This window comes from Paraburkholderia sp. Ac-20336, from assembly GCF_017105025.1.
GTDB lineage: Bacteria > Pseudomonadota > Gammaproteobacteria > Burkholderiales > Burkholderiaceae > Paraburkholderia.
On record NZ_JAAGPS010000017.1, the window covers coordinates 1 to 55,243 of the forward strand.

Annotated in this window: 64 protein-coding genes and 1 tRNA gene (1 of these 65 cut by a window edge); 55 read left to right on the top strand and 10 right to left on the bottom strand. The window is 62.2% G+C overall.

What is annotated here, in order from left to right:
• The 28 genes from GXB81_RS08770 to tatC all read left to right on the top strand — a co-directional run.
• A partial coding sequence (locus tag GXB81_RS08770) for an FAD-dependent oxidoreductase (RefSeq protein WP_205988911.1) occupies positions 1-762 on the top strand: 762 nt, incomplete at its 5' end.
• Between the two features lie 65 nt (positions 763-827).
• Positions 828-1,025 (top strand): sulfur carrier protein ThiS, encoded by a 198-nt coding sequence (thiS, locus tag GXB81_RS08775; protein ID WP_167284127.1) that lies wholly within the window; start codon positions 828-830, stop codon positions 1,023-1,025.
• A 120-nt stretch (positions 1,026-1,145) separates the two neighbouring features.
• Positions 1,146-1,961, top strand: a complete 816-nt coding sequence (locus GXB81_RS08780; RefSeq protein WP_205988912.1) for a thiazole synthase — start codon at positions 1,146-1,148, stop codon at positions 1,959-1,961.
• Complete coding sequence (thiE, locus tag GXB81_RS08785) at positions 1,958-3,085, top strand: thiamine phosphate synthase (RefSeq protein ID WP_205988913.1); 1,128 nt, start codon at positions 1,958-1,960, stop codon at positions 3,083-3,085. The genes GXB81_RS08780 and thiE overlap by 4 nt, the downstream gene beginning before the upstream one ends.
• Before the next feature lie 94 nt (positions 3,086-3,179).
• A complete protein-coding gene (locus GXB81_RS08790) occupies positions 3,180-4,001 on the top strand; it encodes an ABC transporter ATP-binding protein (RefSeq protein ID WP_205988949.1) in 822 nt (273 codons plus the stop codon).
• The gene (gene mlaE / locus GXB81_RS08795; protein WP_167045555.1) at positions 3,998-4,765 is read left to right on the top strand and encodes a lipid asymmetry maintenance ABC transporter permease subunit MlaE; all 768 of its coding nucleotides are present in this window, start codon (positions 3,998-4,000) and stop codon (positions 4,763-4,765) included. Before GXB81_RS08790 ends, mlaE begins: the two co-directional genes overlap by 4 nt.
• A 90-nt stretch (positions 4,766-4,855) precedes the next feature.
• Entirely contained in the window at positions 4,856-5,380 is a 525-nt protein-coding gene (gene mlaD / locus GXB81_RS08800; RefSeq protein ID WP_167045558.1) for an outer membrane lipid asymmetry maintenance protein MlaD, read from the top strand.
• 11 nt (positions 5,381-5,391) lie between these two features.
• Positions 5,392-6,390, top strand: coding sequence for a VacJ family lipoprotein (locus GXB81_RS08805; protein ID WP_167045561.1), 999 nt, complete (start codon positions 5,392-5,394; stop codon positions 6,388-6,390).
• A 114-nt stretch (positions 6,391-6,504) separates the two neighbouring features.
• The gene (locus tag GXB81_RS08810; RefSeq protein ID WP_205988914.1) at positions 6,505-7,137 is read left to right on the top strand and encodes an ABC transporter substrate-binding protein; all 633 of its coding nucleotides are present in this window, start codon (positions 6,505-6,507) and stop codon (positions 7,135-7,137) included.
• Positions 7,134-7,454: an STAS domain-containing protein gene (locus GXB81_RS08815; protein ID WP_167045567.1), complete on the top strand. Its 321-nt coding sequence runs from the start codon at positions 7,134-7,136 to the stop codon at positions 7,452-7,454. Before GXB81_RS08810 ends, GXB81_RS08815 begins: the two co-directional genes overlap by 4 nt.
• Before the next feature lie 189 nt (positions 7,455-7,643).
• The gene (locus GXB81_RS08820) at positions 7,644-8,576 is read left to right on the top strand and encodes an ABC transporter ATP-binding protein (protein WP_167045570.1); all 933 of its coding nucleotides are present in this window, start codon (positions 7,644-7,646) and stop codon (positions 8,574-8,576) included.
• Positions 8,573-9,337: an ABC transporter permease gene (locus GXB81_RS08825; RefSeq protein ID WP_167045573.1), complete on the top strand. Its 765-nt coding sequence runs from the start codon at positions 8,573-8,575 to the stop codon at positions 9,335-9,337. The genes GXB81_RS08820 and GXB81_RS08825 overlap by 4 nt, the downstream gene beginning before the upstream one ends.
• 15 nt (positions 9,338-9,352) lie before the next feature.
• Positions 9,353-9,592 (top strand): BolA family protein, encoded by a 240-nt coding sequence (locus GXB81_RS08830; protein ID WP_205988915.1) that lies wholly within the window; start codon positions 9,353-9,355, stop codon positions 9,590-9,592.
• Between the two features lie 111 nt (positions 9,593-9,703).
• Entirely contained in the window at positions 9,704-10,966 is a 1,263-nt protein-coding gene (gene murA / locus GXB81_RS08835) for a UDP-N-acetylglucosamine 1-carboxyvinyltransferase (protein ID WP_167284175.1), read from the top strand.
• Positions 10,963-11,664, top strand: a complete 702-nt coding sequence (gene hisG / locus GXB81_RS08840; RefSeq protein ID WP_167045579.1) for an ATP phosphoribosyltransferase — start codon at positions 10,963-10,965, stop codon at positions 11,662-11,664. The genes murA and hisG overlap by 4 nt, the downstream gene beginning before the upstream one ends.
• A gap of 80 nt (positions 11,665-11,744) precedes the next feature.
• Positions 11,745-13,079, top strand: a complete 1,335-nt coding sequence (gene hisD / locus GXB81_RS08845; protein ID WP_167045582.1) for a histidinol dehydrogenase — start codon at positions 11,745-11,747, stop codon at positions 13,077-13,079.
• A 279-nt stretch (positions 13,080-13,358) separates the two neighbouring features.
• Positions 13,359-14,429: a histidinol-phosphate transaminase gene (gene hisC / locus GXB81_RS08850; RefSeq protein WP_205988916.1), complete on the top strand. Its 1,071-nt coding sequence runs from the start codon at positions 13,359-13,361 to the stop codon at positions 14,427-14,429.
• A 70-nt stretch (positions 14,430-14,499) separates the two neighbouring features.
• Complete coding sequence (gene hisB / locus GXB81_RS08855) at positions 14,500-15,087, top strand: imidazoleglycerol-phosphate dehydratase HisB (RefSeq protein WP_167284131.1); 588 nt, start codon at positions 14,500-14,502, stop codon at positions 15,085-15,087.
• A 148-nt stretch (positions 15,088-15,235) separates the two neighbouring features.
• A complete protein-coding gene (gene hisH / locus GXB81_RS08860; protein ID WP_167045588.1) occupies positions 15,236-15,877 on the top strand; it encodes an imidazole glycerol phosphate synthase subunit HisH in 642 nt (213 codons plus the stop codon).
• A 181-nt stretch (positions 15,878-16,058) separates the two neighbouring features.
• Entirely contained in the window at positions 16,059-16,811 is a 753-nt protein-coding gene (hisA, locus tag GXB81_RS08865; protein ID WP_008918717.1) for a 1-(5-phosphoribosyl)-5-[(5-phosphoribosylamino)methylideneamino]imidazole-4-carboxamide isomerase, read from the top strand.
• 162 nt (positions 16,812-16,973) lie between these two features.
• Positions 16,974-17,747: an imidazole glycerol phosphate synthase subunit HisF gene (hisF, locus tag GXB81_RS08870; RefSeq protein ID WP_167045590.1), complete on the top strand. Its 774-nt coding sequence runs from the start codon at positions 16,974-16,976 to the stop codon at positions 17,745-17,747.
• A 1-nt stretch (position 17,748) separates the two neighbouring features.
• The gene (gene hisI / locus GXB81_RS08875) at positions 17,749-18,159 is read left to right on the top strand and encodes a phosphoribosyl-AMP cyclohydrolase (protein ID WP_205988917.1); all 411 of its coding nucleotides are present in this window, start codon (positions 17,749-17,751) and stop codon (positions 18,157-18,159) included.
• Positions 18,156-18,551, top strand: a complete 396-nt coding sequence (locus GXB81_RS08880) for a phosphoribosyl-ATP diphosphatase (RefSeq protein ID WP_167284133.1) — start codon at positions 18,156-18,158, stop codon at positions 18,549-18,551. The genes hisI and GXB81_RS08880 overlap by 4 nt, the downstream gene beginning before the upstream one ends.
• A 127-nt stretch (positions 18,552-18,678) precedes the next feature.
• A complete protein-coding gene (locus GXB81_RS08885) occupies positions 18,679-19,074 on the top strand; it encodes a hypothetical protein (RefSeq protein ID WP_167284134.1) in 396 nt (131 codons plus the stop codon).
• A gap of 87 nt (positions 19,075-19,161) precedes the next feature.
• A complete protein-coding gene (locus GXB81_RS08890) occupies positions 19,162-19,527 on the top strand; it encodes a histidine triad nucleotide-binding protein (protein WP_167284135.1) in 366 nt (121 codons plus the stop codon).
• A gap of 319 nt (positions 19,528-19,846) precedes the next feature.
• Positions 19,847-20,089 carry a Sec-independent protein translocase subunit TatA gene (tatA, locus tag GXB81_RS08895; protein ID WP_167045605.1) on the top strand — a complete coding sequence of 81 codons (243 nt, stop codon included), beginning with the start codon at positions 19,847-19,849 and terminating at the stop codon, positions 20,087-20,089.
• 48 nt (positions 20,090-20,137) lie between these two features.
• The gene (gene tatB / locus GXB81_RS08900; protein ID WP_167045608.1) at positions 20,138-20,671 is read left to right on the top strand and encodes a Sec-independent protein translocase protein TatB; all 534 of its coding nucleotides are present in this window, start codon (positions 20,138-20,140) and stop codon (positions 20,669-20,671) included.
• A gap of 34 nt (positions 20,672-20,705) precedes the next feature.
• Positions 20,706-21,491, top strand: a complete 786-nt coding sequence (gene tatC / locus GXB81_RS08905; protein ID WP_167284136.1) for a twin-arginine translocase subunit TatC — start codon at positions 20,706-20,708, stop codon at positions 21,489-21,491.
• A 196-nt stretch (positions 21,492-21,687) separates the two neighbouring features.
• Here tatC and GXB81_RS08910 read toward each other — a convergent pair whose 3' ends face one another.
• The gene (locus GXB81_RS08910) at positions 21,688-22,908 is read right to left on the bottom strand and encodes a Do family serine endopeptidase (RefSeq protein ID WP_167045614.1); all 1,221 of its coding nucleotides are present in this window, start codon (positions 22,906-22,908) and stop codon (positions 21,688-21,690) included.
• A 19-nt stretch (positions 22,909-22,927) separates the two neighbouring features.
• Here GXB81_RS08910 and GXB81_RS08915 point away from each other — a divergent pair, with 19 nt between their 5' ends.
• The 9 genes from GXB81_RS08915 to GXB81_RS08955 all read left to right on the top strand — a co-directional run bounded on the left by GXB81_RS08915 (position 22,928) and on the right by GXB81_RS08955 (position 30,200).
• Entirely contained in the window at positions 22,928-23,674 is a 747-nt protein-coding gene (locus GXB81_RS08915; protein WP_167045629.1) for a Nif3-like dinuclear metal center hexameric protein, read from the top strand.
• A gap of 219 nt (positions 23,675-23,893) precedes the next feature.
• Entirely contained in the window at positions 23,894-24,514 is a 621-nt protein-coding gene (petA, locus tag GXB81_RS08920; protein ID WP_167045869.1) for a ubiquinol-cytochrome c reductase iron-sulfur subunit, read from the top strand.
• Complete coding sequence (locus tag GXB81_RS08925; protein WP_167045632.1) at positions 24,514-25,893, top strand: cytochrome bc complex cytochrome b subunit; 1,380 nt, start codon at positions 24,514-24,516, stop codon at positions 25,891-25,893. The genes petA and GXB81_RS08925 overlap by 1 nt, the downstream gene beginning before the upstream one ends.
• A gap of 23 nt (positions 25,894-25,916) precedes the next feature.
• Positions 25,917-26,672 carry a cytochrome c1 gene (locus GXB81_RS08930; protein WP_167284137.1) on the top strand — a complete coding sequence of 252 codons (756 nt, stop codon included), beginning with the start codon at positions 25,917-25,919 and terminating at the stop codon, positions 26,670-26,672.
• A 95-nt stretch (positions 26,673-26,767) separates the two neighbouring features.
• A complete protein-coding gene (locus tag GXB81_RS08935; protein ID WP_006052302.1) occupies positions 26,768-27,379 on the top strand; it encodes a glutathione S-transferase N-terminal domain-containing protein in 612 nt (203 codons plus the stop codon).
• 66 nt (positions 27,380-27,445) lie between these two features.
• On the top strand, positions 27,446-27,946 hold the full coding sequence (locus tag GXB81_RS08940) for a ClpXP protease specificity-enhancing factor (RefSeq protein WP_167045638.1): 501 nt from the start codon (positions 27,446-27,448) through the stop codon (positions 27,944-27,946).
• Between the two features lie 19 nt (positions 27,947-27,965).
• Positions 27,966-28,041, top strand: a tRNA-Thr gene (locus GXB81_RS08945).
• Between the two features lie 161 nt (positions 28,042-28,202).
• The gene (locus GXB81_RS08950; RefSeq protein ID WP_205988950.1) at positions 28,203-29,429 is read left to right on the top strand and encodes an integrase arm-type DNA-binding domain-containing protein; all 1,227 of its coding nucleotides are present in this window, start codon (positions 28,203-28,205) and stop codon (positions 29,427-29,429) included.
• Between the two features lie 267 nt (positions 29,430-29,696).
• On the top strand, positions 29,697-30,200 hold the full coding sequence (locus GXB81_RS08955; protein WP_205988918.1) for a hypothetical protein: 504 nt from the start codon (positions 29,697-29,699) through the stop codon (positions 30,198-30,200).
• A gap of 42 nt (positions 30,201-30,242) precedes the next feature.
• On the opposite strand, the gene GXB81_RS08960 is transcribed toward GXB81_RS08955, so the two are convergent.
• Positions 30,243-30,503 (bottom strand): helix-turn-helix transcriptional regulator, encoded by a 261-nt coding sequence (locus tag GXB81_RS08960; protein WP_205988919.1) that lies wholly within the window; start codon positions 30,501-30,503, stop codon positions 30,243-30,245.
• Between the two features lie 157 nt (positions 30,504-30,660).
• Here GXB81_RS08960 and GXB81_RS08965 point away from each other — a divergent pair, with 157 nt between their 5' ends.
• From GXB81_RS08965 to GXB81_RS09000, 8 genes are all read left to right on the top strand, one after another.
• Positions 30,661-31,599 (top strand): CocE/NonD family hydrolase, encoded by a 939-nt coding sequence (locus tag GXB81_RS08965; protein WP_205988920.1) that lies wholly within the window; start codon positions 30,661-30,663, stop codon positions 31,597-31,599.
• Between the two features lie 160 nt (positions 31,600-31,759).
• On the top strand, positions 31,760-32,098 hold the full coding sequence (locus GXB81_RS08970) for a hypothetical protein (RefSeq protein WP_241016293.1): 339 nt from the start codon (positions 31,760-31,762) through the stop codon (positions 32,096-32,098).
• A complete protein-coding gene (locus tag GXB81_RS08975; protein ID WP_205988921.1) occupies positions 32,099-32,512 on the top strand; it encodes a hypothetical protein in 414 nt (137 codons plus the stop codon).
• A 5-nt stretch (positions 32,513-32,517) separates the two neighbouring features.
• Positions 32,518-33,186 carry a hypothetical protein gene (locus tag GXB81_RS08980; RefSeq protein ID WP_205988922.1) on the top strand — a complete coding sequence of 223 codons (669 nt, stop codon included), beginning with the start codon at positions 32,518-32,520 and terminating at the stop codon, positions 33,184-33,186.
• Entirely contained in the window at positions 33,183-33,773 is a 591-nt protein-coding gene (locus tag GXB81_RS08985; protein ID WP_241016294.1) for a recombinase family protein, read from the top strand. Before GXB81_RS08980 ends, GXB81_RS08985 begins: the two co-directional genes overlap by 4 nt.
• Before the next feature lie 125 nt (positions 33,774-33,898).
• Positions 33,899-34,108: a hypothetical protein gene (locus tag GXB81_RS08990; protein ID WP_205988924.1), complete on the top strand. Its 210-nt coding sequence runs from the start codon at positions 33,899-33,901 to the stop codon at positions 34,106-34,108.
• 13 nt (positions 34,109-34,121) lie between these two features.
• Positions 34,122-35,297, top strand: coding sequence for a DNA cytosine methyltransferase (locus GXB81_RS08995; protein WP_205988925.1), 1,176 nt, complete (start codon positions 34,122-34,124; stop codon positions 35,295-35,297).
• Positions 35,298-35,357: 60 nt separating this feature from the next.
• Positions 35,358-36,134 (top strand): GIY-YIG nuclease family protein, encoded by a 777-nt coding sequence (locus GXB81_RS09000; RefSeq protein WP_205988926.1) that lies wholly within the window; start codon positions 35,358-35,360, stop codon positions 36,132-36,134.
• 7 nt (positions 36,135-36,141) lie between these two features.
• On the opposite strand, the gene GXB81_RS09005 is transcribed toward GXB81_RS09000, so the two are convergent.
• From GXB81_RS09005 to GXB81_RS09015, 3 genes are all read right to left on the bottom strand, one after another.
• The gene (locus GXB81_RS09005) at positions 36,142-36,549 is read right to left on the bottom strand and encodes a very short patch repair endonuclease (RefSeq protein WP_205988927.1); all 408 of its coding nucleotides are present in this window, start codon (positions 36,547-36,549) and stop codon (positions 36,142-36,144) included.
• A gap of 80 nt (positions 36,550-36,629) precedes the next feature.
• Positions 36,630-37,520, bottom strand: a complete 891-nt coding sequence (locus tag GXB81_RS09010; protein ID WP_205988928.1) for an ImmA/IrrE family metallo-endopeptidase — start codon at positions 37,518-37,520, stop codon at positions 36,630-36,632.
• Positions 37,513-37,836, bottom strand: coding sequence for a helix-turn-helix transcriptional regulator (locus GXB81_RS09015; RefSeq protein WP_205988929.1), 324 nt, complete (start codon positions 37,834-37,836; stop codon positions 37,513-37,515). Before GXB81_RS09015 ends, GXB81_RS09010 begins: the two co-directional genes overlap by 8 nt.
• Positions 37,837-38,061: 225 nt before the next feature.
• Between GXB81_RS09015 and GXB81_RS09020 the strand changes: the two genes are divergently transcribed.
• From GXB81_RS09020 to GXB81_RS09040, 5 genes are all read left to right on the top strand, one after another.
• The gene (locus GXB81_RS09020; RefSeq protein WP_205988930.1) at positions 38,062-38,367 is read left to right on the top strand and encodes a DUF3892 domain-containing protein; all 306 of its coding nucleotides are present in this window, start codon (positions 38,062-38,064) and stop codon (positions 38,365-38,367) included.
• A gap of 15 nt (positions 38,368-38,382) precedes the next feature.
• Positions 38,383-38,586, top strand: coding sequence for a DUF2188 domain-containing protein (locus GXB81_RS09025; protein ID WP_205988931.1), 204 nt, complete (start codon positions 38,383-38,385; stop codon positions 38,584-38,586).
• Between the two features lie 255 nt (positions 38,587-38,841).
• Entirely contained in the window at positions 38,842-40,686 is a 1,845-nt protein-coding gene (locus GXB81_RS09030) for an AAA family ATPase (protein WP_205988932.1), read from the top strand.
• A 620-nt stretch (positions 40,687-41,306) separates the two neighbouring features.
• Positions 41,307-41,501, top strand: a complete 195-nt coding sequence (locus tag GXB81_RS09035; RefSeq protein ID WP_205988933.1) for an AlpA family phage regulatory protein — start codon at positions 41,307-41,309, stop codon at positions 41,499-41,501.
• A 182-nt stretch (positions 41,502-41,683) separates the two neighbouring features.
• The gene (locus GXB81_RS09040) at positions 41,684-43,999 is read left to right on the top strand and encodes a phage/plasmid primase, P4 family (protein ID WP_205988934.1); all 2,316 of its coding nucleotides are present in this window, start codon (positions 41,684-41,686) and stop codon (positions 43,997-43,999) included.
• A gap of 393 nt (positions 44,000-44,392) precedes the next feature.
• Here GXB81_RS09040 and GXB81_RS09045 read toward each other — a convergent pair whose 3' ends face one another.
• Positions 44,393-45,247, bottom strand: a complete 855-nt coding sequence (locus GXB81_RS09045) for an alpha/beta hydrolase (protein WP_205988935.1) — start codon at positions 45,245-45,247, stop codon at positions 44,393-44,395.
• Between the two features lie 238 nt (positions 45,248-45,485).
• Here GXB81_RS09045 and GXB81_RS09050 point away from each other — a divergent pair, with 238 nt between their 5' ends.
• From GXB81_RS09050 to GXB81_RS09060, 3 genes are all read left to right on the top strand, one after another.
• Positions 45,486-46,118 (top strand): ABATE domain-containing protein, encoded by a 633-nt coding sequence (locus tag GXB81_RS09050; RefSeq protein ID WP_205988936.1) that lies wholly within the window; start codon positions 45,486-45,488, stop codon positions 46,116-46,118.
• A gap of 452 nt (positions 46,119-46,570) precedes the next feature.
• Positions 46,571-48,733, top strand: coding sequence for a glycoside hydrolase family 28 protein (locus GXB81_RS09055; protein WP_205988937.1), 2,163 nt, complete (start codon positions 46,571-46,573; stop codon positions 48,731-48,733).
• 434 nt (positions 48,734-49,167) lie between these two features.
• On the top strand, positions 49,168-50,301 hold the full coding sequence (locus GXB81_RS09060) for a class I SAM-dependent methyltransferase (RefSeq protein ID WP_205988938.1): 1,134 nt from the start codon (positions 49,168-49,170) through the stop codon (positions 50,299-50,301).
• A 90-nt stretch (positions 50,302-50,391) separates the two neighbouring features.
• Here GXB81_RS09060 and GXB81_RS09065 read toward each other — a convergent pair whose 3' ends face one another.
• Positions 50,392-51,663 carry a TIGR03862 family flavoprotein gene (locus GXB81_RS09065; RefSeq protein WP_205988939.1) on the bottom strand — a complete coding sequence of 424 codons (1,272 nt, stop codon included), beginning with the start codon at positions 51,661-51,663 and terminating at the stop codon, positions 50,392-50,394.
• 445 nt (positions 51,664-52,108) lie between these two features.
• Here GXB81_RS09065 and GXB81_RS09070 point away from each other — a divergent pair, with 445 nt between their 5' ends.
• The gene (locus tag GXB81_RS09070) at positions 52,109-52,318 is read left to right on the top strand and encodes a DUF1059 domain-containing protein (RefSeq protein WP_167045668.1); all 210 of its coding nucleotides are present in this window, start codon (positions 52,109-52,111) and stop codon (positions 52,316-52,318) included.
• Between the two features lie 154 nt (positions 52,319-52,472).
• Here GXB81_RS09070 and GXB81_RS09075 read toward each other — a convergent pair whose 3' ends face one another.
• The gene (locus GXB81_RS09075; protein WP_167045671.1) at positions 52,473-52,793 is read right to left on the bottom strand and encodes a DNA-binding protein; all 321 of its coding nucleotides are present in this window, start codon (positions 52,791-52,793) and stop codon (positions 52,473-52,475) included.
• A 385-nt stretch (positions 52,794-53,178) separates the two neighbouring features.
• On the opposite strand from GXB81_RS09075, the gene GXB81_RS09080 reads away from it, so the two are divergent.
• Positions 53,179-54,021 (top strand): SAM-dependent methyltransferase, encoded by an 843-nt coding sequence (locus GXB81_RS09080; RefSeq protein WP_167045674.1) that lies wholly within the window; start codon positions 53,179-53,181, stop codon positions 54,019-54,021.
• Between the two features lie 96 nt (positions 54,022-54,117).
• Here the strand turns inward: GXB81_RS09080 and GXB81_RS09085 are convergent, their stop codons facing one another.
• Positions 54,118-54,672, bottom strand: a complete 555-nt coding sequence (locus GXB81_RS09085) for a DUF1415 domain-containing protein (protein WP_167284143.1) — start codon at positions 54,670-54,672, stop codon at positions 54,118-54,120.
• 30 nt (positions 54,673-54,702) lie between these two features.
• On the bottom strand, positions 54,703-55,243 hold the 3' portion of the coding sequence (locus GXB81_RS09090) for a TetR/AcrR family transcriptional regulator (protein ID WP_205988940.1). Its footprint extends 125 nt past the window's final position; only the last 541 of its 666 coding nucleotides appear in the window; its start codon lies beyond the right edge, outside the window; it ends in the stop codon at positions 54,703-54,705.

Sequence of the window (55,243 nt, forward strand, 5' to 3'; positions counted from 1 at the left end):
CTCGACGGCGGCTTCGTCGCGCTGGCCGGTGCCCAGCTCGGCGCTGCCGAGCCCGCGCTGGCCGGCCGCTTCAACCAGGGCTGGCTGCTGCCGCGCGAAGGCCAGCTCGATAACCGCCAGGTGCTGGCCGCGCTCGCCGCCGGTCTTGCCGAACGCGGCGTGCAGACCCACTGGAATACGCCCGTCGACGAGGCTGCGCTGCCCGAGGCCGGCATCACGATCGACTGCCGCGGTCTCGGCGCGAAGCCGGTGCTGCCGACGCTGCGCGGAATCCGCGGCGAAGTCGCGCGCGTGCATGCGCCGGGTTTGCAGTTGACGCGTCCGGTGCGGCTGCTGCATCCGCGCTATCCGCTCTATATCGCGCCGAAGCAGAACGGCCTCTATGTGATCGGCGCGACCGAGGTCGAAGGCGAGGACATGTCGCCCGTCAGCGTGCGCTCGGCGCTCGAACTGCTGAGCGCGGCGTTTTCGGTGCATCCGGGTTTCGGCGAGGCGCGCATTCTCGAACTCAACTCGCAGTGCCGCCCGACCTTGCCCGATCATCGTCCGGCGCTGCTGTGGGACGGCGCGCGCACGCTGCGCGTGAACGGCCTGTACCGGCACGGCTATATGATCGCGCCCGAAGTCGCCGACGAAGCCGTGCGCTTCGCGAGCGCCTTGCTCGACGGCCGCATCGGCGACCCCGACGCGTTCGCCGGCTGGCGGCGCGAGGCACGCTGGAGCGAGCTTTTCCAGCAGGATTTCATGCGGGAGCCGGCCTGAGCGCCGCGGCCGCCGCGCCGCGCATCGGGCCGTTTTCGCCATCGATTGAACCGTATTCGAGCACCATGGACATTCATATCAATCAGAAGCCGTTGTCGCTGCCCGAGGGCTCGACTGTCGCCGATGCGCTCGCTGCCTATGGCGCGCGTCCGCCGTTCGCGGTCGCGCTCAACGGCGATTTCGTCGCGCGCACCCAGCATGCGGCGCGCGCGCTGCAAGCCGGCGACCGGCTCGACGTCGTGCAACCGGTCGCGGGCGGCTGAGCGCCGGCGCGCCGGCCTGCCGCCGATTCATTACCGGGCCCGTTGCCGCAAACGAGCGCCGGAAACCCCTTGCCGCAAGGCCGTTGCGCAACGTCGCAGCGGCAAACCAGGATGACGCACATGACCTCCCATCAGACCGCCGACGCCCTCACGCTATACGGCCAAACTTTCGCGAGCCGCGTGCTGCTTGGCACCTCGCGCTATCCGTCGCTGCAATCGCTGTCCGATTCGATCGACGCGGCGCGGCCCGGCATGGTCACCGTCGCGCTGCGCCGGCAGATGAACGAGGGCGGCGCCGAAGCCGGCTTCTTCGATCTGCTCAAGCGCCACGCCGTGCCGCTGCTGCCGAACACGGCGGGCTGCCTGACGGTCGGCGAAGTGGTCACGACCGCGCACATGGCGCGCGAAATCTTCGAAACCGACTGGATCAAGCTCGAACTGATCGGCGACGACTACACGCTGCAGCCCGACCCGGTGGGCCTGATCGAGGCCGCCGCGCGGCTCGTCAAGGACGGCTTCAAGGTGCTGCCGTACTGCACCGAAGACCTCGTGATCGGCCGCCGTCTGCTCGACGCCGGTTGCGAGGCGCTGATGCCGTGGGGCGCGCCGATCGGCACCGGCAAGGGCGTGATCAATCCGTACGGGCTACGCGTGCTGCGCGAGCGGTTGCCGGACGTGCCGCTGATCGTCGATGCCGGGCTCGGCGTGCCGTCGCACGCGGCTCAGGTGATGGAGTGGGGCTTCGACGGCGTGCTGCTGAACACGGCCGTGTCGCAGGCGACGCACCCCGAAGCGATGGCGCGCGCGTTCGCGCTCGGCGTCGAGGCGGGCCGGCAGGCGTATCTCGCGGGGCCGATGGCCGAGCGCGAAAGCGCGCACGCGAGCACGCCGGTGGTCGGCATGCCGTTCTGGCATCAGGATGGGAGTGCCGCATGACACAGTCCTTGACGTTGAAGGACCGCGATCTGTTCTGGCCGCCCGCCGACGAACTGGTCGAAGCCGCCGAGCGCATCCGCGCGCGTCTCGGCGACTGGCCGCCGACGCACGCGCCGTGGCGCATCTGCCTGACCGCGCCCGATGCGCCGAACGGCGGCGACCTGATCGTGCTTGCCGACGCGCAACGGCACGGCGAGCAGATGGCGCGCTGGCTCACGCAGGGCGCGGGCGTGATCGTCACCGCGGAAAACCGCGCGACGCTGCATCTGGGCGGCGAGAAGTACGGCCTCGAAGGCCATCTGGCGGACGACTGGATTGTCGCGCTCGCTGCGTTCCTCGACTGCGGTTTCGATCCGCACGACGCGCTCGTGCTCGCGCTCGCCTGGCGCGACGGTGACGAAACCCGTGACGAAGCTCGTGACGAGACCCGCGCCGCCGACGCATTCCCATCCGACCTCGCGCGCTTTCCGCGCCTGACCGGCTTGCCGGCCGCGCCGGCGCAGCCGTTTCCGCGCTGCCCGCACAAGCTCGGCCTGTACCCGGTGCTGCCGACCGCGGACTGGGTCGAGCGGGTGGTCGGCCTCGGCGTGAAGACCGTGCAGTTGCGCCGCAAGTCGGCCGAACCCGCCGACGAACTGAAGCGCGAAATCGCCCGCAGCGTGGCGGTGGGACGCGCGCACGACGCCCTGGTGTTCATCAACGATCACTGGCAGGCCGCCATCGAGGCCGGTGCGTACGGCGTGCATCTCGGCCAGGAAGACGTGCATACCGCTGATCTGTCCGCGATTGCGGCGGCTGGCGTCCGGCTTGGTCTGTCGACGCACGGTTTTTATGAGACGCTGAAGGCGCTGCACTTCCGTCCGAGTTACATTGCACTGGGCGCGGTGTTTCCGACCGCGACCAAGGTGGTGCCGACCGCGCCGCAGGGCTTGCGGCGTTTGGCACGCTACGTGCGGCTGCTCGACGGCGTGGTGCCGCTCGTCGCGATCGGCGGGATCGATCTGCAGGTGCTGCCCGACGTGCTGGCAACCGGCGTCGGCTGCGCCGCGGTGGTGCGCGCAGTGACCGATGCGGCCGATCCGGCTGCCGCGGTTTCTGCGTTGCAACACGTGTTTACGCAATAATCCTCAGGCATAGTCAATGGACGGGGCACCTCACGGCAGCTTTTGCATGATGGCCCTATAATTCGGCCTTCCGTGTAAAAGGATTGTCAGCTTGGTGCCTTCCTCCCGCGAGCCCCTACTCGAACTGCGCGACGTCGACTTCGGTTACGGCGACCGGCTCGTCCTGTCGAATCTGAACCTGCGCTTCCGTCGCGGGCAGGTCGTCGCGGTCATGGGCGGCTCCGGTTGCGGCAAGACCACGGTGCTGCGCCTGATCGGCGGCCTCGTGCGCGCGCAGCGCGGCGAGGTGCTGTTCCACGGCCAGGACCTCGGCCGGCAGACGCGCGAAGGCCTTTACGCGCTGCGCCGCAAAATGGGCATGCTGTTCCAGTTCGGCGCGTTGTTTACCGACATGTCGGTGTTCGAAAACGTTGCCTTCTCGCTGCGCGAGCACACCGATCTCCCCGAAGAACTGCTGCGCGACCTCGTGCTGATGAAGCTCAACGCGGTGGGCTTGCGCGGCGCGCGCGATCTGCTGCCCTCGGAGATTTCGGGCGGCATGGCGCGCCGCGTGGCGCTCGCGCGCGCCATCGCGCTCGACCCCGAACTGATGATGTACGACGAGCCGTTCGCCGGCCTCGATCCGATCTCGCTCGGCATCACCGCGAACCTGATCCGCACGCTCAATCAGGCGCTCGGCGCCACCTCGATTCTCGTCACGCACGACGTGCCCGAATCGTTCGCCATCGCGGATTACGTCTACTTTCTCGCCAACGGCGGGGTGCTCGCCGAGGGCACCCCGGACGAACTGCGCGCCTCGACCGATCCGACCGTGCGGCAGTTCATCGACGGCGGGCCGGACGGCCCGTTCAAATTCCACTATCCGGCCCAGACGCCGCTCGCGGCGGACTTCGGCATCGGCGGAGGCCAGTCATGATCAGTGCGCTCGGTCGCTCGGTGATCAGCGGGCTCGGCACGGCCGGTTACGCGACGCGCTTCTTCCTGCGCCTCGTGCTCGAGTTTTTCCCGCTGCTGCGCCGGCCGCGTCTTGTCACGAAGCAGATCCACTTCGTCGGTAATTATTCGCTCGTGATCATCGCCGTGTCGGGGCTCTTCGTCGGCTTCGTGCTCGGCCTGCAGGGCTACTACACGCTCAACCGCTATGGCTCCGAGCAGGCGCTCGGCTTGCTCGTCGCGCTGTCGCTCGTGCGCGAACTCGGGCCGGTGGTCACGGCGCTGCTGTTCGCGGGCCGCGCGGGCACTTCGCTCACGGCCGAGATCGGCCTCATGAAGGCGGGCGAGCAGCTGACCGCGATGGAAATGATGGCCGTCGATCCGGTCAAGGTCGTGGTCGCGCCGCGCCTGTGGGCGGGCATTATCTCGATGCCGATCCTCGCCGCGATTTTCAGCGCGGTCGGTATTCTGGGCGGTTACGTGGTGGGCGTGCTGCTGATCGGCGTCGATGCCGGCGCGTTCTGGTCGCAGATGCAGGGGGGCGTCGACGTGTGGCGCGATGTCGGCGCCGGGGTCGTCAAGAGCGTGGTGTTCGGCCTTGCGGTGACGTTCGTCGCGCTGTTTCAGGGCTACGAAGCGAAGCCGACGCCGGAAGGCGTGTCGCGCGCGACGACCCGCACGGTCGTGTACGCGTCGCTCGCGGTGCTCGGGCTCGATTTTCTGCTGACCGCACTGATGTTCAGCTAAAGACCGCGCCGCACACCGGCTGCCGGCGGCGCATCGTGCGCCGCGCGCGACGGGGTGCCGATGGCGTGGCGGATTCACTTTGGGATGACGATGAAAAAGACTGCTCTCGACTTCTGGGTCGGCCTGTTCGTGGTGCTGGGTTTCGTGGCGCTGCTGTTTCTCGCGCTGAAGGCCGGCAACATGAGCTCGTTGTCGTTCCAGGCAACGTATCCGGTCAAACTCAAGTTCGACAACATCGGCGGGCTGAAGGCGCGCGCGCCGGTGAAGAGCGCCGGCGTGACGGTCGGCCGGGTCGCCTCGATCGGCTTCGACAGCAATGCCTACCAGGCGCTCGTCACGATCGATATCGACAAGCAATACCAGTTTCCGAAAGATACTTCGGCGAAGATACTGACTTCGGGCCTGCTCGGCGAGCAGTACATCGGGCTCGAACCGGGCGGCGACACGGAAATGCTGAAGGCTGGCGATACGATCTCGATGACGCAATCGGCGATCGTGCTCGAAAACCTGATCGGCCAGTTCCTCTACAGCAAGGCGGCGGATTCCGGCGCCTCGAAGCCCGCGGGCGGGGCGAATGCGCCGGCGGCGCCTGCTGCTGGCGCCGCCAGCCAATAAGGAGAACAAGAATGCAAACCACACGTTCGGCGCGCGTGCGCGTCTTCCAGTTAGGCAAGGTGGCGGTGGCCGCGGCGCTCGTCACCGGCTGCACGACCGTGCAGACGCCGACCAAGGGCGATCCGTTCGAAGGCCTGAACCGCACGGTGTTCACCGTCAACGACAAGATCGACCAGTACGCGCTGAAGCCGGTCGCGCAGGGCTATGTCTGGGCGACGCCGCAGCCGGTGCGCGACAGCGTGACGAACTTCTTCTCGAATATCGGCGACGTCTACATCGCGGCGAACAACCTGCTGCAGTTGCGCATCGCCGACGGCGTGTCGGACATCATGCGCATCGTAATCAATACGGTGTTCGGTGTCGGCGGCCTGTTCGACGTCGCGACGCTTGCGAAGCTGCCCAAGCACGACAACGACCTCGGTCTGACGCTCGGCCACTACGGCGTGCCGGCGGGCCCGTATCTCGTGCTGCCGCTGTTCGGCCCGAGCACGGTGCGCGACGCGGTCGGCTCGATCGGCAACTACTACGTGAACCCGATCAGCTACGTCAGTCCGTCGGGCCTGAGCTGGGCCCTGTGGGGCCTGAACATCGTCAATACGCGTGCGAACCTGCTCGGCGCGAGCAACCTGCTGGAAGGCGCGGCGCTCGACAAATACTCGTTCGTGCGCAACGCGTATCTGCAGCGCCGTCAGTATCTGCTGTCGGACAACCGCCGGCGCCCGCAGGACCTGCCGAGCTATGACGAGGAAGCGCCGCTGCCGAAGTACGACGAAGGCGAGACGGGCGCGGCCGGTGCGGCAGGCGCCGCCGCGGGCACGCAAGGTGTTGCCGCCAAGGCGGCGCCGGCATCGGGCGTGGCTGCGACTGCGCAGGGCGCGTCGGCGCCCGAGGCGGCCTCGGGCACCGCCACTCCGCCGCTCGATGTGAACGGCGGTCCCGAAACGCAGATTCCGGCGGGTCAACTGGTGCCGCCCACGCGTTTCAACTTCCCGTCCTTCAAGCTGCATTGAGCGCGCGCCGGTAACAGATCGATACGACTCTCGCAGTTTGCGCATGGATTGCTGTCGAACTCGCGTGGTAAGGTCGGCTCAAACCGTTGCACTATTTTTGAGGTAAGGCTCGATATGAAAAAATTCTTCCTGATTCCCCTGTTTGCCGTGTTGTTTTCGTTCGTCAGCGCAGGCGCATCGGCACAAACCGCCGACACCAGCGCGCCGGATACGCTGATCAAGACCGTGACCCAGCAGGTGGTCGACGCGGTGCGCAACGACAAGTCGATCCAGCAGGGCGACATCTCGCACATCACGGCGCTCGTCAACGAAAAGATCCTGCCGTACACCGATTTTCGCCGCACTACGCAGCTCGCGATGGGCCGCAACTGGCGCACCGCGACGCCCGAGCAGCAGAACCAGGTGGTCGAGCAGTTCAAGATGCTGCTGATCCGCACCTACTCGGGCGCGCTCGCGCAGGTGAAGGACCAGCAGATCCAGTACAAGCCGTTCCGCATGAACCCGGACGACACCGATACGGTGGTGCGCTCGGTCGTGATGAACAACGGCCAGCCGATCGAGCTCGACTACCGCCTGTACAAGACGCCGCAAGGCTGGCGCGTGTATGACATCAACGTGCTCGGCGCATGGCTGATCCAGGCGTATCAGCAGCAGTTCAACGAGCAGATCCAGCAGAAGGGCGTGGACGGGCTGATCCAGTTCCTCACGCAGCGCAACCAGCAACTCGCCTCGGGCAAGCAGTCGTGAGCGAAGTGCTGAGTCCGGTCGCGAACCGCTTCGAGTGCGGCGCGACGCTGACCCACGCGAGTGCGAAGGCCGCGCTCGCGGCGGGTCTGCAACGCATCGCGGCGGGCGCGGGCGGCGTCGATTGCGCGCCGCTCACGCAGTTCGATTCGGCGGCACTCGCCGTGCTGCTCGCGTGGGTGCGCGCGAGCGCGGCGCGCGGCCTCAAGTTTGAAATCGTCAATCTGCCGGCGGGTCTCGCCAGCCTCGCGCGCGCCTACGGCGTCGACACGCTTCTTGCTCCCGCCGCATCCGGCGCGGTTGCGTCGGCGCGACATTGACGCTCCACTGGCGTCGTCTCCAATCCTTCCTGTCGGGCCGGGCTTAGGGCTTTTTGCCCTATAATCAAACGTTTTTTGGGGCGCTGAATTGGCCCTGAATCGGCCCCGGTTCCGTTTCTTCCAGCATTTGCTTGCCCCCACGCTCCGTCGGGGCTACTTCAGGCGCCGCCACGCACGCGGCCCATAGTCATGTCAGCCATAGAAATTCGTAACGTCAAGAAGCGCTACAAGGACTTGCAGGCGCTCAAGGGCGTCAGCCTCACGGTCGAAGAAGGCGAGTTCTTCGGACTGCTCGGTCCGAACGGCGCGGGCAAGACGACGCTCATCAGCATTCTCGCGGGTCTCGCGCGCGCCGACGAAGGCAGCATCGCGGTGCGCGGTCACGATGTCGTCGGCGATTTCCGCGACGCGCGCCGCGCGCTCGGCGTGGTGCCGCAGGAACTCGTGTTCGACCCGTTCTTCACCGTGCGCGAAACCTTGCGCATCCAGTCCGGCTACTACGGTCTGCGCAACAACGACGCGTGGATCGACGAGATCATGGCCAATCTCGATCTCACTGAGAAAGCCGACGCCAACATGCGCGCGCTGTCCGGCGGCATGAAGCGGCGTGTGCTGGTCGCCCAGGCGCTCGTGCACCGTCCGCCCGTCATCGTGCTCGACGAGCCGACCGCGGGTGTCGACGTCGAATTGCGCCAGACCCTGTGGAAATTCATTTCGCGCCTGAATCGCGAGGGTCACACGATCGTGCTGACCACGCACTATCTGGAAGAAGCCGAATCGCTGTGCGACCGCATCGCGATGCTGCGCCGCGGCGAGGTCGTCGCGCTCGATCGCACGAGCACGCTGCTGCAGCGCTTCGCCGGCATGCAGCTGTTCGTGCGCTTCGCACAGGGCGTGCTGCCCGCCGAGCTGCGTCCGCTCGAAGCGGAAAGCAGCGCAACCAGCGGCAACGGCCGCCAGCATCTGCTGCGTCTGGCGAGCTACGACGACGTCGAGCGCATCCTCGCGCAGTGCCGCGCGGCCGGTTGTACATTCGAAGAGATCGAGGTCCGCAAGGCCGACCTCGAAGACGTATTCGTTCAGGTGATGAACGGTCCGGAAGTGATCGAGGGGCTCGCATGAGCGGCTACAGTGGATTCAGCACGCTGTTTTACAAAGAACTGCTGCGTTTCTGGAAGGTGTCGTTCCAGACCGTGCTCGCGCCGGTCATCACGGCGCTGCTTTATCTGACCATCTTCGGCCACGCGCTGCGCGGCCACGTGCAGGTTTATCCGGGTGTCGAATACACGAGCTTCCTGATTCCGGGCCTCGTGATGATGAGCGTGCTGCAGAACGCGTTCGCGAACAGTTCTTCCTCGCTGATTCAGTCGAAGATCACCGGCAACCTCGTGTTCGTGCTGCTGCCGCCGCTGTCGCACTACGAGATGTTCGCGGCCTACGTGCTCGCGGCCGTCGCGCGTGGTCTGTGCGTCGGCTTCGGCGTGTTCATCGTGACGATCTGGTTCGTGCCGCTCAGCTTCAGCGCGCCGCTCTACATCATCGTGTTCGCGATGTTCGGCGCGGGGATTCTCGGCACGCTGGGCCTGATCGCCGGTATCTGGGCCGAGAAGTTCGACCAGCTCGCCGCGTTCCAGAACTTCCTCATCATGCCGCTCACGTTCCTCTCGGGCGTGTTCTATTCGACGCATACGCTGCCGCCCGTGTGGCGCGAAGTGTCGCGGCTCAATCCGTTTTTCTACATGATCGACGGCTTTCGCTATGGCTTTTTCGGCGTGTCGGACATCGACCCGCTCGTGAGCCTCGCGATCGTCGCCGGTTTCTTCGTGGTGCTGGCGGTCGTGGCGATGCGCATGCTCGCCACCGGCTACAAGCTGCGCCACTGACGAGGAGCATCTCTCATGTTGCCGACTCCCGAACAGGTCAAGCAATACATAGCGGCTGGGCTCGCGTGCGAGCATCTCGAAGTCCAAGGCGACGGTCAGCATTTCTTTGCGACGATCGTCTCGCCGAGCTTCGAGGGCAAGCGCCTGATCCAGCGCCATCAACTCGTGTATGCGGCGCTCGGCGACCGCATGCGCGAAGAAATCCACGCGCTCAGCATGAGGACGCTGACGCCCGCCGAATGGCAGAACGCGTAATCTGGAAATTCAGTGCGAATCACACAGGAAGGGCGCGACGCCGCGAGCGGCGCGCCGAACACAGTCAAGGCAGGTCCGGGCGCGAACCGGGCCGATCAGGAGCCGACAGGCATGGATAAACTCGTCATTGAAGGTGGTCACCCGCTCTCCGGTGAAGTTGTCGTCTCGGGGGCGAAGAACGCGGCATTGCCGATCCTGTGCGCGGGTCTCCTGAGCGCCGAGCCGGTGCATCTGGAGAACGTGCCCGATCTGCAGGACGTGCGCACGATGCTCAAGCTGCTCGGCCAGATGGGCGTGCGTATCGAGGCGGGCGAGGGCCGCGTGGCGCTCGACGCGTCGAAGGTCGACAACCTCGTCGCGCCGTACGAGATGGTGAAGACGATGCGTGCGTCGATCCTCGTGCTCGGTCCGCTCGTCGCGCGCTTCGGTCATGCGCGCGTGTCGCTGCCGGGCGGCTGCGCGATCGGCGCGCGGCCGGTCGACCAGCACATCAAGGGCCTGCAGGCGATGGGCGCCGAGATCACGATCGAGCACGGCTTCATCGAAGCGCGTGCGAAGCGTCTGAAGGGCGCGCGCATCGTCACCGATATGATTACCGTGACCGGCACCGAGAACCTGCTGATGGCGGCGGTGCTCGCCGAAGGCGAGACGGTCATCGAGAATGCCGCGCGCGAACCCGAAGTGGTCGACCTCGCGCATCTGCTCGTTGCGATGGGCGCGAAGATCGAGGGCATCGGCACCGACCGTCTCGTGATCCAGGGCGTCGACAAGCTGCACGGCGCGCAGCACGCGGTGATTCCGGACCGCATCGAAGCCGGCACGTTCCTGTGCGCGGTCGCGGCGGCCGGCGGCGACGTCACGCTGCGCAAGATGCGTCCGCTGCTGCTCGAAGCCGTTACCGAGAAGCTGCGCGAAGCGGGCGTCACGGTCGAGGAAGGTGACGACTGGATGCGCGTGCGCATGGACCGGCGCCCGAGCGCGGTTACGTTCCGCACGTCCGAATACCCGGCGTTTCCGACTGACATGCAGGCGCAGTTCATGGCGCTCAACGCGATCGCCGACGGCACCTCGCAGGTCGTCGAGACGATCTTCGAGAACCGCTTCATGCACGTGCAGGAGCTGAACCGCCTCGGCGCCAGCATCACGATCGACGGCAACACCGCGCTCGTGAACGGCGTCGCGAAGCTGTCCGGCGCGAAGGTGATGGCGACCGATCTGCGCGCGTCCGCGAGTCTCGTGATCGCCGCGCTGCGCGCCGAGGGCGAGACGCTGATCGACCGCATCTATCACCTCGATCGCGGCTACGACCGCATGGAAGCGAAGCTCAACGCAATCGGCGCGAAGGTGCGCCGCGTGTCCGGGAGCGCAGCATGAGTTCGATGCCGCAAACGTCGTCGTCGCCGGCGGTGAGCGCGCCGCTCACGCTCGCGTTGTCGAAAGGGCGTATCTTCGAGGAAACGCTGCCGTTGCTCGCGGCGGCCGGCATCGAAGTCGCGGAAGACCCGGAAACCTCGCGCAAGCTGATCCTGCCGACCACCGACGCGAACCTGCGCGTGATCATCGTGCGCGCGACCGACGTGCCGACCTATGTCGAGTACGGCGCGGCCGACTTCGGCGTGGCCGGCAAGGACGTGCTGCTCGAACATGGCGGCAGCGGCCTGTATCAGCCGATCGACCTCGACATCGCGCGTTGCCGCATGTCGGTCGCGGTCGCGGCCGGTTTCGATTACGCGAGCGTGGTGCGTCAGGGCGCGCGTCTGCGTGTCGCGACCAAGTACGTGGAAACCGCACGTGAGCATTTTGCTGCCAAGGGCGTGCACGTCGACCTGATCAAGCTGTACGGTTCGATGGAACTGGCGCCGCTGGTCGGCCTCGCCGACGCGATCGTCGACCTGGTCAGCTCAGGCAATACGCTGCGCGCGAACAATCTTGTCGAGGTGGAAGAGATCATGCAGATTTCGTCGCGCCTCGTCGTGAACCAGGCGGCGCTGAAGCTCAAACGCGCCGCATTGCGGCCGATTCTCGACGCGTTTGCCAAGGCATCGTCGAAAGCCGGCGCCCCGGCGGCCTGAGCGTCGGCACCCGGCGCTGGTACTCTGCCCGGCACTCTGACTACGCTGCGACCGAGCGCCTTACCGAAACGGATACCTGTATGTCTACCAAGATTCGCAAACTCGATTCCACCGCGCCCGACTTCCAGAAGTCGCTGCATGCGGTGCTCGCGTTCGAGGCGAGCGAAGACGACGCCATCGAGCGCTCGGTCGCGCAGATTCTGAACGACGTGAAGGCGCGCGGCGACGAGGCGGTGCTCGAGTACACGAACCGCTTCGACCGGCTCGATGCGCGGAGCGTGGCCGCGCTCGAACTGCCGATGTCGGAGCTCGAAGCGGCGCTCGAAAGCCTCGAACCGAAGCGGCGCGCGTCGCTCGAAGCGGCGGCGGCGCGCGTGCGCGGCTATCACGAGAAGCAGAGGATCGAGTGCGGCAGCCATAGCTGGCAGTACACCGAGGCCGACGGCACGGTGCTCGGCCAGAAGGTCACGCCGCTCGATCGCGCGGGCATCTACGTGCCGGGCGGCAAGGCGGCGTATCCGTCGTCGGTGCTGATGAACGCGATTCCGGCCCGCGTGGCCGGCGTGCGCGAAATCGTCATGGTCGTGCCGACGCCGGACGGCGTGAAGAATCCGCTCGTGCTGGCGGCAGCGCTGCTCGGCGGCGTCGATCGCGTGTTCACGATCGGCGGCGCGCAGGCGGTCGGCGCGCTCGCGTACGGCACGCAGACGGTGCCTGCGGTCGACAAGATCTGCGGCCCCGGCAACGCGTACGTCGCCTCGGCGAAGCGGCGCGTGTTCGGCACGGTCGGCATCGACATGATCGCGGGGCCCTCGGAAATTCTCGTGCTGTGCGACGGTACGACGGACCCGCGCTGGGTCGCGATGGACCTGTTCTCGCAAGCCGAGCACGACGAACTCGCGCAGTCGATCCTGCTGTGCCCGGACGACGCGTTCATCGCGCGTGTGAAGGAAGCGATCGACGAACTGCTGCCGGCCATGCCGCGCCACGAAGTGATCCGCACGTCGCTCGAAAATCGCGGCGCGCTGATCAAGGTGCGCGATATGGCCGAAGCCTGCGCGATCGCCAACGATATCGCGCCCGAGCACCTCGAAATCTCGGCGCTGGAGCCGCATCAATGGGCGCAGCAGATTCGCCACGCGGGCGCGATCTTCCTTGGCCGCTACACGAGCGAGAGCCTCGGCGACTACTGCGCGGGGCCGAACCACGTGTTGCCGACTTCGCGCACCGCGCGGTTCTCGTCGCCGCTCGGCGTTTATGATTTCTTCAAGCGTTCGAGCCTGATCGAAGTCAGCGCGGAAGGCGCGCAGACGCTCGGCGAGATCGCCGCCGAACTCGCCTACGGCGAAGGCCTGCAAGCGCATGCACGCAGCGCCGAATACCGGATGCGGCACAACAACAACGAACGCGGCTGAGGCGGATGACAGACAACGGCGGCGCGCGGCAAAGCTGATCCCAAGGCGGCAGGCGCGGAAGCAACGGCAAGAGGCAGGGCGGCAGCCGCACGAAGCGGGGCCCGCTGTCGAGTCCCGGCGATCCTTGCCGATGCTCCCGTTGTTTCCGGTGCCAACCCACCGCGCTCAGCGACGGATCGCCCGCACTCAAGCGTTCAATAACGACAATAGAGACCAACCAGCGCGGCCCTGCGCCGCCGATGCCGGGCCGGCATTTCCCCACGGCCCGGGCCACGAACTATGACGACACCTCACGACCTCATCCGCAGCGACGTGCTCGCAATGACGAGCTACCCGGTTCCGGACGCGACCGGCTTCATCAAGCTCGACGCCATGGAAAATCCGTTTCCGCTGCCGCCGGAACTGGCCGCGCATCTCGGCGCGCATCTCGCCGGCGTCGCGCTGAACCGCTATCCGGCACCGCGCCCGGAAGCGCTGATCGAGCGCATCCGTCACGTGATGGGCGTGCCGGCCGGCTGCGATGTGCTGCTCGGCAACGGCTCGGATGAAATCATCAGCATCATCTCGGTCGCGTGCGCGCGGCCCGGCGCGAAGGTGCTCGCGCCGGTGCCCGGTTTCGTCATGTATCAGATGTCGGCGAAGCTGGCGAATCTCGAATTCGTCGGCGTGCCGCTCAAGCCTGATTTCACGCTCGACACCGACGCGATGCTCGCGGCGCTTGCCGAGCATAAGCCGGCGGTGGTCTATCTCGCGTATCCGAACAACCCGACCGGCACGCTTTTCGATGACGCCGACATGGAGCGCATCATCGCCGCGGCGCAGGGCAGCCTCGTCGTGATCGACGAGGCGTATCAGCCGTTCGCGCAGAAAAGCTGGCTGCCGCGCGCTGACCAGTTCGACAACGTCGTCGTGATGCGCACGGTGTCGAAGCTTGGTCTCGCGGGTATCCGCCTCGGCTATCTGGTCGGCAAGCCCGCGTGGTTGACCGAATTCGACAAGGTGCGCCCGCCGTACAACATCAACGTGCTGACGCAAGCCGCCGCCGGTTTCCTGCTCGATCACGTCGGTGTGCTCGATGCGCAGGCCGCGCAATTGCGCGAAGAGCGCACGAAACTCGCGCAGGCGGTAGCTGCGCTGCCGGGCGCCGAGATGTTCCCGAGCGCGGGCAACTTCCTGCTCGTGCGCGTGCCCGATGCGTCCGTGCTGTTCGAAACGCTGCTCACGGCGCGGGTTCTGATCAAAAACGTGAGTAAAATGCATGCATTGCTGGCGAATTGCGTGCGTTTGACCGTCGGGTCTCCCGAGGAAAACGCCCAGTTGCTCGCCGGACTGAAGCTCGTGCTGCGCTGATCGGCAGCCCGGCTCGCCTTTTTTCCACCCCACATCATTAGCGCTTTCTAGCGAGATTCGAGGAATTACCATGCGCCTTGCGGAAGTCGTTCGCAACACCAGCGAAACGCAGATCCGTGTGAAGATCAATCTGGACGGCACCGGTCAGCAGAGGCTGGCCACCGGCGTGCCGTTTCTGGACCACATGCTCGACCAGATCGCCCGCCACGGTCTGTTCGACCTCGAGATCGAGGCGCATGGCGACCTGCATATCGACGACCACCATACGGTCGAAGACACCGGCATCACGTTGGGCCAGGCCGTCGCGAAGGCGATCGGCGACCGCAAGGGCATCCGCCGCTACGGTCATTCCTACGTGCCGCTCGACGAAGCGCTGTCGCGTGTCGTGATCGATTTTTCCGGCCGTCCGGGCCTCGAATTTCACGTGCCGTTCACGCGCGCGCGCATCGGCACGTTCGACGTCGATCTGTCGATCGAATTCTTCCGCGGCTTCGTGAACCACGCCGGCGTGACGCTGCACATCGACAATCTGCGCGGCATCAACGCGCATCATCAGCTCGAAACGGTGTTCAAGGCATTCGGCCGCGCGCTGCGCATGGCCGTCGAGCTCGACGAACGCGCGGCAGGGCAGATTCCGTCGACCAAGGGCAGCCTCTAACAGGTTTCATCGCCTCCAACGTCTTTAGGCCATTCACCTTCGAGCGATTTCCTCAAGCGATTCATCGGGCAGGAGCGCGCGAGCCGGTATGTCGTTCGACGCCGCGCAGCCGCGCCGATCGCTTGAAGGCAGGGCGGCCAAACTTGAAATGAAAACTTCGATAGCGATTGTGGATTACGGAATGGGCAACCTGCGCTCGGTGGCCCAGGCATTGCGCAAGGCCGCGCCGGAAGCGGACGTGGCGATCGTCGATCGTCCCGAGGCGATTCGCGCGGCCGACCGCGTGGTGCTGCCGGGCCAGGGCGCGATGCCCGACTGCATGCGCAGTCTCGGCGAGTCCGGCCTGCAGGAAGCGGTCGTCGAGGCGTCGCGCGGCAAGCCGCTGATGGGCGTGTGCGTCGGCGAGCAGATGCTGTTCGACTGGAGCGCCGAGGGCGATACGCGAGGGCTCGGGCTGCTGCCCGGCAAGGTGGTGCGCTTCGAACTCGAAGGCCAGGTGCAGGACGACGGCTCGCGCTTCAAGGTCCCGCAGATGGGCTGGAACCGTGTGCACCAGGCGCAGCCGCATCCGCTGTGGGACGGCGTCGCCGACAACGCGTTCTTCTACTTCGTGCACAGCTACTACGTCGTGCCGGACAATTCCGCGCATACGTCGGGCGAGACGGTCTACGGCGTGCCCTTTACCTCGGCGGTAGCGCGGGATAACATCTTCGCCACCCAATTTCATCCTGAAAAGAGCGCCGAAGCGGGCTTGCGCGTGTATCGCAACTTCGTGCACTGGAACCCGTGAACGCCTTTCTTTATCCCGTTGCCGCGCGCAGGGCGCGCGGTGCCGCGGTCCCGTATCTGACCGGTGCCCCGCTGGAGCGCCGAAAGAGTTGTACTAAACTAGCGAAACGGCGCTGCGGCGGGCTGTCTATTCAGCCGCTGCCGCCGACCTTCAACCCACTCCCAGACAACACCCGATTGCTATGCTGCTGATTCCCGCCATCGACCTGAAAGATGGTCAGTGTGTACGCCTCAAACAGGGCGATATGGACCAGGCGACGATTTTTTCCGAGGAACCGGCGGCAATGGCCCGACATTGGGTCGACCGCGGCGCGCGTCGTCTGCATCTGGTCGACCTGAATGGTGCATTCGCCGGCAAGCCGAAGAACGGCGATGCGATCCGGGCGATCATCGAGGAAGTGGGCGGCGAGATTCCGGTGCAACTGGGCGGCGGCATTCGCGATCTGAACACGATCGAGCGCTATCTCGACGACGGCCTGTCGTATGTGATCATCGGCACGGCGGCGGTGAAGAACCCGGGCTTTCTGCAGGATGCGTGCACCGCGTTCGGCGGCCACATCATCGTTGGGCTCGACGCGAAGGACGGCAAGGTTGCCACCGACGGCTGGAGCAAGCTGACCGGCCACGAAGTGGCCGACCTCGCGCGCAAGTTCGAGGACTACGGCTGCGAGTCCATCATCTACACCGACATCGGCCGCGACGGCATGCTGCAAGGCATCAACATCGAAGCGACCGTGCGCCTCGCGCGCGCGGTGAAGATTCCAGTGATCGCGAGCGGCGGCCTGTCGAATCTCGCGGACATCGAATCGCTGTGCGAAGTCGAAGGCGAGGGCATCGAAGGCGTAATTTGCGGCCGCGCGATCTATTCGGGCGATCTCGACTTCGCGGCGGCGCAAACGCTCGCGGACAAGCTGCGCGAAGCGGACGACGCCTAAGCGCGTGCCGGCAGCGCGCGTCGCACGCCCCCGCACCCGGAACCTTGCCGGCTTCCTGCCGGCATTCCACTCGCGGCGCGACGCAACAGGTCGCGCCGGCACCGTGCCGCTTGCTCCGCGAGCGAGCGGCCTCATCAGCGGTATTGGCAGAATTGCACGATCATGGCTCTAGCTAAACGCATCATTCCCTGTCTCGACGTTACCGCGGGCCGCGTGGTCAAGGGCGTCAACTTCGTCGAACTGCGCGACGCCGGCGACCCTGTCGAAATCGCGCGCCGTTACGACGACCAGGGCGCCGACGAACTCACGTTCCTCGACATCACCGCGACTTCGGATCAGCGCGACCTGATTCTGCCGATCATCGAGGCGGTCGCCTCGCAGGTGTTCATTCCGCTGACGGTCGGCGGCGGCGTGCGCGCGGTCGAGGACGTGCGGCGCCTGCTCAACGCGGGGGCCGACAAGATCAGCATGAACTCGTCGGCGGTTGCGAATCCGCAACTCGTGAAAGAGGCCACCGACAAGTACGGCTCGCAGTGCATCGTCGTCGCGATCGACGCGAAGCGCGTGTCCGCCGACGGCGAGCCGCCGCGCTGGGAAGTGTTCACGCATGGCGGGCGCAAGGCGACCGGTCTCGAAGCGGTCGAATGGGCGCGCAAAATGGCCGAACTCGGCGCGGGCGAAATCCTGCTGACCAGCATGGATCGCGACGGCACCAAGAGCGGCTTCGACCTCGCGCTGACGCGCGCGGTGTCGGACGCGGTGCCGGTGCCGGTGATCGCCTCGGGCGGCGTCGGCAATCTGCAGCATCTCGCCGACGGCATCAAGGACGGCCACGCGGACGCGGTGCTCGCCGCGAGCATCTTCCACTACGGTGAACACACGGTCGGCGAGGCCAAGCGCTTCATGGCCGACCAGGGCATTTCGGTGAGGTTGTGACGTGACGAATTCTTCGGCAGTGAACTGGCTCGACAAGGTCAAGTGGGACGCGAACGGCCTCGTGCCTGTGATCGCGCAGGAAGCGTCGACGAACGACGTGCTGATGTTCGCGTGGATGAACCGCGAGGCTCTCGCGAAGACGGTCGAAACGGGCCGCGCGGTGTATTTCTCGCGCTCGCGCCAGCGCCTGTGGTTCAAGGGCGAGGAGTCCGGCCACGTGCAGCACGTGTATGAAGTGCGGCTCGATTGCGACGAAGACGTGGTGCTGCTCAAGGTGGAGCAGGTGTCGGGCATCGCGTGCCACACCGGGCGCCACTCGTGCTTTTTCCAGAAATTCGAAGGCTCGGTCGCGGATGGCGACTGGCAGGCCGTCGATCCCGTGCTGAAAGACCCCGAACACATCTACAAATGACGCAATCCACGCAAAACCCGTCGCCCGCTTCGGCTTCCACGAACGATACGCTGCTGCGTCTCGCGGCGGTCATCGACAGCCGCAAGGGCGGCGATCCGGACATTTCGTACGTGTCGCGCCTGTTTCACAAGGGCGACGACGCGGTGCTGAAGAAGATCGGCGAGGAAGCCACCGAAGTCGTGCTGGCCGCGAAAGACGCGCGTCACGGCGGCGCGCCGAAGGCGCTGGTCGGCGAGGTCGCGGACCTGTGGTTTCATTGCCTCGTGATGCTGTCGCATTTCGATCTGAGCCCGGCGGACGTGCTCGCTGAACTCGAACGCCGCGAAGGGCTGTCGGGCATCGAGGAAAAAGCGCTGCGCAAGAGCCGCGAGCGCGAGCAGAACGGCGACTGAGCGGCGATTGCGCTGCGACTGAGTGGCAATCCGGCAGTCGTGACGAGGCAGTAACCGGGCGCTTGCGCTTGAAGTCGCGGGCGCGGGCACCCATATTGCGGTAAACGCACCTTCGGAGGACGCGAGCATGGAACAGTCGCAAGGAAGCTATCCGTCGCCGGTCTATCGCAACGCCATGGAGCCTGAGCGCGAGCGCAGCCTGCGCACGCTCACGCACGTGCTGTACGCGCTGTATGCGGTGCACTGGCTCACTGGCGGGCTGACCATTCTGATTGCCGTCATCGTCAACTACATCAAGCGGCCGGACGTGGCCGGCACACCGTACGAAGCGCACTTCCAGTGGCAGATCCGCACGTTCTGGATGGGCCTCGTCGGCTATGCGATCGGCGCGTCGCTGCTGCTCGTCGTGATCGGCATTCCGGTGCTGTGGGCCGTCAGCATCTGGATGTTGTACCGTATTATCAAAGGCTGGCTGTATCTGTACGATAACAAGCCGTTCGCGAATCCACGCGGCTGGGTCTGAGCGACTTGCGGCCCGTTCATCGGGCCGGCTTTCGGGTCGGATCTTGCCGCGTGCTTCGCGCTCCAGTCATATCGCGTCAGGAATACGATGAGTCACGATCCGAATTGCCTTTTCTGCAAGATCGCCGCCGGCGAAATCCCGTCGACCAAAGTCTATGAAGACGACGAGTTCGTCGCCTTCCGCGACATCCGTCCGGCGGCCGAAACTCACGTGCTGGTCATCCCTCGCAAGCACATCGCGACGCTGTCGAACTGCACCGAAAACGATGCGCCTCTGCTTGGTAGAATGCTTGTCTTGACGGCGCGCCTCGCCGAGCAACTGGGTGTCGCCTACAGCGGCGGCGAAACGGGTTTTCGCACGGTAATCAATACCGGTCCGGGCGGCGGGCAGGAGGTGTATCACCTGCACGCGCATATTCTCGCGGGGCCGCGTCCCTGGCAGCGCATGGGCTAGGCGCGGCGGCGCGGCTTTCATGGGGTGCGCGATGCTTCGCGCTCACGGGCCGCGGCGGGTGAGGCAAAGGCGATCGGCGTGGGCGTTGTATTTGCCGCAGTGTAATAACGCCGACGCGGTCGTCTGACCAGAATGGCAGCGGTTGTGCCGCCGGGTGAATCGCAACTGCCTTGCAACCGCGAGCGCTTGCCGGGGCAAGGCGCCGGGGACAAAGCGGTACAGACGCGATGGAGACGAAGCGTTCGCGCTTCAGGTTGCGCCGCAAGGCGCACAAAATTTTCCGCATCGCGGGGCGATGCCGAAGTTAAGGAGAGTAGTCATGGGTTCGTTGAGCATTTGGCATTGGCTGATCGTGTTGCTGATCGTTGCGCTCGTGTTCGGTACGAAGAAGCTGCGCAACATCGGCAGCGATCTGGGCGGCGCGGTGAAGGGGTTCAAGGAAGGCATGAAGGACGCCGAATCGCCGGCAGACGACGCGCAGCAGCAACGCGAACTGCCGCGCAACGGCGCGGTGGACGTCGAAGCCAAGGAAAAGACGCCGCATTCGAGCGACTACCGCTAAGCCGCGGCGCTTTTGCCGTTCCCGCGTTACTGACGGACATTCCACTTCATGCTGGACCTCGGTCTAACCAAGATGGCGCTGATCGGCGTCGTCGCGCTGGTCGTCCTCGGGCCTGAGCGCCTGCCGCGTGTCGCTCGTACGGCCGGCGCGCTGTTCGGCCGCGCACAGCGGTATATCAACGACGTGAAGGCCGAGGTCACGCGCGAAATCGAGCTGGACGAACTACGGCGCATGAAAACCGAGTTCGAAAAGGCCGCGAGCAATGTCGAAAGCGCGGTTCAGGACAATCTGCGCAAGCACGAGAACGAACTGAACGAAGCGTGGAACAGCGGCACGTCGGTGTCGCCGGGCATGGCCGGCGGTGCGCTCGAAGATGCCGGCAGCAACGCTTCGGGCACCACATCGTGGCCGGTCAGCACGCCGGCCGCTGCGCCCAGGCGCAAGAACTGGCGCGTCAAGCAGAGCGCTACACCCGCCTGGTACAAGCGCGCAAGCCTGCGCCGCACGCGCGTGCAGTCGGGTGCCGCGCGCGTTGCCCGGCATACGCCCGCCAGCCTGCGTCGTCCGACGCGGTTCTTCTGATGATCAGAACGACAATCTCTAACCGAGGGCCGGTGTGAGCGACCCCCAGCAATCCCAGAGCGAAGGCGCTGAAGAGACCTTCATTTCCCACCTCGTCGAACTGCGTGACCGCATCATCCGTGCGGGCTTAGCCGTCATCGTGGTGTTCATCGGGCTCGTGTACTGGGCGCCGGACATTTTCCGGCTGCTGGCGCGGCCGCTCATGATGAACCTGCCGAAGGACGGCAAGATGATCGTCACCGACGTCACCGGCTCGTTCTTCGTGCCGATGAAAGTGACGATGCTGGTGGCGTTCGTGATCGCGCTGCCGGTCGTGCTGTACCAGATCTGGGCGTTCGTCGCGCCGGGCTTGTATCAGCACGAGAAGAAGCTGGTCGCGCCGCTGGTGGCGAGCAGCTACACGCTGTTCCTGTGCGGCATGGCGTTTGCGTACTTCGTCGTGTTTCCGACTATCTTTCGCGTGATGGCGCACTACAACGCGCCGCTCGGCGCGGAGATGACGACCGATATCGACAATTACCTGAGCTTCGTGCTGACGATGTTCATCGCGTTCGGCGTGACGTTCGAGGTGCCGATCGTCGTCGTGCTGCTCGTGCGCATGAACGTCATCACGCTGAAGAAGCTCAAGGAGATTCGCCCCTACGTGATCGTCGGCGCGTTCGTGGTGTCGGCCGTCGTGACGCCGCCGGACGTGTTCTCGCAACTGATCCTCGCGGTGCCGCTGATCGTGCTGTACGAAGCGGGCATCATCGCGGCGCGGGTGTTCGTCGGCAAGCAGCCGGCGGCGGTGACGGAGGATGCCAGTCCGCCGTCGAATTGAGCGCCGGCATGCGGCGAGCAAGCCCGGCCAGGCAAAGCAAAAGGGCAGTCCATGATGGACTGCCCTTTTGCTTTCGTACGTGCGTATCCGGCTAGCCGGCGGTCTTCGCACTACGCGCCAGCGCGAGGCGCCTGCTGGCGGCAACACACCTCGCCATACCTTACGACGCGTCCGCGAGGCTCACGCCCGGCGGCTCTCAACCCCCATCATCATCCGGCTGATCGCCGCCGTTATCGTCTTCGGCCTGCTTCGGCGGCGGCGGACGCTTGCCGATCGTCACGTCGAGGTCGATCGGATGGCCCTTGCGCACCAGATGCACTTTCGCCGACGTGCCCGGTTTGATCTGCGCGATCACGTTCAGCAGGCGCGTGGTGTCGGTGATTTCCTGGTTGTTCACGCTCATCAGGATGTCACCGGGCTTGATGCCCGCGCGATCCGCCGGGCCGCTCTTCAGCACGCCCGCGACGATCGCGCCCGACTTCTGCTCGAGCCCGAACGACTCGGCGATTTCGGGCGTGACGTCCTGCGGCTCGACGCCGATCCAGCCGCGCGTGACCGAGCCCGTCGTGATGATGCTTTCGAGCACGCTGCGCGCGGTCGACACCGGAATCGCGAAGCCGATGCCGAGCGAGCCGCCCGAGCGCGAATAGATCGCGGTATTGATGCCGAGCAGGTTGCCGTTCACGTCGACGAGCGCCCCGCCCGAGTTGCCGGGGTTGATCGCCGCGTCGGTCTGGATGAAGTTTTCGAACGTGTTGATGCCGAGGTGATTGCGCCCGAGCGCGCTGACGATGCCCATCGTCACGGTCTGGCCGACGCCGAACGGATTGCCGATCGCGAGCACGACGTCGCCGACGTGCGTCTGATCCATGCGCCCAAGCGTGATGGTGGGCAGATTGGTCAGGTTGATCTTGAGCACGGCCAGATCGGTTTCGGGATCGACGCCGATCACCTTCGCGCTGGTGGTGCGGCCGTCGGCGAGCGCGACTTCGATCTGATCGGCGCCGTCGACGACGTGCTGGTTCGTTAGAATGTAACCTTCCGAACTCACTATCACGCCTGAGCCGAGATTCGAGGCGGGCTGCTCCGGCTGCTTGCGATTGTTTTTGTCGCCGAAGAAGTAGCGGAACAGCGGGTCTTTCGCACGCGGGTCGGGTGGCAGTGAGCCATCCTTGCTGGAGAACACATTGACGACCGCGGGCATCGCTTTTTGCGCGGCATCCGCATAGGACGCCTCGGCATGGCCGCCGCCGATGCCTGGCGCCACTTCCCGCAGCGCGACGATCGGTTCGGCGAGTTGTCTGCCGAACTGCCCTTGACGCTGGAGCCACTGCGGTTTGAGGGTCGCAATGATGAACATCAGCGCCAACAGCACAGTCACCGCTTGGGCAAATAACAGCCAGAAGCGTCTAAGCATCTGAAGACTAGAGGTCTATATGGATCGGATAGAACTTGAATTGTACTTGAACAATCTCCTTGAAACCGCGCGCTTCAAGGACTATTGCCCGAACGGACTGCAGGTCGAAGGACGGCGCCGGATCAGCCGTCTCGCGACCGGCGTGACCGCCTCGGCGGCCTTCCTCGAGGCTGCGCTCGAGTGGGGCGCGGACGCCGTGCTGGTGCATCACGGCTACTTCTGGCGCAACGAGGCGCCGCAGATCACCGGCCGCAAACATGCGCGCCTGAAGCTGCTGCTCGCCAACGACCTGAACCTGTTCGCCTACCACCTGCCGCTCGACGATCACTCCGAACTCGGCAACAACGCGCAGATCGGCGAGAAGATGGGCTGGATCGGCGACGCGCGCTTCGGCGAGAACGATCTCGGCTGGCTCGCCACGCTGCCGATGCCGATCACGCTGTCGCACCTCACCGCCGAGATCGAACAGACGCTCGGCCGCGCGCCGCTCGTATTCGGCGATCCGGACATGGAGTTGCGACGCGTCGGCTGGTGCACGGGCGCCGCACAGAGCATGTTCGGCGCGGCGATCGACGCGGGCGCCGACGTCTACGTGACGGGCGAGGTATCGGAGTCGGTCATGCATGCGGCGGCGGAAAGCGGCGTCGCGTTTCTCGCGGCCGGCCACCATGCGACCGAACGTTTCGGCGTGCAGGCGGTGGGCAAGCATCTGTCCGAATCGTTCGATATCGAACACCTCTTTATCGATATCCCCAATCCGGTTTAATTGCGAATTGCATTAACAAAGTGAAAGGCCCGAATACCGTAGAAGGCACTTAAAAGGAGGTACGAAAAAGTTTGCGATCGGTACGGACAAACCCTGAGTTATCAAGGGCTTCGCATGGTTTTTGGCACTCGGCCCTTGTAAATGGCGACTCCATTCGCGCAAACTAGCGGCGGTAGAAGCGACGTGAAGGAAAAATCCAACTCAGAAGTGGGGCGTGTGATGCGAGACAAAGAAGAGGAACGCGTCGATGGCAGCCGCCGTAACTGGCTGGTAGCGACGACCGTAGCAGGCGGCATAGGAGGTGTTGCCGTTGTTGTACCCTTTGTTAGTTCGTTTGCACCATCCGAAAAGGCCAAGGCAGCGGGTGCCCCGGTCGAAGTCGATTTCAGCAGTCTCAAGCCCGGCGACATGATGACGGTCGCCTGGCGCGGCAAGCCGGTGTGGGTCATCAACCGCACGGACCGCATGCTCGCCGACGTCCAGAAAGCGGACAACATGGTGGCGGACCCTCACTCGCTGAATCCGTTCTCGATGCCGCTACCGGACTACTGCAACAACGAATTCCGTTCCCGCGCCGAGAACAAGCATCTGCTCGTCGCCGTCGCCGTGTGCACGCATCTGGGCTGCACGCCGACGCCGCGCTTCCAGGAGGGCCCGCAGCCCAATCTCCCCGACGACTGGCCAGGCGGCTTTCTGTGCCCGTGCCACGGCTCGACCTACGACATGGCCGGCCGCGTCTTCAAGAACAAACCCGCCCCGCAGAACCTCGACATCCCGCGTTTCATGTTCACGTCGGCGACGTCCCTTGTGATCGGGAAGGACGAAAAAGGAGAAGCGTAATGGCGAGCGAACACGAAGTAGAGACGACCGGGCTGGCTGGTTGGATCGACCAGCGCTTCCCGATGACTTCCACCTGGAAGAAGCACGTTTCCGAGTACTACGCGCCGAAGAACTTCAACTTCTGGTACTTCTTCGGTTCGCTTGCGTTGCTGGTGCTGGTCAACCAGATCGTCACCGGCATCTTCCTCACGATGAATTACAAGCCCGACGCGACGCTCGCGTTTTCGTCGGTCGAGTACATCATGCGCGAGGTGCCGTGGGGCTGGCTGATCCGCTACATGCACTCGACGGGCGCGTCGATGTTCTTCGTCGTCGTGTACCTGCACATGTTCCGCGGGCTCATGTACGGCTCGTACCGCAAGCCGCGCGAGCTCGTGTGGATTTTCGGCTGCATGATCTTCCTGTGCCTGATGGCCGAGGCGTTCTTCGGCTACCTGCTGCCGTGGGGCCAGATGTCGTTCTGGGGCGCGCAGGTGATCGTGAACCTGTTCTCGGCGATTCCGTTCATCGGGCCGGATCTGTCGCTGTGGATTCGCGGCGACTATGTCGTCTCCGACGTCACGCTGAACCGCTTCTTCGCGTTTCATGTGATCGCGATTCCGCTCGTGCTGGTCGGCCTCGTGATCGCGCACCTCGTGGCGCTGCACGAGGTCGGCTCGAACAACCCGGACGGCATCGAGATCAAGGCGAAGAAGGGCCCGGACGGCGTGCCGCTCGACGGCATTCCGTTCCACCCGTACTACTCGGTGCACGACTTCATGGGCGTGACGGTTTTCCTGCTGATCTTCGCGGCGATCATTTTCTTCGCGCCGGAAATGGGCGGGTACTTCCTCGAAGCGAACAACTTCATTCCCGCAAATCCGCTGCAAACGCCGCCGGAAATTGCCCCGGTGTGGTACTTCACGGCCTTTTACGCGATGCTGCGCGCCACCACGGACCCGTTCAAGATCGTGCTGATGATCGTGATCGGTCTGCTCGGCCTGCTCGCGCTCGTGCGCGCGCGCGGCAAGTGGAAGCTCGGTCTGCCGGTGCTCGCGGTGCTCGTGATTCTCGCGATGGCGTTCACCGAGTCGAAGTTCTGGGGCGTGGTGGTGATGGGCAGCGCGGTGATTTCGCTGTTCTTCCTGCCGTGGCTCGACCAGTCGCCGGTCAAGTCGATCCGCTACCGGCCGTTTTTTCACAAGGTGTTCTACGGCATCTTCGTGATCGCGTTCCTGACGCTGGGCTTCCTCGGCACGCGGCCGCCGTCGCCGGTCTCGACGCTGATCGCCCAGGTCTGCGCGCTGATCTACTTCGCGTTTTTCCTCGGCATGCCGTTCTGGACGCGGCTTGGCAAGTTCAAGCAGCCGCCGGAGCGGGTGCGGTTCAAGCCTCACTAATCGCGAGCCAGGAGAATACGAAGATGAAAAAACTGCTTTCGATGTGCGCGCTGATCGGCGCGACGCTGCTTGCGCTACTGGCCGCGCCGGCCCACGCGGACGAGAATTTCCCGCTCGACCGCGCGCCGGACAACACGAACAATTTCGCTTCTTTGCAGCGCGGCGCGCAATTGTTTGTAAACTACTGCCTGAATTGCCACAGCGCGAACCTGATGCGCTACAACCGCCTGACCGATCTCGGCATTACGCCGGCTGAAATTCAGGCGAACCTGCTGTTCACCACCGACAAGGTCGGCAACACGATGACGGTGGCGATGCGCCCGGACGACGCGAAAGCGTGGTTCGGCGCGACGCCGCCGGATCTGTCGGTGGAGGCGCGGGCGCGCGGCAAGGACTGGCTGTACACGTATCTGCGCAGCTTCTATCGCGACGATACGCGGCCGACCGGCTGGAACAATCTGGTGTATGAAAACGTGAGCATGCCTCACGTGCTATGGCAGCTTCAGGGGCAGCGCGCGGCGAAATTCGGCGATGAAACCGACGAAAAAACCGGCGAAACGGTACACAAGTTCCTCGGCTTCCAGCAACTGACTCCGGGGACGATGTCGCCGGTAGATTATGATTCTGCTGTGGCCGACCTCGTGTCGTACCTGTCATGGATGTCCGAACCGACGCAGCAAACCCGCAAGCAGCTTGGCGTGTGGGTGCTGCTGTTCCTCGGTATCCTGAGCTTTTTCGCCTGGCGACTGAACGCCGCGTACTGGAAACATATCAAATAATCACGCCGCTACACGGCGTGGGGCCGGCGCCAGGAAAAACCTGCTGAGCGGTTTTTCCGTGCGCTGGCCCTTCAGCTTTTTGAGGAAACGTAAATATGATGGTTCTGTATTCCGGCACTACTTGCCCGTTCTCCCAGCGTTGCCGGCTGGTGCTGTTCGAAAAGGGCATGGACTTCGAGATCCGCGACGTCGACCTGTTCAACAAGCCGGAAGACATCGCCGTGATGAATCCGTATGGTCAAGTGCCGATTCTCGTCGAACGGGACCTGATTCTGTACGAATCGAACATCATCAACGAGTATATTGACGAGCGCTTCCCGCACCCGCAACTGATGCCGGCCGACCCGGTGCAGCGCGCGCGCGCCCGCCTGTTCCTGCTCAACTTCGAAAAGGAGCTGTTCGTCCACGTCGGCACGCTCGAAAACGAGAAGGGCAAGGCGGCCGAGAAGAATCACGAGAAGGCGCGCCTCGCGATTCGCGATCGCCTGACGCAGCTCGCGCCGATCTTCCTGAAGAACAAGTACATGCTGGGCGAAGAGTTCTCGATGCTCGACGTGGCGATCGCGCCGCTGCTGTGGCGTCTCGATCACTACGGCATCGAGCTGTCGAAGAACGCTGCGCCGCTGATGAAGTACGCCGAGCGCATTTTCAGCCGCCCGGCTTATATCGAAGCGCTGACGCCGTCGGAAAAGGTGATGCGCCGTTGAGTTTGGCTTTGGAGCGCGGGCGCCGCATCGCTCCGATGCGCGTCCGTGCCCGCAAGAGGACTGTTGATGCAAGAGATTTCCACGAAGCCTTATCTGCTGCGCGCGCTTTACGAGTGGTGCACGGATAACGGCTACACGCCGCACATCGCGGTGCGGGTCGACAATCAGACGCGTGTGCCGCGTCAGTTCGTGCGTGACAACGAGATCGTGCTGAACATCAGCTTCGAGGCGACGAGCCAGCTGCAGATGGGCAACGAGTGGATCGAGTTCAACGCGCGCTTCTCGGGCAAGTCGCACAAGATCGAGGTGCCGGTCGCCAACATTCTCGCGATCTACGCGCGCGAAAACGGCCAGGGCATGGCATTTCCGGTCGAATCGGCGGGGGGCGAGGCGCAGGATTCGGGCGCGGACGCCGCGGACGAACCCGAAGTGCCCGCCGCGCCGCGCGCGGTCGAAACGGCGCCGGCCGATCTGGATGCCAGCACTGACAACGCCGCGGACAAGCCGCAACCGGACGACGACGGGTCGAAAGGCGGCGGCAGGGCTCGCCTTAAGATCGTGAAATGAAGTAGAATCACGGCCTCATGCCGGCTTAGCTCATCAGGTAGAGCGCTTGACTTGTAATCATGAGGTGGCGGGTTCGAGTCCTGCAGCCGGCACCATATATCCATCCGCTGACGTCCGGCGGTGACTAGAAAACCCCGTAGAACCATTGATTCTACGGGGTTTTTTGTTTTTCGGCGTCCATGGTCGTGCGCTGATTGCTGGTATCGATGATGGTATATTGGTTGGTATCGACACTCAAAATGTTGGTATCGACAAAATGCCCCTTACAGATACTGCAGTTCGTAACCTCAAGCCCGAGGCTGCGCCATACAAACGGTCTGACGGCGGCGGAATGTATCTGCACGTCACGCCGAGCGGTAGCAAATACTGGCGGCTCGCTTATCGCCTGTACGGCAAACAGAAAATCTTTGCTCTCGGCGTCTACCCGGAGGTCTCGCTAGCCGAGGCGAGGCAGATGCGCGACGAAGCTAAAAAGCTCATCAAGCAGGGGCTCGATCCGGTCATCGAGCGAAAGCAGACTGTCCGGCGCAAATCCGAGGAGCAGGCGACTACGTTCGAACTCATTGCCCGCGAGTGGCACAAGACTAAGCGATCAGCGTGGACTGAGTCCCATGCCAAAAAGATCATGAATTCGCTCGAGGCCGACATTTTTCCGAGGCTTGGTGATCGTCCAATCGGCTCGATCAGTGCCCCTGACTTGCTGATGGCGTTGCGTGTAATCGAGAAGCGTGGGGCATTGGAGATCGCGGGACGGGTCTTGCAGCGGTGCAATGCGGTCTTTCGATACGCGGTCGCGACGGGGCGGATTGCTACCAACCCGGCGGCCGAGTTGCGGGGGGCGTTGAAAACGCCGGAACGGACGCATCATGCCGCGTTGTCGCATGACGAATTGCCGGAGTTTCTGGCCAAGCTGGCTGCATACGACGGTGATCCGCAGACACGGCTGGGACTTCAACTGATGGTGCATACGTTTGTCCGTACCGGCGAACTACGTGCAGCCAGTTGGGCTGAGTTCAACCTTGAACTGGGCGAATGGCGCATTCCAGCCGAACGTATGAAGATGCGGGAAGAGCACATCGTCCCGCTGTCGAGACAGGCAATTGCTTTGCTTCGTCAGTTGCAGACCGTCGATGGTGGTTCAGATCTCGTATTTCCTTCGGCCAGCGGGCGTCGCAACAAGTGGATCAGCGAGAATACGCTGCTTTACGCGTTGTACCGAATGGGCTATCACTCGCGCGCGACTGGGCATGGATTTCGTGCCACAGCGTCGACGATTCTGAACGAAATGGGATTCCATCCAGACTGGATTGAGCGACAACTCGCTCATTCCGAGCGGAACAAAGTGCGTGCGGCGTATAACCGCGCGCTATATCTTGCCGAGCGGAGGCAGATGATGCAGGTTTGGTCCGATTATCTGGACACTGCGGCCAGCGGAAAAGAGGTCGTGCTTAGCGATTTCCGGCGAAATTGGAGCGGTAATTAGTCGATTTTGGTGTGCCTAGCCAAAGTTATTTCGCCGTTGAGGGGGTGATTTGGCCCTGATAAGATGATGATACGACTGAGAAACCGCTCAAATATCGGTTTTCAGCTCGCCGCTCGCGCCGCAGCGCACGTCTGAGCAAATCGCAGGATAGTTGCCGGATTTCGCCTCAAACTTTCCCTCTGAATCACCCGAAATCTCCGATGCCCTGTTGTCGTCATCAGGCAAGGCGTTGCTGCGCGCTCATTTTTTTGCATCTTTGGAGCGTATATGTCAGGCATTCCCACCACCGTGACCAGCACCCCTGAGAATTTCACACCAGCCTTCAAGCGGATCCAGCAGGAGGGGGAAGCGGACTGCCCCTTTGCCTGCATCGCCATGATTGCGGGCAAGACGCTCGACGAGGTGAGAGCGGTTGCCGTCGAGAGGTTCAAGTTCCCGGCACACCCGCCGCGTTGGATCACAGAGGATCTGATCTGTAGTTTGGCGGCAAACTACCAACTCGTCGCCACAGTCTATAAAGAATTTCGCTCTTTCAGCGAGTTGCCGCCGCTGGCAATCCTTCTTGTTGAATACATAGAAGAACTCGAGATGGGCCGTCACGTGCTCTACCACCGTGGTCGCGCGTCTCACGACCCGAAGGTGAACGTGCAGTACGTGATGGACCCGGCGTACTGGATCAAGCCACAGGACCACGTTCGGACGGCCCTACCGCCAACAGCTTACTTTATCGGCATCCACGCGATGCAGCAGAAAGCGGGAACTGGCAAGTAGCCGCGCATGGGCGGCAAGCCAGCGAGCTAGAACGGCGGCGGGCTACCACCCCTTCGATGGGGCGGGGCCACCGATTGCCGGCCGCGGCTCGCTGAAGTCGAGCAGCGCGGAGGGGGCCACGCCAAGCGTATGCGCCAGCACGCAGATGTTGATGAGCGCGATATTGCGCTTGCCCCGCTCGACCTCGCCTAAATACGAGCGGGCCAGGCCGCTCTCAAGGGCAAGACGCTCCTGCGACCAGCCGCGCACCTTGCGTAGCTCGATCAGGCGCTTTCCGAACTGCGCAAGGGGATCGTAATCCATCGGGGTTTCAGGTTGAAAGAACCCAAAGCGTATGGATTTGACCGGTTTCGGGACACGCCCTATGATTACCCGCGCTATGAGTGACAATTCCGGGGACTCAGGCCAAGTACGCTAGGCAACCCACGAGAAGCCGGACTTACCAGGACAGAATCGAACTATGAAGCTAGTGATCCTCTTGACGTCCGCCGCGCTACTGCTTCCGATGCTGGCGCAGGCAACGCCGCCATTCAGCGAGCGGACGGTCATGGTGGACGAGTCATCGGGGCTTTTCGGCACGAAGATCGAAACGCAGATCTATGCACCGCAAGCGGAGGGCAAGTTCCCAATGATTGTGATTAACCACGGGCACTTTCCGCTGCCTCATGCCAGAGACTTGCGGGAAGTATTCCGGGGGCAGGCACTTGAGTTTGTCAGGCGCGGATATGTCGTTGTAGTGCCGTATCGCGCGGGTTACTCTAACTCCAGCGGCGACTCGACCATAAACGATACTTGCTCGACCGCAGGAGATGGCCGGCATTGGGCCAGCGAAGTGGCCGCTGTGATCGACTATGCCCGCACGTTGCCGAACGTGGACGACAGCAAGATCGTGGTGCTTGGTCAGTCACAGGGAGGCTTCACGACTGTCGCCCTGGGTTCAATGAACGTGCCGGGCGTTCTTGGCATCGTCGACCTGGTCGGTGCAGCAAAGCAGCCACACTGCAAGGACGGATATAGCACCGCCACTTCCGCCTTTGCCGACTACGGCAAGACCACTACGATCCCGGCGCTGTTCATGTACGGCGACAACGACGATTACGGCTCCGCAGCACCAGACAACTCGGTGCCGCACGGTTATCTTAAGGCGTACAACGATGCCGGTGGGCACGCGACACTCTACGACTATGGCGAGTACGGCAAGGACTCGCACATGATGTTCCACCACAAGGACGGCGTGCCGATCTGGACACCACCAGTCGGCAGGTTCTTTGAGTCACTCGGCCTGAATTGGGACGTGAAGTATCCGATGCGCGTACCTCATGCATGGAGCCAGAAGAAATCGGAAGCCATCGCCGCTGGCGGAAATAATTTCGATAACGACAGCGACGACGAACAGTAACTACCGTAGCCTGTTTTCCTCGCAGTAATCCGGGCGTACCGAGCGCCTGTTTCTTCCCGCTGCTGCATCCTCCGTACCGAAGCCAGGGCATTGCGCCCTGGCTTTTTGCGTTTACGGAGCCGGTGTGGCGGTGAGTGTTTCCTTATCCATGGAGGATTTCATGTCTCGCAACTGCACCACATCACATTGCCCGGATCGACTGGCTGGCCTGTCTTCACGCCAACTTGCGCGGCCGCTGTTTCGACTTGGGAGGATTGTCGCGACGCGCGGCGTACTGACTCACCTTGAACACCACGGCATCGCCGCCGACCCGTATCTCAAGCGCCACGTCAGCGGCGACTGGGGCATGGTGCCGTCCGAGGACGCGCGGGCGAATTGTCTCGCGATCGAGCACGGTGCGCGCATCCTGTCGAGATACGAGATCGCGGGGACGCGCATATGGATCATCACGGAGGCGGATCGCCGCGTGACGACGCTGCTTTTCCCAGAGGAATACTGAATGGCACCGTTCCCGGTATCGCCCGCCGCAGCCTCCATGAATCTGATGCGGCGACCGCTGCGCGACTTGCTACGGCAACTGCCGTGCTTGCCCGTTACGGCATCCGGCAAGCCCGATTACGCCGAAGCCGATCCCGACCTGCTGGTGAACGTCGCTGAGTCTGCTGAGCTTGTGTTGCAGATCGTGCATGGCGGGGTTTCGGCAATCGGGCTGCTCCAGGCCAGCACGGCGCAACAGGTCGCGGGCGGCGAGGTCAGCGCCAAGCACGTGGCGGCGCTGGGCCGGCTGCTTGTCGAACTCGGCGAAATGCTGCTGCACGTCCACGGTCTGTCGATCGAATGCCGACGCTACACGGCGGATTACGTGCCCGACCGTACGAGTCGCATGGATCAGCCTGGAGTCCGCGATACATGAGGCCCATGACACCTTCCCTGAAGGCCCGCCTTCTTGATCGGCTGATGGCGCGTCGATACGGGAAGAAGCGCGTCGGCCATGAAAAATCATTGGTGCGCTGTCTGCACAAGCGTGTCAGGCGTTCTAGCTGGAATGGCAAGGCTTCCGAAGCTCGTCGTGAGCAGGAACTGTACGTTCAGTGTCGCCGGACTTTCGTCGCGTGGGCGAATCGGCACGCCGGAATGCTCGGCACGGTCACGATAGCCAGACGCACACGCACCAGTATGGAAGTGCGGTTTGGCAACCTGAACGCGCAGTTATCGTTCTCCGTTTCATTCACCGGCATCGGCGTTTGTGTCTCGGTCGGCCAGCATCAGGACCAGCTTGTCGAGTTCGACTCGGCACCGCGCTGGCGATCAGGCGGTTACGTCTGCGATTTGGTTATGCCGGAGTATGTCGTCGTCTATCCCGATCGGTTCGCTTTGTGGAGAGGCGAGGTTTTCGACTACTTCCAGCGATGGTTCATGGATGATGTACTGACGGCGACGGGCCCGATCGCCGATTGCGGCGAACGTACCGGATTCATGGCAACTGCCCCGTATCCCGAAAGGTATGTGCTGAGCCGGAATGGCCATATCCGTTTCCCGCTTTTTGTGAACACATCTGAAACTACATCAAGGGAGGGTACCCTTTGAGTGCCACTGTCGCATATTTACGAGTGTCCACCGCAGGCCAGACCGTCGAAAACCAGCGGCAGGCCATCGCCGCCGCAGGCTACAAGGTGGAAAAGGAGTTCGCCGATGCGGCGACGAGCGGGACTACCGCAGCCGACAGCCGTAGCGGCTGGATCGCGTGCTCGCAATACTTGCGCGAAGGAGACGCCCTAATTGTTTACTCGCTAGATCGTTTGGGGCGGGGTGTCTTGGATGTCATTTCGACTCTCCACTCGCTGGATACGCGGGGGATTAGATTAATTCTATTGCAGCAAAATTTCGACACGGGCACGCCTGCGGGCAAGCTGGCTCTGACCATGTTCGCGGCGTTTGCCGAGTTCGAGAACGGTATCAGGAAGGCCCGCCAGCGGGAGGGGATCGCCCGCGCGCGCATGGAGGGCGGAAAGTATCAGGGGCGTAAGCCGAAGCTCTCGGCAGAGCAGCAGGTTGAGCTAAGGTTGCGCTTCAATGCGGGAGAGAACCGCAGCCAGTTGGCGCGGGATTTCGGGATCGACCGCGTAACCGTACATAGGTACTGCACGGAGACTAGTCGTCGCAATGTTGCATGAGCCGCCCGCCCACCGATTCAGCATATGGAGAATCGCGCGACGGTTGCCGCCCCACGTACTTGAGTAAATGATACTATGCGCAAATGAATAAGCACTCATGTTAGGGGCTCGCCAGACCAGACGCTATGACCACGAAGAATTCGACCATACCCCGAGGGAAAGCCAAGGGTGGGCACCCGACTCCCGCTCAAAGAGCGACGGATGCGCCGACAAAGCGCCTGAATGTCGAAATGAGTGAGGATGAGTATTTCGCCTTAAAGCGTTTCGCCTTGGAGCAACGAAAGACGGTCAGCGAGGTTGTGCGCGAGGCCATCCATACTCAAATGAGTAAATGAAGTCCTGATACAAATGAATAGCATAGAACTCTTCGCAGGTGCCGGCGGTTTGGCTATGGGAATGGCCAGAGCAGGTTTCCATCACACGGGCCTGATCGAATGGAACCAGTACGCGTGCCAGACGATTAGAGAAAACCCACACCACTATTCCGACGTGCTCGGGAACTGGCCTCTTCACCAGTGCGATGCACGCACCGTGACATATGGTGATCTGGGCAGAGACGTCATGGTGGTATCGGGCGGTCCGCCCTGCCAACCGTTCTCGCTCGGGGGGAAACACGGCGGCTTCCTGGACGAGCGTGACATGTTCCCCGAGGCCGTGCGCTCGATTCGAGAGCTACGCCCCAAAGCATTTGTATTCGAGAACGTGAAAGGGCTTCTGCGAAGCAGTTTCTCCGAGTATTTTGAGTACATTACGCTCCAGTTGACTTATCCCGAGATGGTTCGGCAAGCGGATGAACCGTGGCTGGACCACCTCGGACGACTGGAGCGGCAACACACGTCTGGCCGCCGCAGAAAGGGAACAACGTACAACGTGGTCTTTCGCTTGTTGAATGCGGCCAACTATGGAGTTCCGCAAAAGCGCGAACGAGTATTCATCGTGGGATTCCGGAGCGACCTGAACATAGAATGGTCGTTTCCCGATGAAACACATTCCGAGGAGGCGCTGCTACACAGCCAGTGGATCACCGGCGAGTACTGGGAGCGGCACAAGGTAGCAAGGCGAAACCGACCCACGTTGTCTGCACGTCAAGCACCGCGCGTAGCGAGACTTGGGACGACAAATTCGACCGCGTTACTCGCCCCTTGGCTTACCGTGCGCGACGCGATATCCGACCTCCCCGATCCGGAGCGGTACCCGAACAGCAGGATTCCCAATCACGTATTCATTCCTGGGGCCCGGAGCTATCCGGGGCATACGGGCAGCCCTTTAGACGAACCGTCGAAGACGCTAAAGGCTGGCGACCACGGCGTGCCGGGCGGGGAAAATATGCTGGCAAGGCCGGACGGTTCGATTCGCTACTTTACCGTGCGCGAAGCTGCTCGTTTGCAGACGTTCCCAGACGACTACATATTTCATGGGTCGTGGGGCGAAACAATGCGGCAGCTTGGAAACGCCGTTCCCGTGCGACTCGCGGAGGTAGTAGCTCGCTCAGTGGCAGCCAAGCTGGATTCTTCCGGCGCATGACGAATATCGAGATAACATGGGATAATCCCGGCCGTCAACTAGCTCGGTCGGGGGTCCGCGTTGTCAGATATTCACGGTTTCAATGAATTCGAATTCGATCTTCCTTCCGCCTTGCTGAGGGATATCATTCAATTGCTGGATGGAATGCCGACGGGCGTCCTTAGCTCATCGATTACCCAGCAAATACCGGAAGTACAGGGTGTATATCAGCTCTTCTGCAACGGGGAGCTGGTCTACATCGGTAAAACCGATGCTGAAGCGGGCCTTCGCACCCGACTAACGCGCCATTCCCAGAAGATTCTGCATCGCCCATCTCTCTCTGGTAGCGTGGTCACGTTCAAGGCCGCCCAAATTCTCGTGTTCACCGCGATGGATCTGGAAACGCAATTGATCAATCACTACCGGAAAACGATGGGGGCAGTTGCTTGGAATGGCAGCGGCTTCGGCTCAAACGATCCAGGACGCAAGCGAGAAGAAACCGATAAAGCGCCCGATGGATTCGATGCGGTCCACCCAATCAACATTGACGTGCCCGGAGAGTATGTGCCCATCGGCACCGCAGCCGTTGCAACGGTACTGGGCCGCCTCAAGTCGGTTTTGCCTTATACGCTACGATATGAGACCCTGCGGGGCTCCAATGGCAGAGCAATGCGCGGGAATCCTCACGCCGACCTGACTGCAACTGGAGTGACTATCGAGGGGCCACTGCAAACAGTGCGGGGCCTGATGCGACAGATAGTTGCCGCACTTGGTCCAGATTGGCAAGCGACTGCTTTCCCCTCTCACGTAATTCTCTACAAGGAACGGAAAGCGTATACGCACGGCGTAATCCTATAACGCGTCGCTACTCCAAGAAGGCGCGGATTCGCTCGATCAACGCCTTCTCGTCCGCCAGTTCGCACTCCCAGACAACCATCGTGGCCCACCCAAGAGCACGTAGGGCTTCGAGGTTTCGCATATCACGTTGCCTGTTTCCCTCCAGCTTTTCCCCCCAGAACTCAAGCCGAGATTTGGGCAATCGAGCTAATCGGCACCCCTCATGCCGATGCCAGAAGCACCCGTGCACAAAGATAACCTTCCGGCGTCGAGAGAATACTAAATCGGGGCGTCCCGGGAGCTTCATACCGTGTAGTCGATACCGGTAGCCGGCCGCGTAGATCAACCGCCGAACCGTCATCTCTGGTCCCGTATTCTTGCCGCGTATCAGAGACATCCGCTTACTGCGTGCCGCCGGCGTCAACGTGTCAACCATATCGTCTCATACGATGGTAGCAGCTCACTACCTATGGCTTAGCGAGGCATTACGTGAGCCCTCGCTCCGAAGGCGCAAACTTATCGGCGTACCCAACCAAGTCCGCTTGCGAGGTTTGTCATTCCGTCGAACGTGTCTGTCTCTTCCGCTTCGTCGTGATCGACCGAGCGAGCATCCGGATACCGCACCAAGAAGATTGCAAGGTCGAACTGATCTGAAATGATGGTGGATTCGTCCGCTTCCAGCGATGGGTGCCAGACGCCAGGCTGTACGCGATACGACGTGTTTCCAGAATGGCGGGTTGATGCGTTGAGGCGATCGACAACCGATTGAGGGACTGGCGTGCCAGGTGCCAGATACGCTCGTGCTTTGGCTGCCGCCTTGCTCGGATAAGACCAGCAGATAAATTCATCCCTGGCTACAACCAGCATCGCGGCTTCATCGGTGATTTCGATCCACTTGAGCGCGGTGGCGGTAAAAGACGTCTCGTATCGATCCGCAACCGTGCTCAAGACATCGAGCGTCACGATTTGGCCATCGATTTGCTGGCGAAAATCTGTAGCCGGCATCAGCAAGTAGGAGGCGAAGACATTCGCTTCCTTTTCCATTTTTCTCGACACGTCGCTATCGTAGTCGAGCATATCTACCTGACCACAACGAAACTCCGCTTGTCGCTGCCTATGGCAGAGGTAGTGTCCCAACTCATGAGCGAGGGTGAAGTTGACGCGGCCTGGGACGCCAACTGTCTCGTCATACGAGATGCACCAATCCCCTTTTTTTTCACGCTTCGAAAGCATTCCGTCAATGCCCGCGACTCCGTGAGGAGCCACCAACCCCACCGGATCAGGGAAACGCTGCTTGGTCACCTCCAACGCCAGTTCTTTCACGCCGACCGGAAATGGCTGGCCTGATGCGATCCAGAGCTTCGACAGCTGGATACCCCACCCGGTCGGGGTTGTCGGTTCAGTCATCGTCGTCGATTGCTTTCAAGAATTTTTCGAGCTGAGCTCTCTTTGCCGCATCGAGTTGGCCGATTCGTCTAAAGAAAACCTCATCCGCCTCAGACTTAGTGAGCGCTTGCTTTCCTTCGTCTAGCAGGAATTCGACTGTCACGCCGAAGACCTCGGCGATACGGCGGATTTTGTCCGCAGACGGCCTTACAACCGGGCGGTTTTCCAACTCCCAGATGTAGCTCTTGCTCGATTCGGTCTTTTGGGCCAATTCGTCCAAGGTCAGCTTTAGCCGTTTCCTTTCAGCGCGAATCTTATCGCCGAGCGGGGTAGACAACGTTTTCTCCTGAGTGATTTAGTCGAATGGATGGTCCGCCATAGAACCCCTTTGGGCGGTCAGTTTACCGGCGCGAACGCTCGGCTGGCAGCATCATCACGTAAAAGTTCAGAGTAGACGCATTTTCTGTACTTGACAACAGAATTCGAGGTAGGCAAACTCCAAGTGCGCCTACACCGAACATGGAGCGTCGGCGCATCCTTCCAACTTTTTTGGGATACGTTGATGGCAACGAACTTTAAGTGTATAGCCAAGCGCATGAACGGCGGGCAAGGCCATGAGCACATCGCTCAGCTTTGGTGGGTCAAATGCGTGGACGGCAAGGAAACGAACGAACAAGGCAGCAGCACGCGCGAGCAGATGGTTCAGTTCATCGAGAGCAACGGGAACACCTCCGTATGGTGCCCGGACCGGAATCCGAAGCTCCAGGGCGCTTGGGTCCACGTCCATAGCAATGGACGCATCAAGTTCGTGCAAACCGTCGCCGATGGTCGCAAGACCGACAATCTGTTGTCTTTGCCGGATCGTTAAGGCCGAGGAGCGAATATGAGCAAGAAAATCTTCGTCGAACAACGCCCTGAAAAGGATTACGCCGTGCGCCGCCCAAACTCGCAGCGCGCGAGCGGCGTGGCGTCAACGCAGGCTGAGGCGATTGAGCTTGCGCGCAGGCTCAATCCCGACGGACCGATCCTTGTCGAGCGCGTGCGGAACACCTCGAACGGCAAACCCGATAAGTGGCGTAAGCCGTAATAGCCGCCGGATGAACCGGCAGCGCAGTCATCGTGGCGGAGGTCGTTCGCTGCACAGGTCTCCGTCACGCAAGCGCTGCCGAACCACAGGGGGCTTGCATTAAGCCAACCGCCGGTGAACTGTTAGCGCCACACGTTTAGCCATTCGCCGCCGTATTTCGGTCAAAGAGAAAAGCGTGCTTAAATTCTGGAAACGCTGTCTGTGTTGCATACGACAGCGCTAATACATCATATCAACGAGTACCGGGGTAGATGCATGCGAGTGCGGCTTGACAAAATCGTCGTCAACAACTTCAAACGGATCGAATCACTCGAAATCGATTTGCAGCCGGTGACTGCGCTGGTTGGCGGGAACACGAGCGGAAAAAGCAGCGCATTGCAGGCGGCGCAACTCGGCGTGTCGATATTGCAGGCTGCGTTGCGCGGCATCCGTGCCAACGGTACGCCCGACTTCGCAGGCACTGTCGCCAACGATGCAGTGCTATTCCGCCCGACGGAACGGTTGCTGGACTTGAGACGCGGAGACTCCGCAACGCAAAACCTCGGCTATTCAATCGCGTATCACGGCGTAGATCTTGACACGAACACAAACAAGGAAATAACGATCGAGGTCCGCCGCGGGAAAAACGCGAACATCGCCATCACCCGTACGGGGGACGACGATCTCGCTGCAGTCCTAGCGAATGGTGACCGGCCATTCTCGATATTCACTCCCGGGTTGTCCGGAATCCCGATGCGCGAGGAGTGGCGGACAAAGGGCGCGATAGACGCCGCAGTCATGCACGGAGACGCGAACCTCTATCTACGTACCGTGCTTGATCATCTTTTCACGCGTGATTTGGATGAGACAGCCAAGACTGTATGGCATCGGGAGCGCGATATCGATGCCCTTCCGGACAGCGGCTGGAAGACCTTCTCCAAGCTTCTTGATCGCTGCTACCAAGGTGCGCGCGTCATAGTGGATCATGACCAGCAACATGACCGCTATGTTAAGGTCGAAGTCGAAACGTCAGGCGCAAGGGTCACGCTCGACATGGCGTCGACTGGGATGCTCCAAGTCATTCAGATTATCGCCTACGCCTGCTTCTACGCCCCACCCCTTATCCTGCTGGACGAGCCCGACGCGCACCTGCACGCCGATAGTCAGGCGCGACTCTATGATGCGCTCAGAAGTGTCGCCTCCGAGACGCAAACCCGCATTCTGTTCGCCAGCCATTCGCCCCAACTGATCCAGCGTCTTATGTACGACCCCGACGCCTTAGTCGTATGGATGAGCGGAGGTGCGAAAGTCCCTGTCGACGATGCTCAACGACCTGCGATCCCCGTTTTAATGGCGCTCGGCGCACTATCGGCCGGTGCTGAGGCGTTTGATCCTGCCCGGCCCGTGGTGCTTATGACGGAAGACAAGCTGACGCGTCCAATTACGGTGCTCGCCAAGGCGAACGGTGCACCGGATAACCTCGCAGTCCTCTCCTACAATGGGTGCGGCAACCTTCCCGCAGCGAGACTCCTTGCAAACATGATCGCCGACATGCGGCCCGACGCTCGGATCATCTTGCATCGTGATCGAGACTTTCGGACCGAACCGGAGATGCAGTTCGAACTGTCCACTGCTGCCTCGGAACGCCAACGCAACGGCGTGACCCGCGTTACGGAAGTGTTCACGCCGTTGAACGACGTCGAACATTCGTTTGCTCAGGCTGCGCATCTGAAAGCAGCCTTCGACGATCTTGCCCCCGAGCTAATCGATGCCGCGATTACGGATGTGACCACGTTCAAGCGTGACGATCTCGTGAACGCTGCGCGCATCGCTCGCGCACAGGTTCAATCATCGCTCTATGATGTTCCGCGTAAGCGCCAGAAGCCGGAATGGGCTGCGTCAGGGATGCCAGACAATGCTCCACCGATCGGCGGATTTATTCCCGCCAATGGCCTGGTTTCTGTCTCGTTCGAACATTCGCACGGCAAGATGCTTATGACCGGTCTCCGCCCGAAAATCCACAACCTTGTAGGGGGCGGTTCGCAGGCATCGGATAACAAGGTATATACCGCGACTGACCACCTTCGCACACCCGCTTGGGAGGATGCGTTTAACCCGTAATGTCTTGGCGTTGTGGCCCAATAGCGTGCAAGAGTCCACCAAGGGTGCAAAGCCGACTGCGGTAAATAACCTCAAGGGGAAGTCTATTGTCGGCGGCGCCAGGCGGATGTACTCGTTGCATTTGGCTAAACGCTAGCGCCACGGCTGAAACTCTGACGAATCGTATGTCGAAAACTGTTGCGTAGTTCGTTAAAACCGTAGCGAAATGATGGATTGCTTCAACGCAGCACTCTGACATCGCGCCGGCGCGCGAGACCGAGCCGGGTGAGCGATGTCGAGCGCAGCACTGAACATTTGATGCCACTTGCTTATGCTGGCGGATTCTGTGCATACTTCTCGCACTTCCAGCCAGTTGTATCGGACGAGAAGCAGTTGGTGACCCACTAGCCTTTCGTGCACGGGTTTGACTGAGCTAGTCGCGAGATCACCAACGGGTTGTTTCCCACTCGGCGAACACGACCGTAGAGGACGCGCAGCGCACCCACTGCACCGGGTAACCAGCCGATTTGTCTTTAAGCTGGTGGGCCTCCCTGAAGGCCGGACGGTTGGCATTTCATTTGACCATCTTCCCTCGTCTTCGACATTCAAGACATCACTGCTTGAAGTTGAGGATGGCATCCATGACCATCGATCGTCTTATCGACCTGATCGAGCTTTGCCGACAGGTTTGTCTCAGCCGCTCCGCGGTGTACGAGCGGATGACTTCCGATCCGACCTTCCCACGCATCATCAAGTGCGGCCGAAAGACTCTCTTTTCCCAGGTCCAGGTACAAGCCTGGATTCAGGATCGTATCAAGGAGAGCGAAGCCCGGTAAATCACTCACATCACTCCCGTTTGCTGGGGCAGTGGCCCCGCGCCTCTTTCCCAGCAAAAAAATCATTACTTCGGCGTGAGCGATGTGAGTCACTTTTTTATTGTTTTCGAGTTTTAAAAAGCAAAAAAAAAGTAACAGCGGTGTCGTTCACATCGCTCACGTCCTATCAATTAGGACTGGAGATGAACAAGATTGAGGTGAAGAAAGATGCGTCCTTTCATGATGCACTGGCGGTATGCCGAGCGGTACACGGGGAGGACCAACCGTTCACGATCAAATGGATGATGCGTGGCGACGATGGGAAGAGCGTGCTCAAGGTGGAGAGCACATGGGGAACGCTCGAGGAGCAGCAGAAGTACTTTGCGGCGTCGAGGGCCGACGGCTGGGAAGCATTCATGCTTGTTGGAATGACCAATGGTGAGGGTTTCTCCAAAAGTTGTGTGACAGGCTCGTGGGCTGGCGCGGTCGATCTTGATTACGACGTGGATCCTTCATGCTGGCAGAGATCGCTGTTTGGACCGTCGATCGTGGTGAATACGTCGGTCGGTCGCCAGCACGCGACCTGGATTTTTAAGGAGCAGGTAGACAACGAGACGTTCAACAGGATGGTCGTCGCGCTTGCACACCGCTTTGAGGGCGATGTTTGCTTTGCAAATGTGGCGCAGGCGATACGTCTGCCAGGCTTCATCAATCGCAAACATGGAACCGAGGTCAAGCTGTTGCGGTGTGAGCCGGAGCGTTGTTATGACCTTGCCGGACTGGCCACCGCGTTCGACGTTGATCTGATCGCCGCGTCATTGCAGGCGCGAATTCCGGTGACACGCTCATTGGGCGTGAAGGTCGCGACCGATGAGGATAAGCGCCAGCGCCTCGCGGATCTGCGCGAAGCCTTGCAGTACATCGACCCGGTGCCGTATGACACGTGGATCAAGGTGCTGGGCTCCGCATCGTCCCTTGGCCCCGACGGATTCAGCGTAGTGAACGAATGGTCGCGTCGTGCAAGCAACTATGATGAGGAGCGCATGCAGATCGCGTGGAAATCCTTCGATGCGGGATCGTCGGCGTCGCCGAAATCGATTTTTTTCCTCGCAATGGCGCGTGGCTGGTCAAACCCTGGCTTTCGTAGGCACGTGGCAGTGGGTCCAAAGGAAGTGATGGGCGAGCGTTACCTCGGCCGCCTGCTGGCTAGCAAAATGTACCCGGACATCGCCGTCGTGCGCCGGGGACACGGTGAAAAACAAACGCTGCAAGCATTGCGATGGGTCGGCGACCACTATGAAGCGCTGGATTCGTTTGCGTTCAGAACGACCGTCGAAACGTACTGCCATCGCTTGGTCCAGCAGGCGCACGGCACCGATAGCAACCTAGCGATGGTGACTGCCGTCTCGAAGCATTCGGGAGATGGTCGAATGCTTGATTTGCTGGGCCGTGCCGCACTTGAGTTCATGCTTGATGCGTCCGACGTATTGCAGGCCACGAGCTATCCGTACTTTCCCGTCGCGAACGGTGTGCTGAACCTGATCAGCGGCGAGCTTATTCCTGCGCGCTTCAAACCAATTGCACCCCACAACAGGGCGCTTACTTTCGATCGCGAAGCGCGTGCTCCGAGGTTTGAGTCGTTTCTTGACGAGATATTCGAGGGCGATCGCAATCTGATCAGATTCTTCCTGCGTTTGTGCGGTCGCATGCTGTTAGGCAAGCCGAAGGAGCATCTTTTTGTGATCTTCCTTGGCGGGGGACGCAATGGGAAATCGGTCGCGGTTGAGGTGCTGAATGCGATCTTCGGAAGTTTGGCCAGCACTCTTGCTGTTTCTGCGCTCATGGTGCAAGGCACAATGAACGATGGACCAACGCCATCCATTGTGAAACTGGAGGGAAAACGGTTCGTAACCGTGAACGAACCGAACAAAAAGCACAAGCTCAACGGCGGACTGGTTAAGCAGTTGACGGGTGGGGATCGAGTAGCGGCGAGGGGACTCTATGCCGAGGATGTCGAGTTCATGCCCATATTTACGTTGGTCATGATCGCAAACGAGATGCCGGGGATCAACGCGGACGATGCAGCGCTGTGGCGTCGCATCACGGTCGTGCCGTTCACGCGAACATTCTCGGACAATGAAATCGATCCGGATCTGAAGGAGACGCTGCTGCTCCAGTTGCCGGGAATCCTCAACCTGTTTCTAGATGGGTTGCGCGACTACCTTGAGAACGGCTTGCAGCCGCCGGAGAAGGTGCGGCGGGCAGGTAGTGAGCAGCGTCTACGCGCGGACAGTTTTGAGGTGTGGCGCGAGGAGCGCACGATGGCAGACGACGTGCAATCGCAGCACAAATCGCTCCTCAACGACTACTTTGCTTGGATCGCAGCAAACCCAGGCTATGAAAAGCTGGGTTCTCGCGAATTTGGAGTGAAACTCGCGGCCGTCTATCAGCGAGTGGATGAGCGGCATTACGTGTTTTACAAAGGTGTCCGCTTGAAAGATATATCCGGCGCGAGCTAGTATGTACGCTGGTGGGCGGAGCCATGCAGCGATTGGCTCAGTCCGCCGTCGTACGCCCGAAGCCAGCAGATTTGTTGGTATCAGTGTTGGTACTTTTGAGATTGAAATCGCTGGAAGCCGCTTGTGGCAATGGCTTTGGCGCAGGGTTCGATTGCTGCAGCCGCACCAAGTTGCGTTACCCGCATTACCCTCAAAACCCCGCGAGATACTGTCTCCCGGGGTTTTTCTTTTGCCGCCGCGCTCAATCAAAGCTCCCTTGAATCGACTCGACTTCGCCGCAGCCCATTCTCAGCGTCGAGTCGAGCCCGGCACGTCATCCAGTGCGCGGCGGTCGAGACAACAATCGAATCAACATTCCGCACCCGTCTGACGGCGGTGGCGCGTCCAATCGCATCATCGGGACAGAAACTCGCGGATCGCATCGGCGATTTCGCTCGCGTGCGTTTCGAGCGCGAAGTGACCGGTGTCGAAGAATCGCACCACCGCGTCCGGAATATCGCGCCGGAACGCCTCGGCACCCGCCGGCAGGAAGAACGGATCGTGCTTGCCCCACACCGCCAGCAACGGCGGCCGATGGGTACGGAAATAGTCCTGAAACGCGGGGTATAACGCGACGTTGTTGCGATAGTCGCGGAACAGGTCGAGCTGGACCTCGTCCGCGCCGGGGCGGCTCAGGTAGAAGCTGTCGAGCGAATAGCCGTCCGGAGACACGCTCGCCGTATCCGGCACGCCATGCGTGTATTGCCAGACGGTCGCTTCATGCGCGAGCAGCGCGCGCAGTGCCTCGCGATTGGCCGGCGACGCGTCCTTCCAGTACGAGCGAATCGGATTCCAGCCGTCGCTGAGTCCTTCTTCGTAAGCGTTGCCGTTCTGCGAAATGATCGCGGTGATCCGCTCGGGATGCCTGAGCGCGAGCCGGAAGCCGGTTGGTGCGCCGTAGTCGAATACGTACACGGCAAAGCGGTCGAAGCCGACGACCTCGGTGAAACGTTCGATCACCTCGGCGATGTGGTCGAACGTATAGGCGAAGGTGTCGCGCGCCGGCATGTCCGACTGTCCGAATCCGGGCAGATCGGGCGCGACGATATGGAAACGGTCGGCGAGCTTCGGAATCAGGTCGCGAAACATATGGCTCGAACTCGGAAAACCATGCAGCAGCAATAGCTTTGGAGCGTGCCGGGCTCCGGCTTCACGATAGAACACCTTGAAACCGTCGACGTTGGCGTGGCGATAGCGGATAGCGGTCATGACTTCTCTCCATGCGGACAGTGGGACACAGCGTGGCGGATCGGAACAGGCTGAACACGATTCGAGGCAGGGCTCGTTCTCCGAACGGAAGAAACGTCTGTCTGCCGCATCAACATGCAGCACCAAAGTAACCTGTTAAATTTGTTTTTAGAGGTTACTAATCGGGTGTGTAACTTGTCAAGGCGATTTTTAGTGGTTACGATGGTAGACATCGAAACTACCTGTCTTCACGCGAGAGATGGACTACCGTCAGATTCCTGCGATGTTCGTGGCCGACGCGCCGGGCCTCGATTTCCTGAACTCGGTCGCGACTCCTGGGGATGAGGAAGTCGACTGGATCAGCGACGGCGAAGGGCTGCTGGCCTGGCTCGAGCAGGCGCGAATGATGCCGCCCGAGGCGCAGGCGGCATTGCGCGCGCAATTCGCATCGCACGAATTCGATGTGGTCGCCGGGCAGGCGCGAGCGTTACGCGAGTGGTTCAGGCGCTTCGTCAGCGAGAACAAAGGGCGGCCGCTGGCTGCCGCCGATCTCGTCGGGCTCGAGCCCTTGAATCAGCTTCTCGGGCGGGACGAGCGATATGGCGAAGTCGTGCCCGGCGTAGATGCCGCGTTGGAATTTCGCGAGAGCCGCCGCTGGAAATCGCCCGAATCTTTGTTGATGCCGATTGCGCAGGCATTGGCGCAGCTCGTGTGCAACGAGGATTTCACGCAGGTGAAAGCGTGCGAAGGTCCTCGTTGCACGCTGCTGTTTGTCGATCACACACGCGGACATGCCCGGCGGTGGTGCAGCATGGCGGTTTGCGGCAATCGCGCGAAAGTTGCCGCACATCGGAAGCGGCTCAAGAAGCCGGACGACGAAGGCGGCGATTGACGCTGCGTCGGCGGGCTGGCTGAAGTTGGCCGTGATGTCGCGCGATGCGTTGAGTTGAGCGGAGTCGAGCCGTTCGACGCTTCGTGCCACCGGCCGCGTTTCTGGCGCGCTGAATTTCGGCGGTATCTGCAACCCCGTAGAACCCAATGGTTTACGGGGTTTTTGTTGCGTGTCCCGCGCTTCTCGGGAACTCGCTCTCATCACGCTAACTTTTGTTTGTTGTTATCGTATGTCTTACATCATGATGTGTGGTGTACTCACGCACATAGCCCAATTTCCGTCATAAAACGAAAAATTTCCCGACAGAAATAAGCAAATTCGCTGCCTTTCCTATTCAGGTAAACCTCGATTATTTGTATGTCGTCTTACAAGATAGGATTGAAATATCCGCGTTCGCAGGCGCTGCGGCACGTGTCGGGCACACCATATAAGTGACAGGAGACTAGAGCTTCATGACAAAAAAAGTAGACGCATCATGCAACGACGCGCTGCAGGAGCGCCCGCAATCGCCGGCTCGCCGCAGCTTTCTCGCGTTCGCCGGCGCCACGGCCGGGGCCGGGCTGATTGCCGGCTTGCCCGGCTGCGGCAGTTCCGACTCGCCTTCCGCCAGCAACGGCGGCAGCACCACGCCGCCCGCCACCACCCCGCCGCCGACCGCTGCAGCCGATCCGATCTGGGGGCCGAGCGGCGAAGCCACGGCGATCATCAACAAGCTCGCCAACATCACACCGTCGATGTTCGCGTCGACCGATTTTCAGGTGACGAGCTACGGCGCGCAGCCGCTGCCCGCGGCGGCCCTGATCCTGTCGACCGCGTGGCCGGGCGGCCCGATTCCCTGGGTGACCGGCGGCTCGGAGCAGACCGCGCATCCGACGAGCGACCTGCAAAGCCCCGGCTCGAACATCATGGTGCCGTGCGACTACACAGACTCGGCCTACGATGCGTGCTCCGCGTTCAACGCCGCGATCCGCGCCGCGAACCAGGCCGGCGGCGGCCGCGTGGTCGTGCCGGCCGGCAACTGGTATTGCGGCGGCCCGATCGTGCTGCTGAGCAACGTGAATTTCCACCTCACCGCGGGCTGCACGATCTATTTCAGCCCGAACCCGGCCGATTACGCGAAGAACGGCCCGTATCCGACCGCAAACGGCAACCTGTACTGGACGCGCTGGCAGGCCAACGACTGCCTGAACTTCGGCTCGCCGATCTACGCGTATCAGCAGAAGAACATCGCCGTGACCGCCGACGACAACAGCTGCGTGCTCAACGGCCAGGCCATGACGCCGATCCAGCTCAGCACCCAGCCGCCGACTTCGTGCTGGTGGACGTTCAAGGGATCGAGCAGCACCTACGGCTGCACCAGCTCGACCACGACGACGCAGGCCTACGCGAATCCGAACAACGTCGCGCTGACGAGCCTGCCCTCGTCGCAGATCACGAATCCGAAGGCCAACGTGTCGTTCACGAACCAGGACGGCACCACCACGACGCTGATGACGCTGCTCACCGGCACCGGCTGGAATCAGGATCAGAACTATCTGCCCGCGCTGTCCGAGCTCGGCGTGCCGGTGCTGAACCGCGTGTTCGGCAACGGCCACTATCTGCGTCCGTGCATGATCGAGTTTATCGGCTGCACCAACGTGCTGCTGCAGAACTACCACACGCAGAACACGCCGTTCTGGCAGCACCATCCGACCGCCTGCTCGAACGTCGTGATCGACGGCGTGTTCGCCGACAGCGTCGGCCCGAACAACGACGGCTTCGATCCGGACGCGTGCAACACCGTGCTCGTGCAGAACGTCCAGTTCAATACCGGCGACGACTGCATCGCGATCAAGTCCGGCAAGTGCCTCGACACCGAGTACGGTCCGATGCAGAACATCGTGGTCCAGAACTGCACGATGCAAAGCGGCCACGGCGGTCTCACGATCGGCAGCGAAATGAGCGCGGGCGTGGAAAACGTCTACGCGCGCAATCTGACGATGCAGAACGAGAACTGGGCCAGCAATCCGCTCAACATCGCGCTGCGCTTCAAGACCAACATGAACCGCGGCGGCTTCATCAACAACGTGTGGATCAACGGCGTGACGCTGCCCAACGGCGTGAACCTCGCGGGCAAGTTCGGCGGCGGCGCGCTCGGCTCGGCTTTCCCGGGTTCGGTGCCGGGCACGGGCACGGTCGGCCTCGCGGCGAACCCGTCGACGGGGCAGGGCGGCCTCATCACGTTCGACTGCGACTACAGCGCGTCGGGCGATGCGGTGCGCTGGAATCCGGCGACGATCAACAACGTCAACATCTCGAACGTGACCGCGACCGACGTGTCGGGCAGCGTAACGTACGCGATGACGTCGGGCTTCACCGCCGGCGCGAATTCGTGCTTCCAGGCGATCGTCGCGCAGGGTCCGGTGGCCGCCGACTACAACGGTCCGCTGCCGGTGCCGACCGTCACGCCGATCACAGGCGTGACGATCACGAACTGCAACCTCGGTACGCCGGTGTGCGTCGGACCGGCATCGTCGACGGTGCCGGGACCGGTTTTCGTCGCCAACACGAACGGCATCACGCTGAACAACGTGGTGATCGCGGGTACGGCCTACAACTCGGTGCTGACCGGTTGATGCGGCCCGGCACCGGCGGGCGGGGCCCGCTGGTGCCTGATTTCGCGTGGCTGGCTCGAACCGTGAGAAAAAAGAATGCCATAGATGTTTTGACGGCGTTTTTTGTTTTTCTGAGAAAATATTCAATGAAATATCGTGGTGAATGAGAATTTTATGGTGGCTTTGCATGGATGGAGAGTATTCTATGCCACTTCGAAATAGAGATATCTCTTTCACCTTGTCGATTGTGGACTTTTTAGTCTATTTTCCGTGCTAACCGCACTACGGAACTCACCTTAACCTCTGCACCGGTACGCCCCGTACACCTCGCTCCACCGGTCCACGCACCACCGGTACGGTACTATTCGGGCGTCGCCCGGTATGGCCCGCGGACGTTCCGGCTCGCAGCAGCGGGCAACGGCTCCGGCGACGCACCATCGACCCCACCCGATCTCATGACCAGCGCCGCAACTCCCGCAACTATCACCTGGCCCGAAGCCGACGGCCCGCGCACCGCGCGTTGGCGTTCCGAGGCGGCCGTGCCGCCGCCGAAGCGCGTCGTCGTCGCCGATGACCGCACCACCGCCGACTCGGCCTACCGGCTCGCCTGCGAAGGCTCGGCCCTGCTGTGGCGCGGCGACTTCCAGAACGCGCGCCAATTGCTGCAAGCCGTTACGCGCCGGCTCGAACGCAAGCCGCGCAAGCAGGGCGCGACGCCGCTCGATGCGTTCAATCTGCATCGGCAGGCACAGTCGCAACGCGCACGCACGCTCGGCATGATCCTGATTCCGCTCGACGCCGATTACGGCATTTCGCTGCGCCGCGCGCCGGACGTGCGGCAGGCGTGCGAGGAAGCCTACGGGCTAGCCGTTGATGAAGCCTCGGTCGTGTCACTGCGCGAACTGCTCGGTCTGATCGGCGCGCACGAATGGCGCAAGAAGGGCGTGGAGATTCCCGCGCTCGGCGAGCGCATCCATCCGCACTACGGCGTGTTTTCACCGGTGCGCGGCGAATACGTGGATCTCGTCGCGCGCGCGCCGCTGCCCGCGCTCGACAAAGCCTTCGACATCGGCACTGGCACGGGCGTGCTGGCCGCGCTGCTCGCCAAACGCGGCGTGCAGAAAATCGTCGCGACCGATCAGGACCCGCGCGCGCTCGCGTGCGCGAGCGAAAACCTCGCGCGTCTCGGTTACGCGCAGCAGGTCGAGATCGTGCAGACGGATCTGTTTCCGCAAGGGCAGGTACCACTCGTCGTCTGCAATCCGCCGTGGGTGCCGGCGCGGCCCGCATCGCCGCTCGAATACGCGGTCTACGATCCGGACAGCCGCATGCTGCTCGGTTTCCTCAACGGTCTCGCGGATCATCTGTCGCCGGGCGGCGAAGGCTGGCTGATCATTTCCGATTTCGCCGAGCATCTCGGTCTGCGCTCGCGCGAATGGCTGTTGGCCGCCATCGACAACGCGGGGCTCAGCGTCGCGGGGCGCGAGGATATTCGTCCGCGGCATCCGAAGGCGAGCGACAGGAACGATCCGCTCCATGCGGCACGGGCGGCCGAGGTGACTTCGTTGTGGCGGCTTAAGGTGCGGTGAAGGAAAACGGCGTGAGGGGCGCTGTATCCTTGCCACTCGATTTGCCACTTGATTTGCGCCCCGGTCCGCACCCCAATCACAATCCGCGCCTCACACCGAAGCCGCGCGCGCTTCCAGGTACGCGCACGCGCCCCGACCCGCCACGAGCCCGCTCGCGAAGCACGCCGTCAGCAGATATCCGCCGGTCGGCGCTTCCCAGTCGAGCATTTCGCCGGCGCAGAACGCGCCGGGCATCTGCCCGATCATCAGATTGCCGTCGAGCGCTTCGAACGGAATGCCGCCGGCGGTGCTGATCGCTTCCTCGATCGGCCGCGTCCGTACGAGCCGTACCGGCAGCGCCTTGATCGCCTGCGCGAGAGCGGTGGCGTCGGTGAAGGCTTCCTTTGGCAGAATTTCGTGCAGCAGCGCCAGTTTGACCCCGCCAATCCCGATCCGGCCATGCAGATGGCTCGCAATCGAACGCGAGCCGCGCGGGCGCGTCACTTCCGCGACGACTCGCTCGAGAGGCAAGCCTGGCGCGAGATCCAGCGAAATCGTGACGTCGCCGTCGGCCAGAATCCGCTCGCGGATCGGCGCCGACAACGCGTAAATCAGGCTCCCTTCGAGGCCCGTTTCAGTCAGAAGTGCTTCACCTTGTCGATTGTGGACTTTTTTGTCTAAATCGGTGAGTGTGATCGCGATGGGCTTGAGCGGCTGACCCGCGAAACGCTCGCGCAGATAAGGGCTCCAGTCCGCGTCGAAGCCGCAGTTCGCGGGGCGCAGCGGCGTCACCGGTATGTCGCGCGCGGCCATCAGCGGCACCCATGCGGCGTCGGAGCCGAGGCGCGGCCAGCTCGCGCCACCGAGCGCGAACACCACGGCGTCGCAGCTGACGGTCTGTTCGCCGCCCAGTGTGTCGAACCGAAGCGTGTGAGCCGCGGTGTCGCCGGAAGTCGTGGCCCAACCGCTCCATTGATGACGCATATGAAACTGCACACCCGCTTCGCGTAGCCGATGCAGCCACGCGCGCAGCATCGGCGCGGCCTTCATGTCGGACGGGAAGACTCGCCCCGAACTGCCGACGAACGTCTCGACGCCCAACTCGTGCAGCCACACGCGCAGCGCATCGGGGCCGAACGCGTCGAGGAGCGGCTCGATCTGCGCGCGGCGTGCGCCGTAGCGTCCAAGAAACGGTTCGAGCGGTTCCGAATGCGTGATGTTCATGCCGCCTTTGCCCGCCATCAGAAACTTGCGGCCGACCGACGGCATCGCGTCATACACGTGGACTTGCACGCCGCGCCGGGCAAGCGTCTCGGCGGCCATCAGGCCGGCGGGGCCGCCGCCGATCACGGCGACGCAGGGGGAATCGAGCGAGGATGGCATGCGGTTCTGCGGATAAGCGGGGCTGGCAGCGCCGGGTTCGCGGAACGAGCGGACCGCAGCGCGAAGGGCGTCATTGTCACATCGCACGCAGCAGGGAGCAAACGCGGCCGGGTACCGATACCGGCACAGACACGACGTTCGGCGCGGTGCGGATGGGCCGGAAAATACCGGATTCCGTCGCCCCCGGCGTTGCTGTGCATGGCGTTCGCCGCATCGCTGCCGACCCTCGCGACCTATACTTTTCAAACACCTTCCATCGGACGCCGTTCGCGTCGTTCCCCCGCCGATCACCGCGTTGATCCCCTCGCTTTGCTGCGCCGTGTCGCCCGCCGACGACATGCCCGCCGTCGCCATGCGCGGCAGCGCCATCGCGTCAGATGGCAGCCGACGCGCTTCGCGCGTTCAATCGATGGAAGGGCCGATCGTCTCTATCAAGGAGATTGCCATGAGCCGCCAATACATCGACTGTCGCGAGTTTCCGAGCGAAATGCATTGCACCGTTGCGTTGTCCGCCGACAGCGAGAGCGAATTGCTCGAAGCTGCCGTCCAGCACGCGGTCTCGGTTCACAAACATGCGGATTCGCCGGAACTGCGCACGCAGCTCAAAACGCTATTTCATGAGGGAACGCCGCCGCTCGAAGCGCCGCAGGCGTGAATGGAAGGCAGCGTCGCGAGCGACTCAAAAGAGCAGAGGCCTTGCATCGCGAGCGGCGTCCAGCCGCTCGCGCATTGTCATGGCGGATCGTCGTATATGGGGGTTCATTACGCAATGCCAGGCATCCGGCGATTCGCGCCGCGCTCCCGAACTGCTAGCCGGGGTAGGCTTCGTCCACTTTCAGCCCCGCGAGCTTGAAGATGACGCGCAGCGTTTGCGGCTTGATGTCGCGCCGCGACGCCAGCGTAGTCATCACGAAGTCGAGTACTTTCGCGTACTTGAGCATCGTGAGGCACGTTTCGAGATCGACGCTGCCGTCGCGCATGATTTCCGCGAGCCGCAGCATTTCGGTGGAGATGTCTCGCGCCATCTCCAGTTCGAGCTGCTGTTTCTCCGACCAGGCTGGCGTCGTGGTGAGCTTTGCCAGCATTTCCTGAAACTTCTGTTCAACGTTGCCGTTGGGTACCGTATCCATTGCTGCCTCATCTATCATCCGAGCACACGTCCGGTTGCGATCCGGACGTGCCGCTGGTTACGTAACGTTCGGTCCGTGTTCCGGGACCGTCCTCCCCACATGCTTTCGGTTCGCGTGTCCGGCGTTGCGCCTGCAGCGTCCTGTTTCTGGCGACACGGCTTGGACCCGGGAGCCCGGCCGGCGCATAAGCTGTCTTCAGGCCATTCCCGCGACGCCTCCGCGCGTCGCTTTCCGAGCAGGAAGTGTTCCAGGTTGATGGCATGCCTTGCATGATTCGTACGGCTTCCTCGCGGGGAGCGTCGCACTTTGGGTAAACTGGCAGCAACTTTTCTCTTTTTCCGTCATCTGTCGCACGTTCGCGTTGTAATTGATGCCGGCTTACACGATGTCAGGTAAATCTCACGAAATCCGTCCTAACCAGTCCGTCGAACTCCTGAAGGAACTCCATATCCTCACGCGCGACGGCAAGATGAATCAGGACAGCCGCCGCAAGCTGAAGCAGGTCTACCACCTGTTCCAGTTCATCGAGCCGTTGCTCAAAGACCTCAAGAGCGCACAAGACGGCCTGACCCTCGTCGATCACGGCGCGGGCAAGTCCTACCTCGGTTTTATTCTGTACGACCTTTTTTTCAAGGAGTTTCAGGACACCGCAGGTGGGGCTTCGCACATTTACGGCATCGAAACGCGCGAAGAACTCGTTACGAAGTCCGAAGAGTTGGCCGCGCGGCTCGGCTTCAAGGGGATGTCGTTCCTGAATCTGTCGGTGGCGGAGTCGATCACGTCGACGCGTCTGCCCGCGCAGGTCGACATCGTGACGGCGCTGCATGCGTGCAATACCGCGACCGATGATGCGATCCGCTTCGCGCTCGAAAAGCACGCGAAGTACATCGTCGTCGTGCCGTGTTGTCAGGCTGAAGTGGCCGGCGTGTTGCGGCAGAACAAGGGACGGTCGCTGAAGAACGCGTTGACGGAAATCTGGCGACATCCGCTGCATACGCGCGAATTCGGCAGCCAGATCACCAATGTGCTGCGCTGTCTGCAACTCGAGGCGCACGGGTATCAGGTCAGCGTGACCGAGCTGGTCGGCTGGGAACACTCGATGAAAAACGAGCTGATCGTCGCGCACTACAAGGATCTGCCGCGGCGCCGGCCGGCCGAACGGCTGACCGAGGTGATGGACACGCTCGGGCTCGAGGCGTTGAAAGAGCGGTTCTTTTTGCCGGCTTGAAGTCTTTGCTTGACGTCTCTTTGAGTTCGTCGGTTTGGTGGGCAGGCGGTTTGGCGCACGGCGTGAATAGCCGTTAGCGTGGCGCGCTTTACCGCTTCACCGTTTCATCAACGCATTCCAGCCCGAGAGACCGATGCGCCGCAGCGTGTCCTGATTGCGCTCGTAGATCTCTTCCGCCTCGGGGAACGCTGCCACGGCCCGATCGATGCTGTCTTCGCGCAGCAGATGCAGGATCGGATAGGGCGCCCGGTTCGTGTAATTCTCGATGTCGTCGGGCTCGCTGTCTTCGAACTGGTAATACGGATGAAAGCTCGCGATCTGGATGATCCCTTCGAGTCGCAACTGTTTGATGAGCCGGTCCGCGAAGTAGAGGCCATCGTTGAAGTCGAGGAAATCGCCGAGTGCGCGCGGCAGGATCAGCAGCGTGGTGTCGACGGCATTCGGATCGGCATCGACGAGTGCCTGAAGCTCGGCTTCGAGATCGGCCAGCACCGCTTCCATGTCTTCGGCGTCGCTGACCGCGTAGCGAATCTGCCCTTTCACATGCACGGCTTTGGCGAATGGGCACAGGTTGAGCCCGATCACGGCCTCGGTCAGCCAGTGGCGGGTTGCGGCGATAACGGTGTCGTGAGATTCGGCGGGCAACGGCATGGGACGGACGAGGCGGGTAAAAGGGCTATTCTAGCGGCGTGGATCGGCGCCAACCCGGCGCGCTTGCGGCCCACCGCACGCTGCGGCGATCAACTGCGCGGCAACCTTCGGCGCGGCCAGAATCGGCCCGCATCCTGGCCCGTACGTCTGACTCGCCGCATACACGCCCTCGATCAGCAAGCCGAGCGCATTCGCGAGCGCGGCCGGATCGTCCGCGCCGGCCGCCGTCGACAGGTCGAGCAGACGCGCCATCAGACGCCCCTTGTTGCGGAACACGAACTGCCGCGCCGGATGCCCGGTATCCGCGAATTCCACCGAGACGTTCACGAACGGACAGCCGCGATAGTTCTCGACGGATGCGCGCACCGAGAGATCGTCGAAATACTGCTGAAGCTGCTTTGCCGGTTCGCCCGGATGTTTGGCGAAGCTTTTTTCCACGTAGCCGAAGAACTGCTCGTCCTTCTGTTCGAGATAGGCCATCACGAGCTCGTCTTTCGACGAAAACTGCCGGTACAGACTCATCTTGTTCACGCCGGCATGCTCGACCACCGCATCGACGCCGACCGTGCGC

Bases quoted from the DNA above. Each gene is read 5' to 3' on its own strand.
- GXB81_RS08820 (WP_167045570.1), top strand. From the start codon at position 7,644: ATGTCAGCCATAGAAATTCGTAACGTCAAGAAGCGCTACAAGGACTTG.
- GXB81_RS09020 (WP_205988930.1), top strand. From the start codon at position 38,062: ATGGCAACGAACTTTAAGTGTATAGCCAAGCGCATGAACGGCGGGCAA.
- GXB81_RS08805 (WP_167045561.1), top strand. From the start codon at position 5,392: ATGCAAACCACACGTTCGGCGCGCGTGCGCGTCTTCCAGTTAGGCAAG.
- tatA (WP_167045605.1), top strand. From the start codon at position 19,847: ATGGGTTCGTTGAGCATTTGGCATTGGCTGATCGTGTTGCTGATCGTT.
- mlaD (WP_167045558.1), top strand. From the start codon at position 4,856: ATGAAAAAGACTGCTCTCGACTTCTGGGTCGGCCTGTTCGTGGTGCTG.
- hisC (WP_205988916.1), top strand. From the start codon at position 13,359: ATGACGACACCTCACGACCTCATCCGCAGCGACGTGCTCGCAATGACG.
- GXB81_RS08950 (WP_205988950.1), top strand. From the start codon at position 28,203: ATGCCCCTTACAGATACTGCAGTTCGTAACCTCAAGCCCGAGGCTGCG.
- GXB81_RS08915 (WP_167045629.1), top strand. From the start codon at position 22,928: ATGGATCGGATAGAACTTGAATTGTACTTGAACAATCTCCTTGAAACC.
- GXB81_RS08980 (WP_205988922.1), top strand. From the start codon at position 32,518: ATGACACCTTCCCTGAAGGCCCGCCTTCTTGATCGGCTGATGGCGCGT.
- GXB81_RS09055 (WP_205988937.1), top strand. From the start codon at position 46,571: ATGACAAAAAAAGTAGACGCATCATGCAACGACGCGCTGCAGGAGCGC.
- GXB81_RS08975 (WP_205988921.1), top strand. From the start codon at position 32,099: ATGGCACCGTTCCCGGTATCGCCCGCCGCAGCCTCCATGAATCTGATG.
- GXB81_RS08880 (WP_167284133.1), top strand. From the start codon at position 18,156: ATGACGCAATCCACGCAAAACCCGTCGCCCGCTTCGGCTTCCACGAAC.
- GXB81_RS08925 (WP_167045632.1), top strand. From the start codon at position 24,514: ATGGCGAGCGAACACGAAGTAGAGACGACCGGGCTGGCTGGTTGGATC.
- GXB81_RS09035 (WP_205988933.1), top strand. From the start codon at position 41,307: ATGACCATCGATCGTCTTATCGACCTGATCGAGCTTTGCCGACAGGTT.
- GXB81_RS08965 (WP_205988920.1), top strand. From the start codon at position 30,661: ATGAAGCTAGTGATCCTCTTGACGTCCGCCGCGCTACTGCTTCCGATG.
- murA (WP_167284175.1), top strand. From the start codon at position 9,704: ATGGATAAACTCGTCATTGAAGGTGGTCACCCGCTCTCCGGTGAAGTT.
- thiS (WP_167284127.1), top strand. From the start codon at position 828: ATGGACATTCATATCAATCAGAAGCCGTTGTCGCTGCCCGAGGGCTCG.
- GXB81_RS09040 (WP_205988934.1), top strand. From the start codon at position 41,684: ATGAACAAGATTGAGGTGAAGAAAGATGCGTCCTTTCATGATGCACTG.
- GXB81_RS09050 (WP_205988936.1), top strand. From the start codon at position 45,486: ATGGACTACCGTCAGATTCCTGCGATGTTCGTGGCCGACGCGCCGGGC.
- GXB81_RS08995 (WP_205988925.1), top strand. From the start codon at position 34,122: ATGAATAGCATAGAACTCTTCGCAGGTGCCGGCGGTTTGGCTATGGGA.
- mlaE (WP_167045555.1), top strand. From the start codon at position 3,998: ATGATCAGTGCGCTCGGTCGCTCGGTGATCAGCGGGCTCGGCACGGCC.
- GXB81_RS09060 (WP_205988938.1), top strand. From the start codon at position 49,168: ATGACCAGCGCCGCAACTCCCGCAACTATCACCTGGCCCGAAGCCGAC.
- GXB81_RS09030 (WP_205988932.1), top strand. From the start codon at position 38,842: ATGCGAGTGCGGCTTGACAAAATCGTCGTCAACAACTTCAAACGGATC.
- hisB (WP_167284131.1), top strand. From the start codon at position 14,500: ATGCGCCTTGCGGAAGTCGTTCGCAACACCAGCGAAACGCAGATCCGT.
- GXB81_RS08970 (WP_241016293.1), top strand. From the start codon at position 31,760: ATGTCTCGCAACTGCACCACATCACATTGCCCGGATCGACTGGCTGGC.
- GXB81_RS09025 (WP_205988931.1), top strand. From the start codon at position 38,383: ATGAGCAAGAAAATCTTCGTCGAACAACGCCCTGAAAAGGATTACGCC.
- GXB81_RS09005 (WP_205988927.1), bottom strand. From the start codon at position 36,549: ATGGTTGACACGTTGACGCCGGCGGCACGCAGTAAGCGGATGTCTCTG.
- GXB81_RS09070 (WP_167045668.1), top strand. From the start codon at position 52,109: ATGAGCCGCCAATACATCGACTGTCGCGAGTTTCCGAGCGAAATGCAT.
- GXB81_RS08890 (WP_167284135.1), top strand. From the start codon at position 19,162: ATGAGTCACGATCCGAATTGCCTTTTCTGCAAGATCGCCGCCGGCGAA.
- GXB81_RS08955 (WP_205988918.1), top strand. From the start codon at position 29,697: ATGTCAGGCATTCCCACCACCGTGACCAGCACCCCTGAGAATTTCACA.
- GXB81_RS09075 (WP_167045671.1), bottom strand. From the start codon at position 52,793: ATGGATACGGTACCCAACGGCAACGTTGAACAGAAGTTTCAGGAAATG.
- hisD (WP_167045582.1), top strand. From the start codon at position 11,745: ATGTCTACCAAGATTCGCAAACTCGATTCCACCGCGCCCGACTTCCAG.
- GXB81_RS09080 (WP_167045674.1), top strand. From the start codon at position 53,179: ATGTCAGGTAAATCTCACGAAATCCGTCCTAACCAGTCCGTCGAACTC.
- hisA (WP_008918717.1), top strand. From the start codon at position 16,059: ATGCTGCTGATTCCCGCCATCGACCTGAAAGATGGTCAGTGTGTACGC.
- GXB81_RS08940 (WP_167045638.1), top strand. From the start codon at position 27,446: ATGCAAGAGATTTCCACGAAGCCTTATCTGCTGCGCGCGCTTTACGAG.
- GXB81_RS08960 (WP_205988919.1), bottom strand. From the start codon at position 30,503: ATGGATTACGATCCCCTTGCGCAGTTCGGAAAGCGCCTGATCGAGCTA.
- thiE (WP_205988913.1), top strand. From the start codon at position 1,958: ATGACACAGTCCTTGACGTTGAAGGACCGCGATCTGTTCTGGCCGCCC.
- petA (WP_167045869.1), top strand. From the start codon at position 23,894: ATGCGAGACAAAGAAGAGGAACGCGTCGATGGCAGCCGCCGTAACTGG.
- GXB81_RS09065 (WP_205988939.1), bottom strand. From the start codon at position 51,663: ATGCCATCCTCGCTCGATTCCCCCTGCGTCGCCGTGATCGGCGGCGGC.
- GXB81_RS08935 (WP_006052302.1), top strand. From the start codon at position 26,768: ATGATGGTTCTGTATTCCGGCACTACTTGCCCGTTCTCCCAGCGTTGC.
- GXB81_RS08885 (WP_167284134.1), top strand. From the start codon at position 18,679: ATGGAACAGTCGCAAGGAAGCTATCCGTCGCCGGTCTATCGCAACGCC.
- GXB81_RS08990 (WP_205988924.1), top strand. From the start codon at position 33,899: ATGACCACGAAGAATTCGACCATACCCCGAGGGAAAGCCAAGGGTGGG.
- hisG (WP_167045579.1), top strand. From the start codon at position 10,963: ATGAGTTCGATGCCGCAAACGTCGTCGTCGCCGGCGGTGAGCGCGCCG.
- hisH (WP_167045588.1), top strand. From the start codon at position 15,236: ATGAAAACTTCGATAGCGATTGTGGATTACGGAATGGGCAACCTGCGC.
- GXB81_RS08910 (WP_167045614.1), bottom strand. From the start codon at position 22,908: ATGCTTAGACGCTTCTGGCTGTTATTTGCCCAAGCGGTGACTGTGCTG.
- GXB81_RS08930 (WP_167284137.1), top strand. From the start codon at position 25,917: ATGAAAAAACTGCTTTCGATGTGCGCGCTGATCGGCGCGACGCTGCTT.
- GXB81_RS08810 (WP_205988914.1), top strand. From the start codon at position 6,505: ATGAAAAAATTCTTCCTGATTCCCCTGTTTGCCGTGTTGTTTTCGTTC.
- GXB81_RS09085 (WP_167284143.1), bottom strand. From the start codon at position 54,672: ATGCCGTTGCCCGCCGAATCTCACGACACCGTTATCGCCGCAACCCGC.
- GXB81_RS09045 (WP_205988935.1), bottom strand. From the start codon at position 45,247: ATGACCGCTATCCGCTATCGCCACGCCAACGTCGACGGTTTCAAGGTG.
- GXB81_RS09010 (WP_205988928.1), bottom strand. From the start codon at position 37,520: ATGACTGAACCGACAACCCCGACCGGGTGGGGTATCCAGCTGTCGAAG.
- GXB81_RS08825 (WP_167045573.1), top strand. From the start codon at position 8,573: ATGAGCGGCTACAGTGGATTCAGCACGCTGTTTTACAAAGAACTGCTG.
- GXB81_RS08780 (WP_205988912.1), top strand. From the start codon at position 1,146: ATGACCTCCCATCAGACCGCCGACGCCCTCACGCTATACGGCCAAACT.
- GXB81_RS08830 (WP_205988915.1), top strand. From the start codon at position 9,353: ATGTTGCCGACTCCCGAACAGGTCAAGCAATACATAGCGGCTGGGCTC.
- tatB (WP_167045608.1), top strand. From the start codon at position 20,138: ATGCTGGACCTCGGTCTAACCAAGATGGCGCTGATCGGCGTCGTCGCG.
- hisF (WP_167045590.1), top strand. From the start codon at position 16,974: ATGGCTCTAGCTAAACGCATCATTCCCTGTCTCGACGTTACCGCGGGC.